Origin of the sequence: Arthrobacter sp. NQ7, assembly GCF_029581595.2 — a bacterium.
GTDB lineage: Bacteria > Actinomycetota > Actinomycetes > Actinomycetales > Micrococcaceae > Arthrobacter > Arthrobacter phenanthrenivorans_B.
Map to the genome: position 1 here is coordinate 57,672 of NZ_JARFXU020000018.1, position 41,047 is coordinate 98,718.

At 66.8% G+C, this 41,047-nt stretch carries 37 protein-coding genes and 1 pseudogene (1 of these 38 running past the window's edge); 29 read left to right on the forward strand and 9 right to left on the reverse strand.

Features of this window, described 5'->3' with window-relative positions:
- From mraZ to dnaE, 21 genes are all read left to right on the forward strand, one after another.
- Positions 1 to 150: the end of a division/cell wall cluster transcriptional repressor MraZ gene (gene mraZ, locus PUN71_RS16970; protein ID WP_018763545.1), read on the forward strand. Its footprint begins 279 nt before the window's first position; only the last 150 of its 429 coding nucleotides appear in the window; the start codon falls outside the window, past its left edge; it ends in the stop codon at positions 148 to 150.
- 165 nt (positions 151 to 315) lie between these two features.
- The gene (rsmH, locus tag PUN71_RS16975) at positions 316 to 1,308 is read left to right on the forward strand and encodes a 16S rRNA (cytosine(1402)-N(4))-methyltransferase RsmH (RefSeq protein WP_277799366.1); all 993 of its coding nucleotides are present in this window, start codon (positions 316 to 318) and stop codon (positions 1,306 to 1,308) included.
- The gene (ftsL, locus tag PUN71_RS16980) at positions 1,305 to 2,021 is read left to right on the forward strand and encodes a cell division protein FtsL (protein ID WP_277799367.1); all 717 of its coding nucleotides are present in this window, start codon (positions 1,305 to 1,307) and stop codon (positions 2,019 to 2,021) included. Before rsmH ends, ftsL begins: the two co-directional genes overlap by 4 nt.
- Before the next feature lie 48 nt (positions 2,022 to 2,069).
- A complete protein-coding gene (locus tag PUN71_RS16985) occupies positions 2,070 to 3,875 on the forward strand; it encodes a peptidoglycan D,D-transpeptidase FtsI family protein (RefSeq protein WP_277799368.1) in 1,806 nt (601 codons plus the stop codon).
- Positions 3,876 to 3,969: 94 nt separating this feature from the next.
- The gene (locus PUN71_RS16990) at positions 3,970 to 5,601 is read left to right on the forward strand and encodes a UDP-N-acetylmuramoyl-L-alanyl-D-glutamate--2,6-diaminopimelate ligase (RefSeq protein ID WP_277799369.1); all 1,632 of its coding nucleotides are present in this window, start codon (positions 3,970 to 3,972) and stop codon (positions 5,599 to 5,601) included.
- Between the two features lie 6 nt (positions 5,602 to 5,607).
- A complete protein-coding gene (locus PUN71_RS16995; RefSeq protein ID WP_043453072.1) occupies positions 5,608 to 7,071 on the forward strand; it encodes a UDP-N-acetylmuramoyl-tripeptide--D-alanyl-D-alanine ligase in 1,464 nt (487 codons plus the stop codon).
- Complete coding sequence (gene mraY, locus PUN71_RS17000) at positions 7,068 to 8,177, forward strand: phospho-N-acetylmuramoyl-pentapeptide-transferase (protein ID WP_043453069.1); 1,110 nt, start codon at positions 7,068 to 7,070, stop codon at positions 8,175 to 8,177. Before PUN71_RS16995 ends, mraY begins: the two co-directional genes overlap by 4 nt.
- Positions 8,159 to 9,736, forward strand: coding sequence for a UDP-N-acetylmuramoyl-L-alanine--D-glutamate ligase (murD, locus tag PUN71_RS17005; RefSeq protein WP_043453066.1), 1,578 nt, complete (start codon positions 8,159 to 8,161; stop codon positions 9,734 to 9,736). Before mraY ends, murD begins: the two co-directional genes overlap by 19 nt.
- Before the next feature lie 2 nt (positions 9,737 to 9,738).
- Complete coding sequence (gene ftsW, locus PUN71_RS17010) at positions 9,739 to 11,064, forward strand: putative lipid II flippase FtsW (protein ID WP_043453063.1); 1,326 nt, start codon at positions 9,739 to 9,741, stop codon at positions 11,062 to 11,064.
- Positions 11,065 to 11,070: 6 nt separating this feature from the next.
- Positions 11,071 to 12,171: an undecaprenyldiphospho-muramoylpentapeptide beta-N-acetylglucosaminyltransferase gene (gene murG, locus PUN71_RS17015; protein WP_277799370.1), complete on the forward strand. Its 1,101-nt coding sequence runs from the start codon at positions 11,071 to 11,073 to the stop codon at positions 12,169 to 12,171.
- Entirely contained in the window at positions 12,168 to 13,544 is a 1,377-nt protein-coding gene (gene murC, locus PUN71_RS17020; protein ID WP_277799371.1) for a UDP-N-acetylmuramate--L-alanine ligase, read from the forward strand. The genes murG and murC overlap by 4 nt, the downstream gene beginning before the upstream one ends.
- Positions 13,537 to 14,454, forward strand: a complete 918-nt coding sequence (locus PUN71_RS17025) for a cell division protein FtsQ/DivIB (RefSeq protein WP_277799372.1) — start codon at positions 13,537 to 13,539, stop codon at positions 14,452 to 14,454. The genes murC and PUN71_RS17025 overlap by 8 nt, the downstream gene beginning before the upstream one ends.
- Positions 14,455 to 14,638: 184 nt before the next feature.
- Positions 14,639 to 15,889: a cell division protein FtsZ gene (gene ftsZ, locus PUN71_RS17030; RefSeq protein WP_043453052.1), complete on the forward strand. Its 1,251-nt coding sequence runs from the start codon at positions 14,639 to 14,641 to the stop codon at positions 15,887 to 15,889.
- An 8-nt stretch (positions 15,890 to 15,897) separates the two neighbouring features.
- A complete protein-coding gene (locus PUN71_RS17035; RefSeq protein ID WP_277799373.1) occupies positions 15,898 to 16,587 on the forward strand; it encodes a purine nucleoside phosphorylase YfiH/LACC1 family protein in 690 nt (229 codons plus the stop codon).
- Positions 16,580 to 17,332, forward strand: a complete 753-nt coding sequence (locus PUN71_RS17040; RefSeq protein ID WP_277799374.1) for a YggS family pyridoxal phosphate-dependent enzyme — start codon at positions 16,580 to 16,582, stop codon at positions 17,330 to 17,332. The genes PUN71_RS17035 and PUN71_RS17040 overlap by 8 nt, the downstream gene beginning before the upstream one ends.
- 90 nt (positions 17,333 to 17,422) lie before the next feature.
- Positions 17,423 to 17,953 carry a cell division protein SepF gene (locus PUN71_RS17045; RefSeq protein ID WP_043453046.1) on the forward strand — a complete coding sequence of 177 codons (531 nt, stop codon included), beginning with the start codon at positions 17,423 to 17,425 and terminating at the stop codon, positions 17,951 to 17,953.
- 135 nt (positions 17,954 to 18,088) lie between these two features.
- Positions 18,089 to 18,376, forward strand: a complete 288-nt coding sequence (locus tag PUN71_RS17050) for a YggT family protein (RefSeq protein WP_043453045.1) — start codon at positions 18,089 to 18,091, stop codon at positions 18,374 to 18,376.
- A gap of 175 nt (positions 18,377 to 18,551) precedes the next feature.
- Positions 18,552 to 19,238 carry a DivIVA domain-containing protein gene (locus tag PUN71_RS17055; RefSeq protein WP_277799375.1) on the forward strand — a complete coding sequence of 229 codons (687 nt, stop codon included), beginning with the start codon at positions 18,552 to 18,554 and terminating at the stop codon, positions 19,236 to 19,238.
- Positions 19,239 to 19,332: 94 nt separating this feature from the next.
- Positions 19,333 to 19,905, forward strand: a complete 573-nt coding sequence (gene lspA / locus PUN71_RS17060; protein WP_043453041.1) for a signal peptidase II — start codon at positions 19,333 to 19,335, stop codon at positions 19,903 to 19,905.
- Positions 19,898 to 20,824 (forward strand): RluA family pseudouridine synthase, encoded by a 927-nt coding sequence (locus tag PUN71_RS17065; protein ID WP_043453040.1) that lies wholly within the window; start codon positions 19,898 to 19,900, stop codon positions 20,822 to 20,824. The genes lspA and PUN71_RS17065 overlap by 8 nt, the downstream gene beginning before the upstream one ends.
- A 47-nt stretch (positions 20,825 to 20,871) precedes the next feature.
- Positions 20,872 to 24,429 carry a DNA polymerase III subunit alpha gene (gene dnaE / locus PUN71_RS17070; protein ID WP_043453039.1) on the forward strand — a complete coding sequence of 1,186 codons (3,558 nt, stop codon included), beginning with the start codon at positions 20,872 to 20,874 and terminating at the stop codon, positions 24,427 to 24,429.
- Positions 24,430 to 24,518: 89 nt separating this feature from the next.
- Here the strand turns inward: dnaE and PUN71_RS17075 are convergent, their stop codons facing one another.
- The gene (locus tag PUN71_RS17075; protein ID WP_043453036.1) at positions 24,519 to 25,019 is read right to left on the reverse strand and encodes a flavin reductase family protein; all 501 of its coding nucleotides are present in this window, start codon (positions 25,017 to 25,019) and stop codon (positions 24,519 to 24,521) included.
- Positions 25,020 to 25,146: 127 nt separating this feature from the next.
- Here PUN71_RS17075 and PUN71_RS17080 point away from each other — a divergent pair, with 127 nt between their 5' ends.
- From PUN71_RS17080 to nrdR, 3 genes are all read left to right on the forward strand, one after another.
- Positions 25,147 to 25,680, forward strand: a complete 534-nt coding sequence (locus tag PUN71_RS17080) for a hypothetical protein (protein ID WP_043453035.1) — start codon at positions 25,147 to 25,149, stop codon at positions 25,678 to 25,680.
- Between the two features lie 4 nt (positions 25,681 to 25,684).
- Entirely contained in the window at positions 25,685 to 27,058 is a 1,374-nt protein-coding gene (gene hisD / locus PUN71_RS17085; protein WP_277799376.1) for a histidinol dehydrogenase, read from the forward strand.
- A 137-nt stretch (positions 27,059 to 27,195) separates the two neighbouring features.
- Positions 27,196 to 27,690, forward strand: coding sequence for a transcriptional regulator NrdR (gene nrdR / locus PUN71_RS17090; protein WP_277799377.1), 495 nt, complete (start codon positions 27,196 to 27,198; stop codon positions 27,688 to 27,690).
- 51 nt (positions 27,691 to 27,741) lie between these two features.
- On the opposite strand, the gene ppgK is transcribed toward nrdR, so the two are convergent.
- Positions 27,742 to 28,545, reverse strand: a complete 804-nt coding sequence (ppgK, locus tag PUN71_RS17095; protein WP_043453142.1) for a polyphosphate--glucose phosphotransferase — start codon at positions 28,543 to 28,545, stop codon at positions 27,742 to 27,744.
- 110 nt (positions 28,546 to 28,655) lie between these two features.
- A complete protein-coding gene (map, locus tag PUN71_RS17100) occupies positions 28,656 to 29,534 on the reverse strand; it encodes a type I methionyl aminopeptidase (RefSeq protein ID WP_277799378.1) in 879 nt (292 codons plus the stop codon).
- Positions 29,535 to 29,653: 119 nt separating this feature from the next.
- Between map and PUN71_RS17105 the strand changes: the two genes are divergently transcribed.
- Positions 29,654 to 29,818 carry an SPOR domain-containing protein gene (locus PUN71_RS17105; protein ID WP_277799379.1) on the forward strand — a complete coding sequence of 55 codons (165 nt, stop codon included), beginning with the start codon at positions 29,654 to 29,656 and terminating at the stop codon, positions 29,816 to 29,818.
- 165 nt (positions 29,819 to 29,983) lie between these two features.
- Here the strand turns inward: PUN71_RS17105 and panB are convergent, their stop codons facing one another.
- Positions 29,984 to 30,892 carry a 3-methyl-2-oxobutanoate hydroxymethyltransferase gene (panB, locus tag PUN71_RS17110; RefSeq protein ID WP_277799380.1) on the reverse strand — a complete coding sequence of 303 codons (909 nt, stop codon included), beginning with the start codon at positions 30,890 to 30,892 and terminating at the stop codon, positions 29,984 to 29,986.
- Between the two features lie 269 nt (positions 30,893 to 31,161).
- On the opposite strand from panB, the gene glnA (PUN71_RS17115) reads away from it, so the two are divergent.
- From glnA (PUN71_RS17115) to PUN71_RS17125, 3 genes are read left to right on the forward strand one after another with little or no spacing between them, the layout of a single operon-like run.
- On the forward strand, positions 31,162 to 32,502 hold the full coding sequence (gene glnA, locus PUN71_RS17115) for a type I glutamate--ammonia ligase (protein ID WP_043453139.1): 1,341 nt from the start codon (positions 31,162 to 31,164) through the stop codon (positions 32,500 to 32,502).
- Between the two features lie 9 nt (positions 32,503 to 32,511).
- Entirely contained in the window at positions 32,512 to 35,523 is a 3,012-nt protein-coding gene (locus tag PUN71_RS17120; RefSeq protein WP_277799381.1) for a bifunctional [glutamine synthetase] adenylyltransferase/[glutamine synthetase]-adenylyl-L-tyrosine phosphorylase, read from the forward strand.
- Positions 35,513 to 36,052 (forward strand): GNAT family N-acetyltransferase, encoded by a 540-nt coding sequence (locus tag PUN71_RS17125; RefSeq protein WP_277799382.1) that lies wholly within the window; start codon positions 35,513 to 35,515, stop codon positions 36,050 to 36,052. Before PUN71_RS17120 ends, PUN71_RS17125 begins: the two co-directional genes overlap by 11 nt.
- 281 nt (positions 36,053 to 36,333) lie before the next feature.
- Here PUN71_RS17125 and glnA (PUN71_RS17130) read toward each other — a convergent pair whose 3' ends face one another.
- Entirely contained in the window at positions 36,334 to 37,758 is a 1,425-nt protein-coding gene (gene glnA, locus PUN71_RS17130) for a type I glutamate--ammonia ligase (RefSeq protein ID WP_043452996.1), read from the reverse strand.
- A 286-nt stretch (positions 37,759 to 38,044) separates the two neighbouring features.
- Here glnA (PUN71_RS17130) and PUN71_RS17135 point away from each other — a divergent pair, with 286 nt between their 5' ends.
- Entirely contained in the window at positions 38,045 to 38,482 is a 438-nt protein-coding gene (locus PUN71_RS17135) for an RDD family protein (protein ID WP_043452993.1), read from the forward strand.
- Here the strand turns inward: PUN71_RS17135 and PUN71_RS17140 are convergent.
- The 4 genes and pseudogenes from PUN71_RS17140 to PUN71_RS17155 all read right to left on the reverse strand — a co-directional run.
- Positions 38,479 to 39,387, reverse strand: coding sequence for a DMT family transporter (locus tag PUN71_RS17140; RefSeq protein WP_277799383.1), 909 nt, complete (start codon positions 39,385 to 39,387; stop codon positions 38,479 to 38,481). The genes PUN71_RS17135 and PUN71_RS17140 overlap by 4 nt on opposite strands.
- Positions 39,388 to 39,426: 39 nt before the next feature.
- Complete coding sequence (locus PUN71_RS17145) at positions 39,427 to 39,780, reverse strand: DUF3817 domain-containing protein (protein ID WP_277799384.1); 354 nt, start codon at positions 39,778 to 39,780, stop codon at positions 39,427 to 39,429.
- A gap of 112 nt (positions 39,781 to 39,892) precedes the next feature.
- The gene (locus tag PUN71_RS17150; protein ID WP_043452983.1) at positions 39,893 to 40,645 is read right to left on the reverse strand and encodes a DUF4191 domain-containing protein; all 753 of its coding nucleotides are present in this window, start codon (positions 40,643 to 40,645) and stop codon (positions 39,893 to 39,895) included.
- An 85-nt stretch (positions 40,646 to 40,730) separates the two neighbouring features.
- A pseudogene (locus PUN71_RS17155) lies at positions 40,731 to 41,047 on the reverse strand (lipoyl synthase); the annotation flags it as partial.

Below are 41,047 nucleotides of genomic sequence, written 5' to 3' on the forward strand. Positions count from 1 at the left end.
CGGGAGTACGCAGGACTCGGAAGGGAACTTGCCGTTATCGGCGCCGGTACCCGCGCCGAGATCTGGGACGCCCAGGCTTGGAATGAATACCTTGCGGAGAAGGAAACAGCCTTTTCCGAAACTGACGATCCCATTCCGGGAATTCTCTGAATTCCAGGAGCGGGGCAGCAGGGTTTCCTGGATGAGATCTCCAGCCGGCCCACCGGCTGCCAACCTGGCTCACCTTCCCCGGAGCCAGGCGGGCGGAACGGTAGGCGCGGATGGGGATCTGGTCCCGGAAACAGCAGGTGACAACGACGGCGGGAAAGGACAGGCATGACCGACCAGCCCAAACCCACGTCCGAACGCCATGTGCCGGTCCTTCGCGACCGGTGCATCAATTTGTTGGCCCCTGGATTTGAAGCCGCGAGGCTCCGCGGCGAAACCCCCGTGGCAGTGGACACCACGCTGGGCATGGGCGGCCACTCCGAGGCAATGCTGCAGCGGTTTCCCGACCTGCACCTCATCGGCATCGACCGTGACGAGGAAGCGCTGGCCCTCGCCGGCGAGCGGCTTTCCCCCTTTGCTGCCCGCACTGACCTGGTGCATGCCGTCTACGACGAGATCCAGGACGTCCTGGCAGATCTCGGCGTTAACGAAGTGCACGGGATCCTGATGGACCTCGGCGTTTCTTCCCTCCAGCTGGACGAACGTGGGCGCGGTTTTGCCTATTCTTTCGACGCGCCCCTCGATATGCGGATGGACACGAGCCGCGGACAGACTGCCGCAGATGTTGTTAACACCTACAGCGAAGAGGACCTGGTCCGGATCATCCGCAAATGGGGCGAGGAAAAGTTCGCGGGGCGCATCGCGAACCGAATCGTCGCAGCACGTGCCGTCAAAAAGTTCACCACGACTGGCGAACTGGTGGAGCAGATCCGTTCCGTGGTCCCTGCCTCCGCTGCCAAGTCCGGCGGCCATCCCGCCAAGCGGACCTTCCAGGCACTGAGGATCGAAGTCAACGAAGAACTCGACGTCCTGGAGCGCGCCGTTCCAGCGGCCGTGGACTCCCTGGCCCTCGGCGGGCGCATCGTCGTCATGTCCTACCACTCCCTGGAAGACAAGATCGTCAAAAGCGTCTTCCAGGCGCGCTCCAGGTCTTCCGCTCCGCTCGGCTTCCCGGTTGAGCTGGAAGAACATAAGCCTGAACTCAAGACCCTGACCAAAGGCACCGAGGTGCCAACCGCCGCCGAAATCGCCGAAAATCCGCGCGCTGCCTCCGCCAGGCTCCGCGCGGCAGAACGAATCAGAGCCAGGAGAGCTGCATGAGCACCGCCGCCGTCAAGAACTTTCCCGTCGTGCCCGGCAGTTCGGCGGCCGACAGCAGGCCCGCAGGCGAGCCCGGTGGGGGACGGAAGGAACGTACGCCGCTCTCCGTGGTCCGCACTGCGCCGCGCAAGCGCCGTGCCCCCTTCGTGGTGCTGTGCTTCGCCATGCTCGCCGTGGCGCTGATCGCTGTCCTGGTGCTGAATATCTCCGTATCCACAGCGCAGTACCAGTTAGTGGAACTGCGTGCCAAGCAGAGTTCCCTGACCAAGGCGAACCAGGACCTCACCCAGCAGGTGCAGAACTTCGAGGCTCCGCAGAACCTGGCGGCCAAGGCCACGGAGCTTGGAATGGTGGCCTCCACCGTCAAGGGCCAGATCGACCTCTCTACGCTTTCGGTCACCGGAAAGGCCACCCCTGCCGTCAAGGGGGCCTCGACGGGAGCCGTGATCCCTTCACCCGCCGTGGCCGGACAGCTTATTGTGCCGCCGGCGGCCAAGGATGCGGGTGCGGACAAGTCGGCCACGGCCGCGGACAGGTCGGCCACGGCTGGCGACGCCGGCAAGGCGGCGGCAGACGCCGCCTCCGCCAAAGCGGCCAACGATGCGGCGAAGGCTGCCGCCGACAAGGCGGCTGCCGCGGCCGCAGCCGTACCGGCGCCCGAACTTCACGGTGGATCCATTCCGGCACCGCAGCAGAAGGTCCCCGGACAGTAGGCCGTCAGGCAGGACAGGCAGCAGCGTCGAGCAGCAAGGAATATCACGGTGGCGGAGACGACCGGCAAGGCAGGAAAAAGCAAGGCACCCAACGCCACGAAGCGCTTGCGTTTGGGGCTGGGCATCATGCTCACGCTCCTGCTGGTGGTGGGCGGGAAGCTCTTCCTGGTCCAGGGGCTGGACGTCGGAGGGATGGCTGAAGCGGCTTTGAACAGCCGGATGACGTCGGCGATTCTTCCCGCTGAGCGGGGCAGCATCCTGGACTCGCGCGGCACCGTGCTGGCCAACAGTGTCATCCGCTACAACATCGTGGTTGACCAGCGCGTTAACACGAAGACGGACTCCTACAAACGGCTGGAGCCCCAGGCCGATGGCCACGACAAGCTGGTGGACGTCAGCCGCGACCAGGCCATCTCGGAGCTCGCTTCGGCGCTTGGCATGGACACCAACGCCGTACGGGAGGCCGTTACGGGTGAGAAGCCGTACTACATTGTGGCCAAGGAAGTGAAGCCCGATGTGGAGGACCGCATTTCCAAGCTGCAGGTGCCTGGCATTGTTGCGGAGGGTGTCAGCAAGCGCGTCTACCCGAACGGCGCCGTGGCCGGGGGCGTGGTGGGGTTCCTCCAGGACGGCACGACGGGGCAAGCCGGCATCGAGCAGACCCAGGATGACCAGCTCAAGGGCAAGGACGGCAAGCGCCTGTTCGAAATCGGCGCCGACGGACTCCGCATTCCCGTTGGCCTTGACGAGCTGACGCCGCCGCAAAACGGCAAGAACGTCAAACTCACGCTGAACTCGGACCTGCAGTACTTTGCGCAGCAGGCCATCCAAAGCCAGGCGGACAAGCTCAGCGCCGAATGGGGCGTCATCATCGTGATGGACGCCAAGACCGGGAACCTGCTCGCGCTGGCGGACACCAACGCCCCGGACCCGAACAATCCAGGGCTGGTGGCCGCAAAGGACCGCGGCGTGCGCTCGGTGACCGCCGCCTACGAGCCGGGTTCGGTGGAAAAAATGATGACCGCTGCCGCCGTTATCGACGAAGGGCTCGCCAGCCCCCTGGACCACTTCACCATTCCACCCACGTACACCGTGGATGGCCAAACGTTCAGCGACGCCTTCACCCACGGAACCGAGGAACGGACACTGGCCGGCATCATCGGCTATTCCATGAACACGGGAACGGTCATGGCCGGCCAGCGGCTCAGCAAGGAACAGCGCTACGACTGGCTGAAGAAGTTCGGCATCGGCGAGGCACCCGACATCGGGCTTCCGGCGACCGCATCCGGCATCCTTACCCCGCCGGACCAGTGGGACGGACGCCAGCAATACACCGTCCTGTTCGGGCAGGGCGTTTCCCAGTCCACGCTCCAGACGGTGCGGGCGTACCAGAGCATTGCCAACAACGGCGTCATGCTGCAGCCAAGGCTCATCGATTCGTACATCTCACCGGACGGCACAGAGGAGAAGGTCCCGGCCCAGCCCTCACGGCAGGTTGTCTCCGGGAACACCGCCCAGCAGGTCCAGGACATCCTGGAGAGCGCCGTGACCGAGGGTGAAATCAAGGACGCGGGCATCGATGGCTACCGGGTGGGGGCCAAGACGGGAACATCCGAGTCACCATGCGACGACGGCAAGAGCGGCTACTGCGGCTACACGGCCTCCATCGTTGGAATGGCGCCGATGGATGATCCGCGGTTTATTGTTGAGGTGGTGCTTCAGCGGCCCAAGGGCAGCATCTACGGCATCACCAACGGTCCGGTGTTCCGGTCCGTCATGAGCCAGACGCTTCGGACCTACAACGTCCAGCCGTCAACCGGCGAGCCGGCCCGAATGCCGCAGTACGCCAAGTAGCCGCTGCGCCGCCGCGAGTACCAGCAGCATCCAGCGCATCACAGTGCCCGGCGCGAACCATGCCGGGCACCCACTAGCACCATCGGAGATCCCCTTGTCAGAGTTCAGCACGCCCGGCAGCGACACGGCCCGGGACGAAAACCCAGCCCGCTTCCGGCCCTCAGCCGTGGCAGCGGTCCCGCTGGCCGCCGTCGGGCAGGCCCTTGGCGTTGCCGTGCCTGCTCCTGCCGCCGACGTGGAGATCACCGGCATCTCAATCAACTCCCGCACCGTCGAACCCGGCGACCTGTACGTCGCCCTGCCCGGAGCGGTGCGGCACGGAGCCGACTTCGTCACCGACGCCGTCGGTTCCGGGGCGGTTGCCGTCCTCACCGACGACGCCGGTGCGCGCCTTCTTGCCCTGTCCGCGGACACCCCCGTGCCCGTCCTTGTCGTGGACAAGCCCCGCAACGGCGTGGGGCCGCTGGCCGCGATGATCTACCGGAGCCAATCCGCCGGCGGCACCCCGCTGCAGCTCTTCGGCGTTACGGGAACCAACGGGAAGACCACCACGACGTACTTCATCACCTCGCTGCTGCGCGCATTGGGCCGGAAGACCGGGTTGATCGGCACCATCGAGATCCTCGCCGGCGGGGAGCCGATCCCCAGCCTCCTCACCACCCCCGAATCGCCCGAGGTGCACGGGCTTCTGGCCGTCATGCATGAGCGGGGACTGGATGCGGCAGCCATGGAAGTGTCCTCACACGCCATCTCATACCAGCGGGTGGACGGTCTGGTCTTCGACGTCGCGGGGTTCACCAACCTCACCCAGGACCACTTGGACCTGCACCACACCATGGACGGGTACTTCGCCACGAAGGCACAGCTCTTCACGCCGGAGCGGGCCCGCTGTGCAGTGGTGACGGTCGACGACGAGTGGGGCCAGCGCCTGGCCGGCACCAGCCAGGTGCCCCTCACCACGCTCAGCACCAGTGGCCGGGCCCCTGCGGATTGGGCAGTGACCCGGTCTTCGCCCCGCGGGCTGGGCACGGACTTCACCCTCACCGGGCCAGGCGGGACCACCCTGGACATCCACACCGGGCTGCCCGGAAGCTTCAACGTGGCCAACGCAGCCCTGGCAGCGCTCATGGTGCTCGCCTCCGGCGTGGACCCGGCAGAACTGCAGGCAGCCCTGGACACCGCCGACCCATTCACCGTCGCCGTACCGGGACGGATGCAGCTCGTCGCGGAGAAACCCGCTGCCGTTGTCGACTTCGCCCACAACACCGACGCCCTGGCCCGCGCGCTGGAAGCCGTACGGTCGCCGGAACCGGGCTCGCGGCTGATCGTCGTGTTCGGAGCCACCGGCCAACGGGACCAGGGCAAACGGCCGGCCATGGGCGCCATCGCCGCGAGGCTCGCGGACACCGTGATCATCACCGATGACGATCCGCACGACGAGGATGCGGCGGCCATCCGGGCAGACGTGCTGGCCGGGGCACGGGAAGCCATCGACAAGGAGTCCCTGGGTGCCGGTCTGCTGGAAGTCTTCCCGCGGGACGAAGCCATCCGGCACGCCGTAGCCCTGGCACGCCCGGAGGACACGATCCTGGTGGCGGGCCGCGGCCACGAGGTCTGGCAGGAAGTCAAAGGGGTCAACCTTGCCCTGGACGACAGGGTGGAGCTGCGCACCGCCTTGACAGCCAGGGGATTCAACGTTCTCCACGACGACCGGATAGAGTCCTAGACCGAGATGATTGCATTTACTGCGGCGGAAATCGCCGAAATCACCAGCGGGCGCCTGGACGCCGATCCCGGAATTACGCCCCTCTCGGTGGTGACGGATTCACGCGAAGCCACCCCGGGCTCGCTCTACGTCGCGAAGCCGGGCGAGCACGCCGACGGCCATGACTTCATCGGCGCAGCCTTTGCCTCCGGTGCGGTCCTGGCGCTCGTGGAGCACCCGGTCGCCGCCCCTGACGGCGCCTCCTACCCGTCAGTCGTGGTCAATGACGCCGTCCTGGCGATGGGTGCACTCGCGGCCGAGGCCGTCCGGCGCATCCGTGCCGCCCGCGCCGACGCTGGAGACAAGCTCACCGTTGTGGGCATTACCGGTTCCGCCGGCAAGACCACCACCAAGGACCTGCTGGCCGGAATCCTGGCCACCCAGGGCAACACCGTGGCGCCGCGAGGCTCCTACAACGGGGAGGTGGGTGTTCCGCTGACCGTGTTCCGCGCCGGCACCGACACCCGTTACCTCGTCATCGAAATGGGCGCCACCGGAATCGGCCACATCCGGTACCTGTCCGACATGGTCAAGCCGGACATCGGCGTCGTCCTGGCAGTGGGGACCGCCCACGCCGGCGAATTCGGGGGAGTGGAGAACATCGCGCTGGCGAAGGGCGAGATGGTCGAAGGGCTGTCCGCCGCCGGCACCGCCATCATCAATCTCGACGACGAACGCGTCGCCGCCATGCGCAGCCGCACGCAGGCTGCCGTCCTTGGTTTCTCCGCAGAGGGGCGCCAGGACGCGCAGGTGCAGGCACTGAAGGCGGACACCAATGCCGAAGGCAGCCCCGAGTTCGATCTCCAACTGCCGGACGGCGCCGCGCCACGCCACGTGGCCAGCCGGCTCATTGGAGCCCACCACACCGGCAACCTGCTGGCAGCAGCCGCAGCGGCATGGGCGGCAGGAGTCCCGGGGGACCAGATCGCTGATTCATTGAGCAACCAGGCTGCCGCGAGCCGCTGGCGCATGGAACGGACCGAACGGCCGGACGGCGTCACCGTGATCAATGACGCCTACAATGCGAATCCGGAATCCATGCGTGCCGCGCTGCGCACCCTTGCCGATCTTGGCCGCGGCCGCCGCACCTGGGCCGTTTTGGGCGCCATGCTGGAACTCGGTGAGGATTCCATCCGCGAGCACACCGCAGTCGGCACCCAGGTGGTCCGCCTCAACATCTCCCGCCTTCTGGTGGTGGGCCGGGAAGCACGGGCCCTCTACGTCTCCGCCGTGCAGGAGGGATCCTGGGGCGACGAATGCATCTTCGCCGAGACGGTGGATGAGGCCTTCCAAATCCTCGACGTGGAACTGCAGCCGGGCGATCTGGTGCTGTTCAAGTCCTCCAACAGCGTTGGACTTCGCCATTTGGGCGATCGGATAGCATTACCCCCAACCCCCACCCCCGCCGGCGAAAGGAGCACTCTGCCGTGATTGCTCTATTGATCGGCGCAGGCCTTGCCCTGCTGTGCGCCCTTGTGGGCACGCCATTGTTCATCCGGCTCCTCGTTCACCGGGGCTACGGCCAGTTCATCCGTGATGACGGCCCCACCTCGCACCACACCAAGCGTGGAACACCCACCATGGGCGGGACCGTGGTGGTGGCCGCCGTACTGCTCAGCTACGGGCTTACCCACCTCATCATGCTGATGATGAACCCCGATTCGCCCGGCCCTTCTGCCTCAGCCCTTATCCTGCTGTTCCTCATGGTGGGCATGGGCCTGGTCGGCTTCCTGGACGATTTCATCAAGATCTCCCGCCAGCGCAGCCTGGGGCTCAATGCCAAGGCCAAGCTGATCCTCCAGGCAGCCGTCGGGATCGTCTTTGCCATCCTGGCGCTGAACTTCCCCAACGACGCCGGACTGACTCCCGCATCGACCAAAATTTCCCTGGTCCGCGACCTGCCCTGGCTTGACCTGGCCTTCGGCGGAACCGTGCTGGGCGCCATCCTTTTCGTCATCTGGTCGAACCTGATCGTCACCGCAGCCACCAACGGGGTGAACCTCACCGACGGCCTTGACGGCCTGGCAGCGGGAGCCTCCATCATGGTTTTCGGTGCATATACCCTCATGGGCATATGGCAGAGCAACCAGGCCTGTGGCTCACCCCGGGAGGCCGGCAGCGGCTGCTACTCCGTCCGGGACCCCCTGGACCTGGCACTGCTGGCCGCGATCCTGAGCGCCGCGCTGGTCGGTTTCCTCTGGTGGAACACCTCCCCGGCAAAGATCTTCATGGGCGACACCGGATCGCTGGCCATCGGCGGTGCCGTGGCCGGGTTCGCCATTCTGTCCCGGACCGAGCTCCTCCTGGGCATCGTGGGCGGCCTTTTCGTGCTGATCACCCTGTCCGTCATCATCCAGGTGGGCTACTTCAAGGCCACGGGTGGAAAGCGCGTCTTCAAGATGGCGCCGCTGCAGCACCACTTCGAATTGAAGGGGTGGGCCGAAGTCACCGTGGTGGTCAGGTTCTGGATCCTGGGCGGACTCTTCGTCGCCGTGGGCCTGGGCATCTTCTACGCAGAATGGGTTGTACTGCTGTGACCGTTTCCCCCCGACTGGCAAACCTCGTTTCGTGGGACTCCGACTGGACCGGCCTCCGCGTCGTGGTTACCGGCATCGGTGTCTCCGGCTTCGCGGCCGCCGACACGCTGATCGAACTGGGCGCACGCGTGGTGGTGGTGGATGCCGCCACCAGCGACACCGCCCGCGCCCACGCAGACACCCTCAAAATCGTCGGCGCCGCGGACGTGCTGCTGGGCCCCGACGCCGTCACCCACATCCCGCGCATCGACGGCGGGCTCCCGGAACTGATCGTCACCTCGCCCGGCTGGCGTCCCGACCAGGCACTGCTGGCCGCTGCCGCACGGGCGCACATCCCCGTGTGGGGCGACGTCGAGCTCGCCTGGCGCGTGCGCATCCGGGAAGGCCGGAAGACCGCGGACTGGCTCGCCATCACCGGCACCAACGGCAAGACCACCACCGTGGGTCTCACCGAATCGATGCTGCGGGCCGCCGGACTTAAGGCGATCGCCGTCGGCAACGTAGGGACCCCGATCCTTGATGCCCTCCGCGATCCGGTGGACTATGACGTCTTCGCGGTGGAGCTGTCCAGCTTCCAGCTGCACTGGGCGGAATCCGTCTCGCCGGTGGCGAGCGTCTGCCTCAACGTGGCCGAAGACCACGTGGACTGGCACGGCTCCTACGATTCCTACCTGGCGGACAAGGCCAAGGTCTACGAGCGGACGCAGAAGGCCTGCATCTACAACGCCGAGCAAGTGGAAACCGAGCGCATGGTGGAGAACGCCGACGTGGTGGAGGGCTGCCGCGCCGTAGGATTCACCACGGTTACACCGGCCGTCAGCATGCTCGGTGTGGTGGAGGGGCTGCTGGTGGACCGGGCCTTCATCGAGGAACGCCGCAACAGCGCTGCAGAGTTGGCCTCCATGGCCGATCTTGGGCCGCTTGCCCCGCGGCACATGGTGGCCAACGCCCTGGCGGCGGCTGGACTGGTACGGGCCTACGGCGTCGATGCCAAGGCCGTACGCCAGGGCATCCTCGACTACGTGCCGGGCGACCACCGCATCCAGCCTGTGGCCCGGATGAACGGCGTGCTGTGGGTCAACGACTCCAAAGCCACCAACCCGCACGCAGCGGCGGCCTCGCTCTCGGCCTTCAGCAATGTGGTCTGGATCGCCGGCGGCCTGTCCAAGGGCGTGAGCTATGACGACCTCGTCAGGGACCATGCAGCCCGCCTCAAAGCGGTGGTACTGATCGGAACCGACACCTCGCCGCTCCGTGAAGCCCTCCGGCGACACGCGCCCGATGTCCCGGTGATCGAACCGGGAGCGGGTGACACTGAAGGAATGCAGACTGCTCCGGCGGCCGATGGCATCCCGGCCGGTTCACCCGGCCATGGAGAACAGGTGATGTCATGGGCGGTGGCGTCAGCAGCACGGCTCGCCGAATCCGGCGATACCGTGCTGATGGCTCCGGCAGCTGCTTCCATGGATCAGTTCTCTTCCTACGCTCACCGTGGTGGTGCTTTCATCGACGCTGTCCGCGAGCTGGTGGAAGGGCAGGCCCAGACCGGCGAGGAGTAACAATGGTCAGCACGCCCACCCGGGCCAAGGGTGGCAAGCCGCGCCCCGGCTCCACGGCCACGGCAGCACGGCGGCCCGCCACGGCCGGAGCCAGGCTGCGGTCCGCGTACCGCGGTTTCTGGTCGGCGCTGGAAGGCACCGGTACCTCCCGGAACGGCTCCACGTACTACCTCATCCTCGGCGCCACGCTGGCCCTGACGGCGATCGGCATCATGATGGTCCTTTCCGCCTCCAGCGTGGAATCAATCGCTGCCGGAAAATCCCCATACGGCGATGCCCTGAAGCAGGGCGTCTTCGCCGCAATCGGCATCTTCACCATGTTCGTGCTGTCACGGATCAATGTCGTATGGCTCAAACGGCTTGCGTGGCCCGCCGTCGGCATCGCGGTCCTGCTCCTTGGGCTCGTGCAGGTTGTGGGCGACGAGGTCAACGGCAACCGCAACTGGATCGACCTGGGCGGCATCACGTTCCAGCCCTCAGAGGCTGCCAAGCTGGCCCTTGCCCTGTGGCTGGCGACGGTGTTGGCCCGGAAAGGGCGACTGCTCGGCCAATGGCAGCATGTGCTCATCCCGGCCGTGCCTGTGGCGGCGGTCGTCATCGTACTGATCCTTGTGGGCAACGACCTGGGCACCGCCATGATCATCATGATGATCATGGCCGCTGCGCTCTTCTTCGCAGGGGTTCCCCTCTATCTCTTCGGCATCGCCGGCATCATCGCCGCTGCCGGCACCGCGGTCATGGCCGTCACCAGTTCCAACCGCATGTGCCGCATCACGTCCTGGTGGACCGGCCAGTCCTGCGCCGACGGCATCGACGCCAACTACCAGGCCACCAACGGTATGTACGGACTGGCATCCGGCGGCTGGCTGGGCGTGGGACTGGGGCAAAGCCGGCAGAAGTACAGCTGGATCCCCGAAGCCCACAACGACTTCATCTTCGCCATTATCGGTGAGGAACTCGGCCTGGTGGGGACCGTCGTCGTCCTGATCCTTTTCGCTATCCTCGGTGCAGCCATCTACCGCGTGGTGGTGGCCCAGGAGGATATGTTCCACCGGGTCCTGGCCGGAACCATCATGGTCTGGCTGCTCGGCCAGGCCACCGTGAACATGTCGGTCGTCACCGGCCTGATGCCCGTTATCGGCGTGCCGCTGCCCTTTATTTCCTACGGCGGTTCGGCCCTGCTGATGTCGCTGTGCGCCGTGGGCGTGGTCCTCTCACTGGCCAGGGAACAGATGGCACCGGCAATGCGCCCGAAAAAGATGCTGAAGTTCACGGCCCGGACAGGGCGGGACAAGAAGAAACCAAAGAATTCCAGAAAGCGTGCCTAACCCCAGATGACTGCGACCCACCCTTCCATCGTCCTCGCCGGCGGCGGCACCGCGGGCCATATCAGCCCCCTGCTCGCCATCGCCGCTGCGCTCCGAAGTGAAGCCCCCGGGGCCGCCATCCTGGCGGTCGGGACACCCACGGGAATGGAAACCCGGCTGGTCCCGGCTGCCGGGGTGGAACTGGCCACCATCGACCGGGTTCCGTTTCCGCGGCGGCCGTCCGCGGACCTGCTCCGCCTGCCGGCCCGGCTGGCCGGCGCCGTCCGTCAGGCCGGGGCCATCCTGGACCAGGCGCAGGCGGATGTGCTGGTGGGCGTGGGCGGATACGTCTGCACCCCCATGTACCTTGCGGCGCGGAAGCGCGGTACCCCTATCGTGATCCATGAGGCCAACGCCCGTCCGGGCCTGGCCAATCGGGTAGGCGCGCTCCTGAAGGGCCGCGTCGCCGTAGCGTTCGAGGGTACCCCGCTGCGCAACGCGGTCCACGTGGGCATGCCCATGCGCAAGGAAATTTCCGGCCTTGACCGTAAAGCCGCCCGTACCGCCGCCCGTGAGGCGCTGGGGCTGGATCCCAGGCAGCCCACCCTGATCGTCACCGGCGGGTCCTCCGGTGCGCAAAGCATCAACCGCGCCCTCGCCGCCGCTGTTGAACAACTTTCCGCTGCCGGAATCCAGACCCTCCACATCACCGGCCGCGGCAAGACCGTGCTTGACCAGGCGGGCCAGCCGCTCGCAGCCAAAGGCTACCGGCAGGTTGAGTACATCGACGGCATGGAACGTGCCTACGCCGCGGCAGACCTCCTGCTGGCCCGGTCGGGCGCCGCCACGGTCAGCGAGGTTGCCGCCGTTGGCGTCCCGGCAGTCCTGGTGCCGCTGCCCATCGGCAACGGGGAGCAGGCGCTCAACGCGGCCGGCCTGGTGGCGGCAGGCGGCGCGCTGCTGGTTGCGGACAGGGACTTCACCCCGGAGTGGATTGCCCGTGAACTGATTCCGCTGATCACCGATAAAGCACGGCTTGCCGAAATGGAAGCCAAGTCCTACCGGCTTGGCATCCGAAATGCCGACCAGCGCATGGCTGGTCTTGTCCTGGAAGCGGTATCTGCATGAGCCCCCACAGCACGCCCGGCCTCGAATCCCTTGGCAAGGTGCACTTCATCGGCATTGGAGGAGTCGGCATGTCCGCCGTGGCCCGCATCATGGTGGCGCGCGGCGTTCCCGTGAGCGGATCGGACGCCAAGGACCTGCCCGTCATGGCCGACCTCGCCGCAGCCGGTGCCCGCATCGCCGTCGGCTACGCTGCAGCGAACCTCGACGATGCGCAGACCGTGGTGGCCGGGTCGGCGATCCGCGGGGACAATCCGGAGCTGGCGGCCGCCCGGCAGGCAGGCCTTCCGGTGCTGCACAGGTCCCAGGCCCTCGCGGCCACCATGGGGGACGACACCGTCGTGACGGTCGCCGGCACGCACGGCAAGTCCACCACGACGTCGATGATCACCGTACTGCTGAAGGCCGCCGGGCTGGACCCGTCCTTCGCCGTCGGCGCCAACATCCCCGCGCTTGGCGTCAACGCGGCCCATGGCACGTCGGGCATCTTCGTCGCCGAGGCCGACGAGTCCGACGGCTCGTTCCTGAACTACCGGCCGCGCATCGCCGTCGTCACCAACGTCGAGCCCGACCACCTGGACTACTACGGCACCGCCGAGGCCGTCTACGAGTCCTTCGACCGCTTCACCGGGCTGCTGCCCGCCGACGGGCTGCTCGTGGCGTGCGCGGACGACGCCGGGGCGCTAGCTCTGGCGGAACGGACCCGGGCGCGGGGGAACACCAGGGTGGTCCTGTACGGGACGGACGGGCGTGCGGACCTCCGGCTTGACGACGGCGGTCCCGGCCACGTGGCCGTGTCGGCGGCGGGGGTGGGGTACGGGTTGTCCCTCCAGGTCCCCGGACGGCACAACGCGCTCAACGCCGCAGCGGCCTTCGCCGTTGCGCTGGAACTTGGCGTTGCCCCGGAGGCCGCGGCGGCAGGGCTGGCCCACTTCTCGGGGGCCTCACGGCGGTTCGAACTGAAGGGCTCGGCCAGGGGCGTGCGGGTCTTTGACGACTATGCACACCACCCCACTGAGGTCCGTGCAGCCCTCACCGCGGCCCGCTCCGTGGCGGGCGGGCACAAGGTACACGTGTTGTTCCAGCCGCACTTGTTTTCCCGCACCAGGGAATTCGCGGCCGAGTTCGCCCAGGCCCTCAACCTCGCAGACACCGCCCTGGTCCTGGACATCTACCCCGCCCGGGAGGACCCCATCCCCGGCGTGACCAGCCAGCTCATCGCCGACCACCTCGACAAGGGCGGCCGGCTGGTCAGTGCCGCCGACGCCGTCGATACCCTTGCCGGAACAGCAGCGGACGGGGACGTGGTCCTGACCGTGGGCGCCGGCGATGTCACGGCGTTCGGCCCCAGGATCGTGGAGGCGCTGCGTGCCTAGCTCCCGCCGGCCCACCTATGCTCCGCCCAAGCGGTCCGGCCGGCCCGGTGCCGGGAACGGGAGCAGCGCCGAGCCCCGGAAGGGCGCCGGGAACCCGGCCCCTTCCGACGGCGATGTGATCACCGCATCCCGCAGCATGACGGATCCTTCGGAGCCGAAGCCGGCGAAGCCGCGGGAAACCTCCGGGGCAACGGTCCTGGCGTTCCCCGAACCCAGGGGGCGGCGGCGCCGCAAGCAGGTCCTGCTGGCACTGGGTGCCGTCATCGCGCTGGTGGCGGGGCTGCTCGTGGCCGCGGTTTACTCGCCTGTCCTCGCCCTGCAGACCATCACCGTCACGGGCACCAGGATCATCACGCCCGCCCAGGTCCAGGCCGCGCTTGAACCACTGCGCGGCAGGCCGCTGCCCCAGATCAGCGACGCGGACGTCAGCGCGCTCCTGGGGTCCCTGGTCCAGGTCAAGTCCGTTTCAGTTGAGGCCCGGCCGCCGTCCACCCTGGCCGTGGCAGTGCACGAGCGGGTGCCGGTCGCCCTGGTCAAGCAGGGGGAGCAGTACCAGCTGGTGGACGTCGACGGCGTCCAGCTCGCAACAACCGACGACCCTGCGTCCGCTGCGCTGCCGGTCATTGACGGCGGCGCCGGGGCGATCGGGCAGGACCTGTTCCGCGCCACGGCGGCGGTCCTGGGAGCCCTGCCGGCAGATGTGCTGGCGAAGCTGTCGAACGCCTCCGCGCAGTCCGTTGACGCCGTAGAACTGAAGCTGGTGGACGGCCAGACCATCGTGTGGGGGAACGCCTCGGAGAAGGAACTCAAGGCCAAGGTCCTGGCCGCGCTCCTGAAGGCTCCGGCGGACCCCAAGAACCCGGTCAGGGTCTACGATGTCAGTGTGCCCCGGCACCCCGTGACGCGCTGAGCGCTTTCTTTCCCGGTATTAATCCGACACGCGGACCCGGTTATTGAATGTGTGCACCAGAGGAAATACCGTCACAGACAAGAGTTACTTGACATAACTATAACCTTCAACTCGAAGGTTAAAGTTGCAGCCTTCAAGCTCTCCATCAGTTTTCGCAATAAGACACGAACAAGGGACACGTAACGTGGCAGCTCCGCAGAATTACTTGGCCGTCATCAAAGTCGTCGGCATCGGCGGCGGTGGCGTGAACGCAGTCAACCGCATGATCGAGGTCGGCCTCAGGGGTGTTGAATTCATCGCCATCAACACCGACGCCCAGGCCCTGCTCATGAGCGACGCCGACGTGAAGCTCGACGTCGGACGCGAGCTGACCCGCGGCCTCGGCGCCGGCGCCAACCCCGAAGTGGGCAAGCAGGCTGCCGAAGACCACGCCGACGAGATCGAGGAAGTCCTGCGCGGTGCCGACATGGTCTTCGTGACCGCCGGCGAAGGCGGCGGCACCGGCACCGGCGGCGCGCCCGTCGTGGCCCGGATCGCCCGCTCCCTCGGCGCCCTGACCATTGGCGTGGTCACCCGCCCCTTCACCTTCGAAGGCCGCCGCCGCGCCGGTTCCGCGGAGGCCGGCATCGACGCCCTGCGGGACGAGGTGGACACCCTGATCGTGATCCCCAACGACCGCCTGCTCTCCATCAGCGACCGCAACGTCTCCGTCCTGGACGCCTTCCGCTCCGCCGACCAGGTCCTGCTGTCCGGTGTGCAGGGCATCACCGACCTCATCACCACCCCCGGCCTGATCAACCTGGACTTCGCGGACGTCAAGTCCGTCATGCAGGGTGCAGGCTCGGCCCTCATGGGTATCGGCTCGGCCCGCGGCGAAGACCGCGCTGTGAAGGCGGCCGAGCTGGCCATCGCCTCGCCGCTGCTGGAAGCCTCCATCGACGGCGCCCACGGCGTGCTGCTGTCCATCCAGGGTGGTTCCGACCTCGGCCTGTTCGAAATCAACGAGGCCGCCCGCCTTGTCCAGGAAGTGGCCCACCCCGAAGCCAACATCATCTTCGGCGCGGTCATCGACGACGCCCTTGGCGATGAAGCGCGCGTCACCGTGATCGCGGCCGGCTTCGACGACGTCAAGGCCACCTCGCCCTCCATGGACCAGTCGCAGCCGCAGGTGGCACCCCAGCGGCCGGCAGCGCCTGCAGCTGCTCCCGCCTCCGCCCACCAGCAGGGCGGAAACCACCAGGGCGGCAACCACCAGCAGAACACCCAGCCGGTCCACGCCGGCGTCGGCGCGGCCGGCCTCAGCAACTGGGGCCAGCAGCGTCCCACGGCCGTCCCTGCCGACTCGGGCTTCGACGTCGACCTGCCCTCCGTGGTGGAGCCGGACCTGACCGGAACCCACCCGGATGACCTGGATGTCCCCGACTTCCTGAAGTAGGCAGCGGCTTGTTCCATTGGCGGGCCGACATCCTCCCCGGGGTGTCGGCCGCATTCACCGATGCGCAGGCAGGGAACCTTGCCCTGCATGTGGGGGACGACCCCGCCGCCGTGCACATGCGCCGCGAACGCCTGGAGCACTCCGTTGGACTGGCGTCCCGGTCGCTGCGTTTCATGAACCAGGTCCACGGCACCACCGTGGCCCTGATGAATGCAGAGACGCCTGCCCCGGAAGCCGACGCGATGGTGTCGCGGGGACTGCCGCTGGCAGTCATGGTGGCGGATTGCATTCCTGTGCTGCTCACGGGCGAGTCCGGCGCCGGACCGGTCCTGGCCGCCGTCCACGCCGGCCGCCCCGGAATCGCGCAGGGCGTCATCCCCGCAGCCGTTGACACCATGGAATCCCTGGGCGCCACCCGGATCCGGGCGTGGCTGGGTCCCTCGATCTGCGGCGCCTGCTACGAGGTTCCTGCCGCCCTGCGCGATGAGGTGGCCGCCGCGGTGCCGGCTACCCGGAGCACAACCTCCTGGGGAACTCCTGCCCTGGACCTTCCCGCCGGCGCCCGAAGCCAGCTCGAGGCTGCCGGGGTGGACGTCGAGTACACCGGTGGATGCACCCTTGAGACGGAAAGCCTCTACTCCTACCGCCGGAATCCCACCACAGGCCGCTTCGCCGGCCTGCTCTGGTGCCATGACTGAGCCGTCGGGCGCCGGGCAGCGGCAGGACATGGACCCGCGGACGGCAGAACTTGAGCAGCGGCTTGCGGCTGTGCGGAAGCGGATCGCTGCGGCAGCCGCCGGCGCCGGCCGCGGCGGCCGGCTTCCAGCCCTCATCGTCGTCACCAAGTTCCATCCGGCAGAGGACATCCGCCGCCTTGCCGGCCTTGGCGTCCGGGACGTCGGCGAAAACCGGGACCAGGAAGCCGCAGCGAAGGCCCTGGAACTGGCTGACCTGCCGCTGACGTGGCACTTTGTGGGCCAGTTGCAGACCAAAAAAGCCAAGTCCGTGGCCCGTTACGCCGCAGCCGTCCACTCCGTCGACCGTCCGCAACTGGTGGAAGCCCTGGCAAAGGCGGTCCGGGCCGGGATCGACAGCACCGGCCGTGCCCCGCTGGACTGCTTTATCCAGGTCAGCCTCGAGGAGGACGCCGGCACGCACCGGGGCGGGGCGGCTCCCGCCGATGTCCCCGCTCTGGCAGAGCAGATCGCCGGATCGACCGGACTGAACCTCGCCGGCGTCATGGCGGTGGCACCGCTGGGGGCGCCGCCGGAACCGGCCTTCGAAAAATTGGCCGGGATCTCGGCCCTGCTGGCGGCAGAGCACCCCGGCGCCACGGCAATCTCGGCGGGCATGAGCCAGGACCTTGAGGCCGCCATCAAGTTCGGGGCGACACACCTGCGAATCGGTTCCGATATTCTCGGTTCCCGTCCCGCCGTGGGGTAGCGTCGGTCCTATTGGAAGTGATGGGCGGGGGACTCCAGTGCTGTCAAGTCATTGGGCGGCCCGCTTACGGGACACGATTAGGAGTCGACCATGGCCGGCGCTCTGCGCAAGACAATGATCTATCTTGGGCTCGCCGACGGCGATGAGCATTACGAGTCCGAGCACCAGACCACACGTAAGGATGAGGACGAACCGATGGAAGTTGACCGCGAGGAACGCCGTGCTCCGGCACCCGTCCGCGAAGTCAGCCGCGAGGCGTCCTACGCCCCTGAAGAGGAATACCGCGCCCCTGTGACCCCCATAAAGCGCGCGGCCTCGAGCCGCGAAGAGAACACCGGCCTGCGCCAGATCACCACCATCCACCCGCGTTCCTACAACGACGCCAAGCTCATCGGTGAAAGTTTCCGCGACGGTATTCCGGTGATCATGAACGTCACGGATATGGGCGAGGCTGACGCGAAGCGCCTGGTCGACTTCTCCGCAGGGCTGGTTTTCGGCCTGCGCGGAAGCATCGAGCGGGTCACCAACAAGGTGTTTCTTCTCTCACCGTCCTACGTGGAAGTCATCGGTGACGATAAGAAGGCCAGCGACACGCAGGCCAGCTTCTTCAACCAAAGCTAAGCTCCAGGGCTGCTATCAGATGCCAGGCAGGGACACCTGTCTGGCATCTGTGCTGAAATAGACAAGACAACAGCGGTAGACGCAGCGGACTCCGCCACGGAGGCACCGCATGAACATGGAGATCTGGAATAAGTCATGGGAATTGTTTTCGGACTTCTCTATCTCGCCCTGCTGCTGTTCTTCGTAGCCCTCATTATCCGCCTGGTCTTCGACTGGGTGCAGATGTTCGCGCGGGAATGGCGCCCCCGGGGCGCGGCCCTGGTGGTGGCGCACGCCGTGTACTCCATCACCGACCCGCCACTCAAGGGACTGCGGCGGCTGATCCCGCCGCTCCGGCTTGGCGGCGTCTCCCTGGACCTGGGCTTCCTGATTCTGTTCATCGGTGTCAGCATTGCGATGAGCGTCACCAGGGGCCTGGCCTGAAACACCAATTAGACCCAGCAATGCAGTCCGATCCTTCCCGGAACAGCTACTGTAAAGCGAAGAACCCTCCCGTTTGACACCGCAGTGTTGAATTAGAGTAAGCAGACCAAATTTAGGTACCGTAGTTTTGACGGCCGGAAGGCCTACTGACTAACCAGACCAGTGAGGTGACCAGATGGCTTTGACGCCAGAAGACGTTGTCAACAAGCGCTTTCAGCCCACCAAGTTCCGCGAGGGCTATGACCAGGACGAGGTTGACGACTTCCTGGACGAAATCGTCGTTGAACTCCGCCGCCTGAACCAGGAAAACGACGAGCTCCGCAAGAAGCTCGCCGAAGCCGGTTCCAGCGTTCCGGCAAGCTCCGCCGGAGCCCCCGTGGTGGAAAAGGTCCCCGCGCCGGTCAAGGCCGACAAGGACGAGGCCCGCGAGAAGGCCGAGGCCGAGGCGAAGGCTGCCGAAGCCAACAAGAAGAAGGACGTCCAGCCGGCTGCTCCGGCTGCCGCCGCACCGGCCGCGCCCGCTTCCGTCGCCACTCCTTCCGCCGAATCCGCGGCCGGCTTGCTGGCCATGGCCCAGCAGATGCACGACCGCCACGTCGCCGACGGCCAGGCCCTGAAGGACAAGATCATCGCCGAAGCGCAGATCGAAGCCAGCAGCCTCGTCAACGACGCGCAGGAGAAGTCCCGCAAGATCCTTGGTGCACTGGAGCAGCAGCGCTCCGTGCTGGAACGCAAGGTGGAGCAGCTCCGCGGCTTCGAACGCGACTACCGCTCACGCCTGAAGGCCTACATCGAAGGCCAGCTCCGCGACCTCGAAGCCCGTGGCTCCGTGGCAACCCCGGAAGTCAGCGAAGCCAACTAAGCCTGGCAGCACGTATTCTGAAAGCCGGTGGCTGAGGATTCCTCGGCCACCGGCTTTTGGCATTGAACCCCAGTTCCCCCGAATTGAAAGCACCATGACTGACGAACTTGCCGCGGACGCGGCACGCCCTGTCCCACCCACGCACCGGCCCCGCCGGGCTGTGCTGCTGTCCCTGTTCGCGGGGTTCGCGGTCTTCGCCTATGTCCTGGACCAGCTGACCAAGCTGTGGGTGACTTCCACCATGGTGGAAGGGGAACGCATTCCCGTGCTGCCTCCACTGCTGCACTGGTATTTCATCCGCAACTCCGGGGCCGCATTTTCCATCGGCGAGAACGTCACCTGGGTGTTCTCGATCATCATGGCCGGGGTCGCCATCGCGATTCTGTTCCAGGTCCGACGGCTCGGCTCGGCCTGGTGGTCCCTGGCCTTGGGCCTGCTGCTGGGCGGAGCCCTGGGCAACCTGACCGACAGGCTCTTCCGGGAGCCATCCTTTGGCATGGGACACGTGGTGGACTTCATCCAGCTTCCCAACTTCGCGATATTCAACATCGCAGACTCCGCCGTTGTGTCCGCCGTCGCCATCATCTGCATCCTGACCATCCGCGGGATCGCCCTGGACGGCACACGGTTGGGCAGCGCGCACAAGGACAAGCCCGGCCATGAGTGAGCGGATCACCGTCTCCGGCGAGTACGCCGGAACCCGGGCCGATGCCGGGCTGGCCGGCCTGCTGGGGGTATCGCGCTCCGTCGCCGCGGCCCTGCTGGCCGAAGGCCATGTCCTGAACCGGGGCAAGGCCCTGGGTAAGTCGGCGAAACTCGTGGCCGGCGACGTCCTGGACGTCACCATCCCGGAACGCCGGGACCCCCTGGAAGTCGTGGAGGAAGTTGTGGAAGGCCTGGATATCCTGCTCGACGACGATGATTTCGTCGTCGTCGACAAACCCGTTGGCGTCGCAGCCCATCCATCGCCCGGCTGGGTAGGGCCCACCGTGGTGGGCGGGCTTGCCGCCGCCGGCTACCGCATTTCCACCTCGGGCGCTCCCGAGCGTGCAGGCATCGTGCACCGGCTCGACGTCGGCACGTCGGGTGTGATGGTCGTGGCGAAATCGGAGCGGGCGTACACCGCGCTGAAGCGGGCCTTCAAGGAACGCACCGTGGACAAGGTCTACCACGCAGTGGTGCAGGGACTCCCTGACCCGCTGACCGGCACCATCGACGCCCCCATTGGCCGCCACCCGGGACATGACTGGCGCTTTGCCGTGATCGAGGACGGCCGCCCGTCGGTAACCCATTACGAAGTCCTGGAGGCCTTCGGCAAGGCAAGCCTGGTGGAGGTCCATCTTGAGACCGGCCGCACCCACCAGATCAGGGTCCACTTCTCCGCCCTGCGCCACCCGTGCGCCGGAGACCTGACCTATGGTGCCGACCCCCGGCTCGCGGCCAACCTGGGTCTTACCCGGCAATGGCTGCACGCCCGCCAACTGGCCTTCGACCACCCCGTGACAGGGGAGCGGGTGACGGTCACCAGCGGGTACCCGCAGGACCTTGCCTACGCACTGGAAGTGCTGGAATCGGGCCAGGCCTGACCCCCGGCTTGCCAGGTCCGGCCGCGTGCAGCGCTTAGAATGGTCCGGTGAGTTCCAGCAATGATTCGTTCGTCCACCTGCACACCCACACCGAATATTCCATGCTGGATGGAGCAGCCCGCCTGGGGGAGCTGTTCGACGAAACCGAACGCCTGGGCATGCCTGCCCTGGCCACCACGGACCACGGCTACCTGTTCGGCGCCTTCGATTTCTGGCAGAAGGCCCAGGCCAAGGGGATCAAGCCGATCATCGGCGTCGAAGCTTATGTGACCCCCGGCACCGCACGGACCGACAAGGAACGCGTGCGCTGGGGCGACGAATCCCAGCGCAAGGACGATGTGTCCGGTGGTGGTTCGTACACGCACATGACGCTCCTGAGCTACAACAATGTGGGCATGCGGAACCTCTTCCGTGCCTCATCCATCGCGTCCCTGGACTCGGTCTTCGGCAAATGGCCCCGCCTGGACCGGGAGCTGCTGAACACCTACTCCGAAGGCCTGATCGCCACCACGGGCTGCCCGTCGGGGGAGGTCCAGACCCGCCTCAGGCTCGGCCAGTACCGCGAAGCGCTGGAAGCCGCGGCCGAGTTCCGGGACATCTTCGGCGCGGAAAACTACTTCTGCGAACTGATGGACCACGGGCTGGACATCGAGCGGCGGGTCACCGGCGACCTGCTGCGGCTGGCCAAGGAACTGAACCTGCCGCTGGTGGCCACCAACGACCTGCACTACACCCACGAGCACGACGCCAAGGCGCACGAGGCCCTGCTGGCCATCCAGTCCGGCTCCACCCTGCTGGAGCCCACCTACGACAACGGCGGCTCGCGCTTCGCGTTCTCCGGCAGCGGCTACTACCTCAAGTCGCCGCGCGAGATGCGCGAGCTCTTCCGCGACCACCCGGATGCCTGCGACAACACGCTCCTGATCGCGGAGCGCTGCGAGGTGTCCTTCAACACGGACGCCAACTACATGCCCCGCTTCCCCTGCCCGCCGGGCGAGGACGAGACCTCCTGGCTGGTCAAGGAAGTGGACAAGGGCCTGAAGTACCGTTATCCGGGCGGCATCCCGGACGAGGTCCGCAAGCAGGCCGACTACGAACTCGGCGTCATCACGTCCATGGGCTTCCCCGGCTACTTCCTGGTGGTTGCCGACTTCATCAACTGGGCCAAGAACAACGGCATCCGCGTGGGGCCGGGCCGTGGCTCCGGTGCAGGCTCCATGGTGGCATACGCCATGCGCATCACCGACCTCGACCCCCTGCGGCACGGCCTGATCTTCGAACGGTTCCTCAACCCGGACCGCGTCTCCATGCCCGACTTCGACGTCGACTTCGATGACCGCCGCCGCCCCGAGGTCATCGACTATGTGACCCGGAAGTACGGCGACGAGCGCGTGGCCATGATCGTCACCTACGGCACCATCAAGACGAAGCAGGCACTCAAGGACTCTTCCCGCGTGCTGGGCTACCCCTTCAGCATGGGCGAGCAGCTGACCAAGGCGCTGCCGCCTGCGGTGATGGCCAAGGACATTCCGCTGGCCGACATCCAGAATCCTGAAGCCAAGCGCTACAGCGAGGCGGGGGACTTCCGCCAGTTGATCGCCACCGACCCGGAGGCAGCCAAGGTCTTTGAGACCGCCCTGGGCATCGAGGGCCTGAAGCGCCAATGGGGCGTGCACGCCGCCGGTGTGATCATGTCCTCGGACCCCATCATCGACGTCATCCCGATCATGCGCCGTTTCCAGGACGGCCAGGTGATCACCCAGTTCGACTACCCGACGTCCGAGGGCCTGGGCCTGATCAAGATGGACTTCCTGGGCCTGCGGAACCTGACGATCATTTCGGACGCCCTTGAGAACATCAAGATGAACCGCGGCATCGACCTGGACCTCGAGAACCTCGAACTGGATGACGCCGCATCCTACGAGCTCCTTGCCCGCGGCGACACCCTGGGCGTCTTCCAGCTCGACGGCGGCCCCATGCGGTCGCTGCTGAAGCTGATGAAGCCTGACAACTTCGAAGACATCTCCGCCGTGCTGGCGCTCTACCGTCCGGGTCCCATGGGCGCCAACGCCCACACCGATTACGCGCTGCGGAAGAACGGCGTGCAGGAAGTTATTCCGATCCACCCGGAGCTGGAGGAACCCCTCAAGGAGATCCTGGGCGGCACATATGGCCTGATTGTGTACCAGGAACAGGTCATGGCCGTGGCGCAGAAGCTGGCGGGCTACTCGCTGGGCCAGGCAGACATCCTGCGCCGCGCCATGGGCAAGAAGAAGAAGTCGGAACTGGACAAGCAGTTCGCCGGATTCTCCCAGGGCATGCAGGACAACGGCTACTCCATGGAGGCGGTCAAGACCCTCTGGGACATCCTGCTTCCGTTCTCCGACTACGCCTTCAACAAGGCCCACTCGGCCGCCTATGGCGTGATCTCCTACTGGACCGCGTACCTGAAGGCGCATTATGCGCCTGAATACATGGCCGCCCTGCTGACCTCCGTGGGCGATGACAAGGACAAGTCCGCCATCTACCTCAACGAATGCCGCCGGATGGGCATTACGGTGCTGCCGCCGGACGTCAACGAGTCCGCGCTGAACTTCACCCCCGTGGGGAACGACATCCGCTTCGGCATGGGTGCCATCCGCAACGTGGGTGCCAACGCGGTGGAGGCCATGGTGGCCGCCCGCGAAAGCGAGGGTGCGTTCACATCCTTCAAGGATTTCCTGATGAAGGTTCCGGCAGTGGTGTGCAACAAGCGCACCATCGAATCCCTTATCAAGTCCGGCGCCTTCGATTCACTGGGCCACCACCGCCGGGCCCTTGCGATGGTCCATGAAGAGGCCATCGACTCCGTCATCACGCTCAAGCGCAACGAGGCCATCGGCCAGTTCGACCTCTTCGCCGGGTTCGAGGAGGCCGAGTCGGAGGCCTCGCTGAGCATCGAGATCCCCGACCTGCCCGAATGGGAGAAGAAGGACAAACTCTCGTTCGAACGGGACATGCTGGGCCTGTACGTCTCCGACCACCCGCTGCAGGGCCTGGAAGGCCTGCTGAGCCAGCACGCGGAAATGAGCATTACCACGATCCTGGGCGAGGACGGGCCGCAGGACGGCGCCATCATCACCATCGCCGGCATGATCACGTCCCTGAGCCGCCGCATCGCAAAGGCCAGCGGCAACGCCTATGCCCGTGCCGAGGTGGAGGACCTGGGCGGTTCGATCGAGGTGATGTTCTTCGGCCAGGTCTACGGACCCATCGCCTCCGTGCTCGCCGAGGACCTGATCGTGGTGGTCAAGGGCCGCCTGCAGAAGCGCGACGACGGTGCCATCACACTGAACTGCATGGAACTGTCCGTTCCGGACCTCAGCGAGGGCCTGCACGGACCACTGGTGATCACCATGCCCACCCACAAGGCCACTGAGGCCGTGGTCACGGAACTTGGCGACGTGCTGCGCACCCACCGCGGCAACTCGGAGGTCAGGCTCCACCTGCAGGGCGATACCCGCACCGAAATCATGGGCCTGCCGGTGCACCTGCGGGTGAACCCCAGTCCGTCGCTGTTTGGCGACCTCAAGGTCCTGCTGGGACCTGCCTGCCTGGACGCCTAGGACGGCCCCACGCCACGCGAAAGGCGGACGACGGCGGGAAGCACCTCCCGCCGTCGTCCGCCTTGTGGCTTCCAACGGTAAGCCGGGACCTAGATTTCGTAGTCCAGCGGCATCGGTTGCCCGTAGGCGCCGCCATGGTAGAGCAGGGGCGTTCCTTCGCCGCCCACCTGGCCGTCCACCACCTGGACCACCACCACCGCGTTGTTTTCGAACGAGAGCCGCATCTGGACCTCCCCGATCAGCCAGCCCGCCACGTCCTTGAGGATGGGGACGCCATGCGGGCCAACCTCCCAGTGGTTGCCTTCGAACCGGTTGCCGGGGCGGGCGAAGCGCGCCGCCAGTTCCTGGTTCTCCAGCCCCAGCATGTGGACCCCGAGGTACTGGGTGTTGGCGACCGCCGGCCAGGACCTGGAACTGCGCGCCATGTTGAAGGTGAAGCGCGGCGGCTTGGCGGACAACGACGCGACGGAAGTGGCGGTGAAGCCGTAGGGCTCGTCCTGGTAGTTCACGGTGATGATGGCCACGCCGGCGGCGTGCCGGCGGAACATCTCCCTGAACGTCTGCTCGAACGGCTCGCTGTTGTCAGTCACCGGGGACTCCTGCACTAGGTGGTGTAACTCTTCCTCCAAGCGTATTGGTCCATGGTCGCGGCAGGAAAACCTGCCGCTGGCGCAGTAGTTGGGATATCCCGCAGGAAGCTTTGTTAAGGTGTGTTGCATGACGAACTCTGCCCGCCCCGCCAGGCGGCTGCTGCCCTGGTCCCTGCTGCTGGTACCCGCGGCGGCGGGCATCCCGGCCGGACTCCTGTGGTGGATCCTGGCTCCGGGCGGCCTGAACCTGGTCACGCGGGATCCCGCACTGTCCTCGGGCACCGTCCCCTTGGTCTGGCTGCCCCGCGACCTGACGCTTGCTGGCATCCTGGTGCTGGCCGGTTGCCTCCTTGCGGTGTTCCTGGCGGATGGAAAGCGGCCGGATCCGCAGGCCGCACTGTTGACGGGGCTGGCCGGAGCGCTGGCCGGCAGCGCCGTGGCATGGGGGACAGGGGTCCTGGTGGCCCGGTTATGGGGCCCGGCCGTCGATGCCTCGGCGAATGCCAGCATCGCCTTTTCCCTCCGGGCCTGGCCGGTCCTGCTGCTGTGGCCCGCCGCCACGGCGGTGTCCGTCTTCATCCTGGAACTCGTAGGCGCCGGCGGCAGGAAGCCGCACGCGGGCGGCACCGGAACAGCCACCGGGTTCAGCCCCCTAAAATAGACCGGTGACCACTTCCCCGGATCTTCCCGCCTCCGTAACCGCCGCCGTCGATTTCCGCACCATCGACCTTCGGGGCCGCAGCATGACCCTTGCGGCCCTGCGTGCCGCCGTTCCCCGCGCCCAGGGCCACACCATGGCCGACGCGGAGGAGAAGGTCCTGGCCATCATCGCGGACGTCCGCCAACGCGGCGTTGCCGCGCTGGCTGAGCTGGCGGAGAAGTTCGACGGCGTGGCGCAGGAGCATCCGCTGGTCCCCAGGGAGGCCCTCGCCGCCGCCCTGGACGGCCTGGACCCTGCCGTGCGGGCCGCCCTGGAGGAATCCATCAGCCGGGCCCGGAAGTTCGCCGACGGACAGCGCCCCCGCAACGTGGACGTGGAGCTCGGTGACGGCGCCGTGGTCAGCCAGAACTGGGTGCCTGTGGGGCGTGTCGGGCTCTACGTTCCCGGCGGGCTCGCCGTGTACCCGTCCTCCGTGGTCATGAACGTGGTGCCGGCGTTGGCGGCCGGCGTGGAGTCCATTGCCCTGGCCTCGCCGCCGCAGAAGGAATTCGGCGGCCTCCCGCACCCCACCATCCTCGCTGCGGCGGCACTGCTGGGCATCACCGAGGTCTATGCCATCGGCGGCGCACAGGCGATTGCGGGTTTCGCCTATGGCATCGAGGCAACGGAGGCCGGTCCTGCCCTGGAGCCCGTGGACGTGGTGACCGGCCCCGGCAACATCTTCGTCGCCACGGCCAAGCGCCTGGTCAAGGGCGTCGTGGGCATCGACTCCGAGGCAGGAACCACGGAGATCGCCATCCTGGCCGATGATTCCGCCCAGCCCGCGCTGGTGGCCGCAGACCTGCTCAGCCAGGCCGAGCACGACCCCAAGGCGGCATCGGTCCTCATCACCGACTCCGAGGAACTGGCCACGGAAGTCCGTGCGGAACTGGAACGGCAGGCCGCTGCCACCAAGCACTCGGACCGGGTCCGTGAGGCGCTGTCCGGGCCGCAGTCCGGCGTGGTGCTGGTGGACGGCCTGGATCAGGGGATCGCTGCCTGTGATGCCTACGCGGCCGAGCACCTGGAGATCATGACCCGGGACGCTGCAGGTGTGGCAGCGCGCATCCGTAACGCCGGAGCCATCTTCGTCGGCGATTACAGCCCGGTAAGCCTGGGCGACTACTGCGCCGGCTCCAACCACGTGCTGCCCACCAGCGGCACCGCTGCCTTCTCCTCGGGCCTGAACGTGACCACTTTCCTGCGGGCCATCCAGGTCATCAACTACAGCCGGGAAGCCCTGGAACAGGTCAGCGGGCACATCGTCAGCCTCTCCCGGGCCGAGGACCTGCCGGCGCACGGCGACGCGGTCACGGCCCGTTTCCCGGCCAACGTGTGACACCACTACATGTAGTAATTACAGGATTGTTATTACCCCATATCTGGCCGTAAACTGGGAGACGCCACGGCAGCGCCCCCCGGCGGTGCCCGTGGCTTCCAAGGCACCGCAGACCACGAGCGTGAAGGGGGACCGCCATGTACTGTCCGTTCTGCCGCAACCCCGATTCCCGCGTGGTTGACAGCCGCATGGCCGATGATGGTTCAGCCATCCGGCGCCGCAGGCAGTGTCCCGAATGCGGACGCCGCTTCACCACGGTCGAAACCACCAGCCTCTCCGTCATCAAGCGGTCCGGCGTGGGGGAGCCGTTCAGCCGCAGCAAGGTCATCAACGGGGTGCGCAAGGCGTGCCAGGGGCGCCCGGTGAGCGAGGACGATCTCGCCATGCTGGCGCAGGAAGTGGAGGAACAGATCCGTTCCTCCGGTGCAGCCGAAATCGACGCGCACGAGGTCGGACTGGTGATCCTGGGACCCCTGCAGAAACTCGACAAGGTGGCCTACCTGCGTTTCGCCAGCGTCTACCAGGCGTTCGAATCACTGGAGGATTTCGAAACCGCTATCGCGCTGCTCCGCCATGAGGCGGAGGAAGACGCCAAGGGCGCTCCCAAGAGCTCCGAGAAGAGCCCGCTCTAGACTCCGGTGGTGGCAGCGGAGGGGAAGCCGCAGCCGCCACCGGCACCACTCCTACTTGGCCAGTTTGTGCTTCAGCGCAATCTCCAGCGCCGCTCCCACGATGCCTGCCTCGTTGCGCAGGACAGCCGGGACGATAGGCGTGCGGAGCTTGAGGTTGGGAAGGTACTCATCCGCGCGCTTGGAAATGCCGCCGCCCACAATGAACAGTTCCGGTGAGAACAGGAACTCGACGTGCGAGAAGTAACGCTGCAGCAGCACGCTGTACTCATCCCAGGACAGCCCGTCGCGTTCACGGGCAACGGCGGACGCCTTGGATTCGGCATCGAACCCGTCAATTTCCAGGTGGCCCAGCTCCGCGTTGGGAACCAGTTTGCCGTCGAAAATAAAGGCCGAGCCAATGCCCGTGCCCAGGGTGATCACCAGCACCGTGCCGGAAACGCCGGCACCCGCGCCGTACCTGGCCTCTGCCAGGCCGGCCGCGTCGGCGTCGTTGATGACCTCTACCGGCCGGCCAAGCCGGGCGGTGAGGAGCGCGTCGATGTCGGTGTCCAGCCAGCTCTTATCCACATTGGCAGCCGAGTGCACCACGCCATGCTGGATGATGCCGGGGAAGGTCACACCCACGGGGGAGCCGGCCTCGGGAGCCTCCGGGCGTGCCGAAAGCTCGGCCACCACCAGCGCCACGGCCTCGGCGACCGCCTCGGGAGTGGCGGGCTGCGGGGTGGGGACCCGGAAGCGCTCACCGAGGAGCTTGCCCTTCTTCAGGTCGACAATGCCGCCCTTGATGCCTGTTCCACCGATGTCGATGCCGATCAGCGGTGCATTCTTGTGCGACTTCTCGTCCTTCTTGGCCAATGGGATTCCGTTCTTGACAGGGGCGGGCAGGAAAAGGGGCGGCCACTGGCAGCCCATAAAAAGGGTCCGGTCTGCGGCGGCGGCCATGCCCTGTGCGGGCATGGGCCAGCCTACGGCAGGGTGAGGATTTCGGCGCCGGTCTCCGTGACCAGCAGGGTGTGCTCAAACTGGGCGGTGCGTTTGCGGTCCCGGGTGACCACGGTCCAGTCGTCGCTCCACATGTCCCACTCCACCGTGCCCAGCGTGAGCATCGGCTCGATGGTGAATACCATCCCCGCCTCGATCACGGTGTTGTAGGCGGGGGCGGCGTCGTAGTGCGGAATGATCAGCCCGGTGTGGAATGCTTCGCCGACGCCGTGGCCGGTGAAGTCACGCACCACACCGTAGCCAAAACGCTTGGCATAGGACTGGATGGCGCGGCCGATGACGTTGATCTCGCGTCCGGGGGCCACCGCCTTGATCGCACGGTTCAGCGATTCCTGGGTGCCTTCCACCAATAGCCGCGACTCCTCATCGACGTCGCCCACGAGGAAGGTGTAGTTGGTGTCGCCGTGGACGCCGTTGATGAAGGCGGTGATGTCGATATTGAGGATGTCACCATCCTGGACCACGGTGCTGTCCGGGATGCCATGGCAGATGACCTCGTTCAGCGAGGAGCACAGCGACTTGGGGAATCCGCGGTAGCCGAGGGTGGAGGGGTAGGCGTGGTGGTCCAGCAGGAATTCGTGCCCCACCCTGTCCAGCTCATCGGTGGTGACGCCGGGCTGGATGTGCTTGCCCACCTCCACGATGGCCTGGGCTGCGATTTTCCCCGCGACCCGGATCTTTTCGATCGTCTCCGCGGACTTGACCTCGGAGCCGGTGAATTTGGCGGGTGCAGGCTTGCCGACATACTCCGGACGGGGGATGGACGCCGGGACGGGACGCTGCGGACTCAAGGTACCCGGGGTGAGGGTGCCAATGGGTGCAGTCGAGGCAAGGGAAGGCATAGATTGATCATATAAGGCACCACAGAACGCCTAACAACCGACAAGCGGCGGAGGGCACGCGTAAGTGTTTGTGTTACGTGGGTCACCCGGCATTCCTGTCGCCGGAACGAGGAGCAACGATGACTGAGTACTGGTTCAACGTCAAGACCCACGAGGTGGAAGAGGACCGGCTGTCGGACTGGAGCCAGCTCATTGGGCCGTACAAGACCCGGGCCGAAGCGGAGCACGCCCTGGAAAAGGTGAAGGCGCGCAACGAGGCCTGGGAAAAGGGCGACGAGGACTGAACGGTTGGTGCGCAGGGCGTCCGGGCGGCACTCCTCCGCGGACTGCCTCGGCCGCGGGCGGCCTCACCTTGACGTCCGCTTCCGGAATACCGCCCGGACGCGGAGGTCCCGGGCATTTGTGTCAGTGTCCCAGTTCCGCGTGGCCGTTGGGCCGAAGCTGAAAGTTTAGAAGGAATGCTCCGGGCCGGGGAACGTGCCGGACCGGACGTCGTCCCCGTAGGCGGTAGCGGCGTCGAGCAGCGTCTTGCGCAGGTCCGCGTACTGCTTCACGAACTTGGCCATCCGGCCGCCCCTGAGGCCCGCCATGTCCTGCCAGACGAGGACCTGCCCGGTGGTTGCCTTGCCGGCGCCGATGCCCACGGTGGGTACGTCCACGGCTGCATCGACGGCCGCTGCCGTCTCTGCGGGCACCATTTCCATCAGCACGCAGAATGCGCCGGCGTCCGCAAGGGCGCGGGCATCCTCGATCAGCCGCTGGCCGTCGTCGCCGCGGCCCTGGACCCGGTAACCGCCCAGGGCATGTTCGCTCTGCGGGGTGAAACCGATGTGCGCCATGACCGGGATGCCCGCCTGCACCATGGCGCGGACCGTGGGGGCGTAGTACTTCCCGCCTTCGATCTTGACCGCGTGTGCCAGTCCTTCCTTCAGGAACCGCACACCGGCGGCCACCGCCTGCTCCGCACTGACCTCATAGCTGCCGAACGGCAGGTCCGCCACCACCAGGGCCCGTTTTGCGGTCCTGGCCACTGCCCGGCACAGGGGGAGCAGCTCATCCACGGTCACCGGAAGGCTGGTTTCGTTGCCGAATACGTTGTTGGAGGCCGAATCACCCACCAGGAGCACCTCGATCCCGGCTGCATCGAAAATCTCGGCCGTGTACTGCTCGTAGGCGGTGAGCATGGCGAACTTCGTGCCGTCGCGCTTGGCCTGCTGCAGGTGGTGGATGCGGACCCTGGCCGGCTTCCGGACGGCGGTGGCGTCGGCACTGGCCGGGGCCGGGGTGCCGGGGCCGGTGCCGTACGGTGCGGGTACTTCTGCGGACGCGCTGGAGTCGGAGCTGTTGCTGGAAGCCATGGGATGAGCGTAGTGCGGTACCCGCCGTACTAGCTACCGCGCGCATTGCGCGAGGACGGTGATTACCGTCATAGCCGCGGGGCCATCCTGAAGCGGTAAGGGACGGATACCGCCGCGGGGCCGGGCGCCGCGCCAGGTTAATGCTGTGTTACGCGGGGCGCAGGCTCAAGCACGACGGCCGAATGATTAGTACAGTGATGATGAACTGCTGCCGGTTCTCCCCATTGCGCGGACCCGGAGCATGGACGTTGACCGGAGAAGAGGCCTTCATGGACCGCCAGCAAGAGTTTGTCCTGCGCACAATCGAAGAGCGCGACGTGCGTTTCGTGCGCCTGTGGTTCACCGATGTGGTGGGTTCGCTGAAGTCCGTGGCGCTTGCGCCGGCCGAAGTCGAGGGAGCCTTCGAGGAAGGCCTGGGCTTCGACGGATCTTCGATCGAGGGCCTGGCCCGTGTCTTTGAATCGGACATGCTGGCCCAGCCCGATCCCGCCACCTTCCAGATCCTGCCGTGGCGCGGTGAGACGGAGCAGACCTCCCGGATGTTCTGCGACATCCTGACCCCGGACGGGGAGCCCTCGGCGGCGGACCCCCGCAACGTGCTGAAGCGGACCCTGGCCAAGGCCGCGGACATGGGCTTCACCTGCTACACCCATCCCGAGATCGAGTTCTACCTGCTGAAGTCGAGCGAGCCGGGCCCGAACGGCGCTCCTGTTCCGGTGGATGAGGGCGGCTACTTCGACCACGTCCCCGGCGGCGTGGCCCAGGATTTCCGCCGCACGGCGGTGACCATGCTCGAATCCGTCGGCATCTCCGTGGAGTTCAGCCACCATGAGGCCGGCCCGGGCCAGAACGAGATCGACCTCCGCTACGCCGATGCGCTGCAGACAGCGGACAACATCATGACCTTCCGCACCGTCATCAAGGAGGTGGCGCTGCAGCAGGGCACGTACGCCACCTTCATGCCCAAGCCGTTCACGGACCACCCGGGCTCCGGCATGCACACCCACTTCTCGTTGTTCGAAGGCGACAGCAATGCGTTCTTCGAGGCGGGCGCCGAGTTCCAGCTGTCCAAGACAGCACGCCAGTTCATCGCCGGAATCCTCAAGCACGCTCCGGAGTTCACCGCCGTCACCAACCAGTTCGTCAACTCCTACAAGCGGCTCTGGGGCGGCGGCGAAGCACCGAGCTACCTGAGCTGGGGCCACAACAACCGTTCGGCCCTGGTCCGCGTCCCGCTCTACAAGCCGGGCAAGGGCCAGTCGGCCCGCATCGAGTACCGCGGCATCGACTCTGCCGCCAACCCGTACCTGGCCTACGCCGTGCTGCTCGGCGCGGGCCTGAAGGGCATCGAGGAGGGCTACGACCTTCCGGCCGCGGCAGAGGACGATGTCTGGTCGCTGAGTTCCGCGGAACGCCGCGCCATGGGCCATGACCCGCTCCCGGCCAGCCTGCACGATGCCATCCGCTCCATGGAGGACTCGGAGCTCATGCCGCAGATCCTGGGTGAACAGGTCTACGAGCACTTCCTGCGCAACAAGCGCGCGGAGTGGCAGGACTACCGGCTGCAGGTGACGCCCTACGAGCTGCAGCGCAACCTCGGCATCCTCTAGGTGCCCGGCGTGAGCCTGGCACGCCGCCTCATCGCGGCCGGATTCAGCGACCTGGAGAAGGGCGAACGGTTCCTTGCCGCGCGCGAACTCGAGGGCCTGGACCAGGACGCGCTCTTCGCCGGACTTCAGCTCGCGGCCAGCCCGGACACAGCACTGCAGTCGCTGGTCCGGCTGATCGAAAAGCATCCCCAGCTGCGCGACCTCGCTGCTGCCGACCTTGAGGCCAGTGAACCGATGTTTCGGGTCCTGGGCGCCTCGGAAGCGCTGGGGGAGTTCCTGATCCGGCATCCCGAGCACCTTGACGCCTTCCAGGTCCGCGCCAGCCCGGAGCCGCTGCCTGCCGACCCGGCCCGCCTCCGCGCCACGCTCCTGCAGTCCGTCGGCGCGGACCCCCGCGCTGCCCGCCCGGTCGCCGCGGCCACGGGCGTGGAGGCCTATGCGGCCCTGCGGACGGCGTACCGGCGTGGACTGGTGGACCTTGCCGTCAAGGACCTTTGTGCGGCCGATCCGCTGGATTTCCTGCCCTCGGTGGGCGGCGAGCTGGCGGACCTTGCCGCGGCTGCCATCGATGCTGCCCTCGCCGTCTCCCGGGCTGAGGCGGCCGGGCAATACAGCGCCGCCGACGTTGCGGACGTCGGCCTTGCCGTGATTGGCATGGGCAAGTGCGGCGCCCGGGAGCTGAACTACATCTCCGACGTCGACGTCATCTACGTGGTCGACCCCGGCAGCCTGGCCGACGCGGACGCCAACACCATCGGCACCGCACTGGCCAGCGGCATTTCGCGGGCCATCTCGTCGGTGGCCAGGGAACCGGGCCTGTGGGAGGTGGACGCCAACCTCCGGCCCGAGGGAAAGTCCGGCCCGCTGGTCCGCACCCTCGCCTCGCACGAGACGTACTACGCCCGGTGGGCCGAGAGCTGGGAGTTCCAGGCGCTGCTGAAGGCCCGTGCCATCGCCGGCGACGCCGGCTTGGGGCGGGCCTACGAGGACGCCGTGTCGCCGCTGATCTGGAGTTCGGCCGGGCGTGAGGGCTTCGTGGAGTCCGTCCAAGCCATGCGGCGGCGGGTGACCGAGCATATTCCGGCCGCAGAGGAGCAGCGGCAGATCAAGCTCGGCCGCGGCGGCCTGCGGGACGTCGAGTTCACCGTCCAGCTGCTCCAGCTGGTGCACGGCAAGGCAGATGAGTCATTACGACGGCGGGACACCACCTCGGCGATCGCCGCGCTGTCTGCGGGTGGTTACATTGGCCGTTCGGATGCCGCGGCGTTCGACAACGCCTACCGCTACCTGCGCCTGCTGGAACACCGGATCCAGCTCTTCCAGCTGCGCCGCACCCACCTGATGCCGGTGGCCGAACCGGCGCTGCGGTCACTGGCGAAGGCCGTGCTGGGCCCGTTCTCCAACGAACGGCCCAGCCCGGATTCCCTGCTGTCTGCCTGGCACCGGACCAAGCGGTCCGTGCGCGAACTGCACGAACGGATCTTCTACCGGCCACTGCTGAACACTGCGGCCAAGCTCAGCAGCGAGGACGCCAGGCTGACCCCCGAGGCGGCCCAGGGGCGGCTGGCGGCGCTTGGGTACCGGGACCCGCAGGGGGCCATGCGCCACATCGAGGCGTTGACGGCAGGGGTGAGCCGGCGCGCCGCACTGCAGCGGCAGCTCCTGCCCATCCTGCTGGACTGGCTCGCCGAAGGCGTGGATCCCGACGCAGGGCTCCTGGCCTTCCGCCGCGTCAGTGAAGCGCTGGGTACGACGCACTGGTACCTTGGCCTGCTCCGTGACTCCAATGCCGCCGCCGAGCGTTTGTGCCACATGCTGTCCAATTCCCGGCTGATCGCGGACCTCCTGGAAGTCTCGCCCGAGTCCGTTGCATGGCTGGGACAGGACAAGGACCTGGTTCCCGTGGGCTTTGAGGCCCAATGGCAGGAAATCACGGCGAAGATGTCGCGGCACGCCGATCCGGAGAGTGCCATGCGGCTGATCCGGCTGATCCGGCGGCGCGAGATCCTGCGCATCGCGATCGCCGATTCCGCCGGGCTGCTCGACCAGGAGCAGGTGGGCAGGGCCCTGGCGGACACGGACCGGGCCGCCGTCCTGGGCGCCCTCCGCGTTGCGGAAGGCATCGTGTCCGCCGGGGGCCCGCTGAAGACCACGGTGCTGGTGGTGGCGATGGGCCGGCAGGGCGGCCGGGAGATCGGCTACGGCTCCGACGCCGATGTCATGTACGTCCACCGGGCCCTCCCCGGATTCACCGAAGCGGAGGCGCAGGAACAGGCTGCCCGGATCGTGTCCAAGGTATCGAGCCTGCTGACCCAGCCGTTGAAGCCCGCCATCATGGCCGAACGGGTCCTCCAGATGGACGCAGACCTGCGGCCGGAAGGCAAGAACGGGGCCATGGTCCGTTCCCTGGACTCCTTCGCCGAGTACTACCGCCGCTGGTCCCTGATCTGGGAGGCGCAGGCCCTGCTGCGGGCCCGCCCCATGGCCGGCGACGATACTCTGGCCGCAGATTTCCTGGAGCTTATCGACCCCATCCGGTACCCGGAGACAGTCTCGGAGCAGGATGTGCGCGAGATCCGCCGTATCAAAGCCCGGGTGGAATCCGAGCGGCTGCCCCGCGGCGCGGACCCCGCCCGCCACCTCAAGCTGGGCCGCGGCGGACTCAGCGACGTCGAGTGGCTGGTGCAACTGCTGCAGCTGCAGCATGCCGGCAAATACCCGGAACTCCGCACGACGTCCACGCTGGAGGCCCTCAACGCCGCAGCGGACCTGCGGCTGCTGGATACCGCCGACGCCGGCCTGCTGGCTGAGGCCTGGCGGCTTGCCAGCCGCATCAGGTCTGCCAACGTTATCTGGAGCGGCAAGGCATCCGACCTCCTGCCCTCCTCCCGCCGGGACCTGGAAGCCGTGGCACGCTGGTGCGGCTACGAACCGGGCAACGCCGCTGCCCTGGAGGAGGATTACCTGAGGGTGAGCCGCCGGGCCCGGGCGGTCTTTGAACGGGTCTTCTATGGAAACTAGGCCGGCCCCGTGGGTGTGGCTTATTCCGCTGCGTGACCTCGACCGGGACGCCCGCGCCATCCAGTTCGGCGCCGTCGCCGCCATGTCGCTGCTGCCCGGCCAGGAGCGTTTCGTCGGCGACCCGCTGCGGATGGCACTGGCCGGACTGGCGGAGGAATCACGGCATCCGTACGTGGTGGAAGTCAAAGGTGAACCGGTCGGCCTGCTGACCCTGCAACGGGGCGCGGCTTGCCTTGCCGGCTGGCCGGATGAGCACTCAGCGTGGCTGCTGCGCGGGTTCCTCATCGACTGCCGGCACCAGGGCTCAGGACTGGGCACGGGGGCGGCCGCCGCGGCCGTGGAGGCAGCGCGCAGGCTTACGGCCAGGCACTCAACCGGTGAGTCCGGCGTCGTCCTTTCCGTTAATGAGGAAAACCCGGCGGCGCTGGCTGCCTACCGCCGTGCCGGTTTTGTCGACGCCGGGCGCTACCTGGGCGGCTCCTCCGGCCCCCAGCGCACGATGTTCCACAGCTTCGCCGCTGCCCGCTGACGTAACCCGCCGGACGGGCATTGCGCTTGGCATCCAATTGCCCGAGTATGTGGATTGGCGGTGTTCTCCAACCTTGTTGGGGGGAAGGCTGGACAGAGTCTTCGTCTCGGGGGGCATTCGTCAGGGGGTCCGGTTCCCGGTCTCAGCACGTCAGGAAGCGGGCCCCCACCTTAGGCTTTGTGTTCCCAAGGGCCCGCAGCCCCGGAACGCCAAAGGCGGCCACCGGAATGATCCGGTGGCCGCCTTTGCTGCTTCAGTGGTCCTGCCAGGCAGGCTGCAGGCTAGACGCCGTAGTAGAGCTCGAACTCGTAGGGGTTCGGGCGCAGGGACAGCGGGCGGATCTCGTTCTCGTACTTGTACTCGATCCAGGTGTCGATCAGGTCCTGGGTGAAGACGCCGCCGGCCTGCAGGAACTCGTTGTCCTCGCGCAGGGCTTCCAGTGCTTCCTCAAGCGTGCCCGGGGCCTTGGGGATGTCCTTGGCTTCCTCGGCGGGGAGCTCGTAGAGGTCCTTGTCGATCGGGGCGGGGGGCTCGATGCGGTTGCGGATGCCGTCAATGCCGGCCATCAGCTGGGCAGCGAAGGCCAGGTACGGGTTGGAGGAGGGGTCCGGAGCGCGGAACTCGATGCGCTTGGCCTTCGGGTTGGAACCCGTGATCGGGATGCGGATACCGGCGGAGCGGTTGCCCTGCGAGTACACCATGTTGACCGGAGCTTCGAAGCCCTTGACCAGGCGGCGGTAGGAGTTCACCGTCGGGTTCGTGAAGGCCAGGACGGCGGAGGCGTGCTTGAGCAGGCCGCCGATGTACCAGCGGGCGGTGTCGGACAGGCCGGCGTAGCCCTTCTCGTCGTAGAACAGCGGCTCGCCGTTGTTCCAGAGCGACTGGTGGCAGTGCATGCCTGAGCCGTTGTCACCGAAGACCGGCTTGGGCATGAAGGTGACGGACTTGCCCCAGGCGTCAGCCGTGTTCTTGATGACGTACTTGAACTTCTGCAGGTCGTCCGCAGCGTGGGTGAGGGTGGTGAACTTGTAGTTGATCTCGGCCTGGCCGGCGGATCCAACTTCGTGGTGGCTGCGCTCCACCTCGAGGCCGGCTTCGTCCAGGGCCACGCACATGGCGTCACGCAGGTCGGCCTGCTTGTCGGTGGGGGAGACCGGGAAGTAACCGCCCTTGACGGGGGTCTTGTAGCCCAGGTTGCCGCCCTCTTCCTCGCGGCCGGTGTTCCAGTGGGCTTCCTCGGAGTCGATCTTGTAGAAGCTGCCCTGCGGGGAGGACTGGTACTGGACGTTGTCGAACACGAAGAACTCGGCTTCGGGAGCGAAGAACGCGGTGTCGGCAATGCCCGTGGAGGCCAGGTAGGCTTCGGCCTTCTCGGCAACGCCGCGGGGGTCGCGGTGGTACGGATCGCCCGTGCGCGGGTTGACGATCGAGAAGTTCAGCGCGAGGGTCTTCTCCATGCGGAAGGTGTCCAGGAACGCGGTGGTGACGTCCGGGATCAGCTGCATGTCGGATTCGGCAATGCCCTGGAAGCCGCGGATGGAGGAACCGTCGAAGAGCTGGCCGTTGACGAAGAAGTCAGCGTCAACGCTCTTGGCGGGGACGTTGAAGTGCTGCTGGACGCCCGGAAGATCGGTGAAGCGGATATCGACGAACTTTACATCTTCGTCCTTGATGAACTTGAGGACTTCGTCCGCAGTCTTGAACATCTATGCTCCTAACGCATATGTAAATATCTGGCGTGCAAGCCATGTGATCCAGCGCAATCCAAAAGCAGGGAGAACCCATGGTCTTCCCTGCTGTGGGTACCTGCCGGGGGATTGCTTGAAACTGCTAACAGACTATGGATGCGGCATTTCCCGTCCGTGTCCGCATTGTTTCGGGCAGGTTACAGAATGCCCTGCTATGACCACGCTATCCTCCGTCCACACTATGGTCGAGTCCTATCCACACTGTGGGCGCGCCGCGCGTCCCGGGGATCGGTAAGCTTGAACGGTGGTAGATCGCAAAGACATTGGCTCCTGGCTCAGCGGACCGGACACCTCCGGCATCTCGAAGTATCCGGGGGAGCGGCTGGGCCTGCCGGAGTCCGGCCCCGGCTCCATTGCCCGGGCTGGGCGCAGGATCGCCGCGATCATGATCGACTGGGGAATCGCCCTGCTGATCAGCAACTTTGCCTTTAACGGCGACTCCTGGGCCACCCTGGCCGTCTTCGCCATCGAACAGATCCTCCTGGTGGGAACTCTCGGCTACAGCATCGGCCACCGGATCATGGGTATTGCCGTGGTGAAACCGGGAGGCGGCACCCCCGGACCGCTCGCGGCCCTGGTGCGGGCGGTGCTGCTCTGCCTGGTGATCCCCGCCGTGATTTTCGATCCGGACCAGCGCGGCCTCCACGACAAGGCCATGAACACGCTCCTGGTCCGCCGCTAGCCCTTAAGTCCGGAGGGCCCCTGCGCCTTCCGGCGCTGCCCCGCAATCGCCGGCGCGTTCGTGGCCACCACCCCGCCGATGACGATGGCGCCGCCCACCAGCTGCGCCGTTGTGGGAACCTGGCCGGCAACGACGGTCAGGACCGCCGTGAAGACGGTGATGAGGTTGAGGAATACCCCGGCGCCGCCCGCGGGCAGGACCGCCAGGGCGCGGTTCCACAACAGGTAGGACAGCACTGACGGGAAGATGGCGATGAACAGCAGCGATGCCAGCCCGCTGCTTGTCGCAGGAAGAGCCAGGCCGCCCGTTGCCAGCCGCACGGGGGCCAGCACGGCGACCGCCACCGCAGCCTGCACTGCCGTTGCCGTCACCGGCGGGACCTTCGGCGCCAGCCTGCCGGTTACCGTGTAGGCCGTCCATGCAACAATGGCGCCCGTCATCAGCAGTTCCCCGGTACCGAAGCCGGCTGTGAGCAGCCTGCCCACATCACCACCGCAGATGACAACCAGGACACCGGCCAGCGCCGCGACGATACCAGCCACTGACAGGGGAGCCAGCCGTTCGCGCAGGAAGACGGCGGCAGCCAGCGAGATGAGCGCGGGGTTAAAGGCGTTGATCAGTGACGCGTTGAAGGGGCCCGTGTGCTCCAGCGCGAAGTACAGCAGGAGGTTGTAGCCCAGGAGTCCACACAGGCTCAGCGCCAGCAGCCACGGCCATGCGGCAAGGACCGAGCGCCAGCGGGGCCGCTCGACGAGGTGGGCAATCACCAGCAGGGGCACCAGGGCAAGGGCCCACCGCAGGACCACCAGGCTGAGCGGGTCGATGCTCTGGACGGCCGCGGCCCCCACGACGTAGTTCCCGGCCCAGAACAGCGTTGCCCCCAGCAGCGAGAGCAGTGCGACCATCCGTCTCCGGCCCGGGCTGCCTTTCACCGGTGCCGCCTGCTACGAACGGCTGGTCGCAAGGGCGGGAACAGCGGGTTCGGCGGAATCCGCGCTGAGGTAGCCGCGGCGGCCTGCCCACCGTTCGAACAGGACAGTGGCGAAGGGAAAGACGGCGGAGGCGCCGGCCAGCGCTGCCACAAGGAACGGCCAGCGCTGGACACGCCACAGCGTGAGTGCGGCCATCGCGTATCCGATAAACAGCGCGCCATGGATGGGCCCTGCCACCTGGACCCCGAGCTCGGTGCTGCCCGCAATCCACTTGAAGTACATGCCGGCCAGGAGAGCGGCCCAGCTGCACGCTTCCGCGACGGCAAGGATGCGGAAGACGCGGATCGATGTTGTCCTAAGGGGCATGGTCAGGTCCTGTCACAGGTGAAGCGCGGTCCGTCGCGGCCGCGCAGGCATGGTCAGGGGCAAGAAAAAACGCCCTGGAACCGGATGTGCCGGCTCCAGGGCGTTCCACCAGCTATCGTCCGCGGTTGGGACGGGCCTTGTAGGGGTCAATTCCCTTGGGGATGGGCAGCCTGGTGCCCATGGAAGCAATGCGCTTTGAAACCGTGCTGACCTCAAGCTTGGTCAGTTCGTTCTTCATCTTGCCCATCTGCTTGGCCACCTGGCTCAACGGCACCTGTCCTTCGCCGCGGCCGGTCTGGATGGTGTGTACCGGAACGTTGGGCAGGATGCGCGCCAGGCGCTTCCGTTCAGCATCGAGCAGCGGCTTGACGCGGTGCGACGGGCCTTCGCTGACCAGAACGACGCCGGGACGTCCAACGGCGCGGAACACCGCGTCCTGCGTCCGCGGGTTGACGGCGACCGGCTGTTCCTCGGTGATCCAGCCACGCCGCAGCGTGCCAAGGGCGGCACCGGAGGCACCGGGCTGGTTCTCAATCTGCGAGAAGGCCGCGCGTTCTGCACGGCGGGAAAGAATGAACGTGGCACCCAGCAGTCCCAGCGGAATGCCGATAATCAGGCCGGTGATCCAGTTGTCCAGCCAGAAACCCACCAGGAAACTGACGGCCACAATCCCCAGGAACACCAGCAGCATGAGCCACGGAACCATGGGGTCGTGGCGGCGGGTCATCGTGAAGACCTCGCCGATCTGCTTAAGCCTGCTGGGCTTCTTGGCCTTGGCTTCCTTGGGCTTGCGCTGGAACATGCCGCGCTTCACCGCACTTGAGCCCGAGGGGGTGGAGTTGCTGGAGTCAGGGGATTTCGCCATAGTGCCTCAATTCTACGTGACTTAAACCCCAGGACCGGACGCCGGAATTGTTCCGGCGTCCGGCCCTGTGCAGGCGCTGGCGGGGTCAGGAATGGGCCGCCAGGAGGGTGGCGGCTTCCTGGCGGGTGGTGCCGGAGTCCTGGATGCCGTCGGCGATGTGGGCGAGTTCGGCGGGGATGTCGCGGCCTTTTTTGCGCATTGCGGTGGCCCAGAGGCGGCCTGCGCGGTAGGAGGAGCGGACCAGGGGTCCGGACATGACGCCGAGGAAGCCGATTTCTTCGGCTTCGTGCTGGAGGTCGACGAATTCCTGGGGTTTGACCCAGCGGTCCACGGGCAGGTGCCGTTCGGAGGGGCGCAGGTACTGGGTGATGGTGATCAGGTCGCAGCCGGCGGCGTGGAGGT

Bases quoted from the DNA above. Each gene is read 5' to 3' on its own strand.
- murC (WP_277799371.1), top strand. From the start codon at position 12,168: ATGAGCCCCCACAGCACGCCCGGCCTCGAATCCCTTGGCAAGGTGCAC.
- PUN71_RS17140 (WP_277799383.1), bottom strand. From the start codon at position 39,387: ATGGTCGCACTGCTCTCGCTGCTGGGGGCAACGCTGTTCTGGGCCGGG.
- PUN71_RS17040 (WP_277799374.1), top strand. From the start codon at position 16,580: ATGACTGAGCCGTCGGGCGCCGGGCAGCGGCAGGACATGGACCCGCGG.
- ftsL (WP_277799367.1), top strand. From the start codon at position 1,305: ATGAGCACCGCCGCCGTCAAGAACTTTCCCGTCGTGCCCGGCAGTTCG.
- PUN71_RS17050 (WP_043453045.1), top strand. From the start codon at position 18,089: ATGGGAATTGTTTTCGGACTTCTCTATCTCGCCCTGCTGCTGTTCTTC.
- PUN71_RS17150 (WP_043452983.1), bottom strand. From the start codon at position 40,645: ATGGCGAAATCCCCTGACTCCAGCAACTCCACCCCCTCGGGCTCAAGT.
- nrdR (WP_277799377.1), top strand. From the start codon at position 27,196: ATGTACTGTCCGTTCTGCCGCAACCCCGATTCCCGCGTGGTTGACAGC.
- PUN71_RS17065 (WP_043453040.1), top strand. From the start codon at position 19,898: ATGAGTGAGCGGATCACCGTCTCCGGCGAGTACGCCGGAACCCGGGCC.
- PUN71_RS16995 (WP_043453072.1), top strand. From the start codon at position 5,608: ATGATTGCATTTACTGCGGCGGAAATCGCCGAAATCACCAGCGGGCGC.
- panB (WP_277799380.1), bottom strand. From the start codon at position 30,892: ATGGCTTCCAGCAACAGCTCCGACTCCAGCGCGTCCGCAGAAGTACCC.
- murG (WP_277799370.1), top strand. From the start codon at position 11,071: ATGACTGCGACCCACCCTTCCATCGTCCTCGCCGGCGGCGGCACCGCG.
- ftsW (WP_043453063.1), top strand. From the start codon at position 9,739: ATGGTCAGCACGCCCACCCGGGCCAAGGGTGGCAAGCCGCGCCCCGGC.
- PUN71_RS17105 (WP_277799379.1), top strand. From the start codon at position 29,654: ATGACTGAGTACTGGTTCAACGTCAAGACCCACGAGGTGGAAGAGGAC.
- glnA (WP_043453139.1), top strand. From the start codon at position 31,162: ATGGACCGCCAGCAAGAGTTTGTCCTGCGCACAATCGAAGAGCGCGAC.
- PUN71_RS17125 (WP_277799382.1), top strand. From the start codon at position 35,513: ATGGAAACTAGGCCGGCCCCGTGGGTGTGGCTTATTCCGCTGCGTGAC.
- murD (WP_043453066.1), top strand. From the start codon at position 8,159: ATGGGTTGTACTGCTGTGACCGTTTCCCCCCGACTGGCAAACCTCGTT.
- PUN71_RS17055 (WP_277799375.1), top strand. From the start codon at position 18,552: ATGGCTTTGACGCCAGAAGACGTTGTCAACAAGCGCTTTCAGCCCACC.
- glnA (WP_043452996.1), bottom strand. From the start codon at position 37,758: ATGTTCAAGACTGCGGACGAAGTCCTCAAGTTCATCAAGGACGAAGAT.
- lspA (WP_043453041.1), top strand. From the start codon at position 19,333: ATGACTGACGAACTTGCCGCGGACGCGGCACGCCCTGTCCCACCCACG.
- PUN71_RS17045 (WP_043453046.1), top strand. From the start codon at position 17,423: ATGGCCGGCGCTCTGCGCAAGACAATGATCTATCTTGGGCTCGCCGAC.
- map (WP_277799378.1), bottom strand. From the start codon at position 29,534: ATGCCTTCCCTTGCCTCGACTGCACCCATTGGCACCCTCACCCCGGGT.
- PUN71_RS17145 (WP_277799384.1), bottom strand. From the start codon at position 39,780: ATGCCCCTTAGGACAACATCGATCCGCGTCTTCCGCATCCTTGCCGTC.
- rsmH (WP_277799366.1), top strand. From the start codon at position 316: ATGACCGACCAGCCCAAACCCACGTCCGAACGCCATGTGCCGGTCCTT.
- PUN71_RS17080 (WP_043453035.1), top strand. From the start codon at position 25,147: ATGACGAACTCTGCCCGCCCCGCCAGGCGGCTGCTGCCCTGGTCCCTG.